We start from the raw sequence: 56,907 nt of genomic DNA, 5'->3' as shown, positions 1-56,907 counted from the left end.
GATCTGCTTGATCATGGTCTGCGGCTTCACGTCATATAGCCGCGCAAGCTCAGCGGACGACAAGTCGGGCCGCGTCGACAATGTCGTGAGAATCCGGAACTGGACGGCCGTCACGTCGAACGGGCTCAGCACCGTTTCGAGCCGTACATAGGCCTTGTACTGCACCTGCTTGACGAGGTGCAGGATGGATTGCGCATTCGTCCTTTTGGTCCCCATCCGTCCTTAGTGTCGCATCCCCAGGCATGTGTCCAGCGACGCCGGTTCGGTGAAATGCATACTGGACGACCGCGCCTATCTAAGCCAAGCTGACAAAATACTGGCGTTCGATGATAACGAATGTCATGTGATATGAACACTGGAATGCGTCGCTGCGACGCGTTGGGAGAGGGCAGGCGGATGGCAAGCAAGAGCCAGGCAATTGCGATTGACAGCTTCCTCGACGGACTGAAGTTCAATCGCTTCCATCTGACCGTGCTCATCCTGTGTACGATCCTGACGGCGATCGATGGGTACGAGCTGTACATCGTCGGCTGGGTGCTGCCCGACCTGGCGCGCGATTTCGGCGTTTCGCGCACTGCCATCACCTCGGCAATGGTCGCACAGCAGACCGGCATGTTGCTTGGCGCGTTCGTCATTCCGCCGCTGGCGGATCGGATCGGGCGCCCGCGACTGCTGTTCTTCTGCTATGCCGGCATGGCGCTGAGTGCATTCGCGATCCTTTTCACCCATTCGCTGGTGCCGTTCGCGGTCTGCCGCTTCGTCGCCGGATTCTGTGGCACCGCCATGATCCCGATCCTGGTTTCGCTGGCGTCGGAAACTGCCCCGCAACGGCTGCGCTCCACGATGAGCACAATCACGGTCAGCGGCACGATGATCGGCGCGCTGCTCGGCGCGTTGATGCAGGGTTTCGTGCTCGAGCCGTTCGGCTGGCGCGGCGGATTCTGGATCGCGGTGGCGCTGCCGACGATCATGTTGCCCTTTGTCTATTTCATGCTGCCTGAATCGCTGCGCTCGCTCGCGGCGCGAAATCCGGACGATCCCAAGATCCAGACGCTGGCGCGCAAGATGGATCCGTCGCGCGAGGAGCCGGTCCTGCTGCACGTGCCGCCAAAGCCGGAGCGCGCGGCCGGCGCCATCCTGCTCGGCGACGTGTTCGGGCCGGGTCAGCGCGGCAAGACCTTCCTCATGTGGGCGATCACGATCTCCAGCTTCGTGTTCATCACGGCCGGGGTGTGGAAGACGACGATCTTCAAGGATGTGGTTGGCCTGCCTTGGCCGCAAGTGGCGCTGATCAACGGCGTGAACACGGTCGCCGGATTCATCGGCATGCTCACCATTGGGTTTTTCATCGACCGATTCGGCTTCAAGCGGGTGATGGCTTCGACGTTCATGCTGGCGGCGTTGTTCTCGCTGCTGATCGGCCTGACCGCGCCGACGATCCTGATGTTCTTCGCAGTCGGATTGATGGCGGTGTTCCAGCATGGCGGCCAAGCCAGCATCCCGGCGCTGGCGGCCGCGCTCTATCCGCCGCGCAGCCGTGCGACCGGCATCGGCTGGGCCTATGGCGCGGCCCGGGTGGCGTCGATCTTTGCGCCGCTGTTCGGGGCGTTCGTCCTCGGCGAGGGATTCAGCCCGGTCACGATCTTCGCATTGCTGGGCGTGCCCCTCGCTTCGGCAGGGATCTTCACCTATTGGCTGATGAGCCTGAAGGGCGCGCCGCAGCCGGTCCGCGCGGGCCATGGTCACTGACGATCGATCGCCCCGCGTCGACGCGCATGCGCATGTCTTCACCAGGGACATGCCATTCGCGGCCGACGCGCATTCGCGCCCGGATTACGATTATAGCGTGGAATCATGGCTGGCGGACATGGACGCGCATGGCATCACGCATGGCGTGATCGCAGCGGCCAGCCTGTTCGATGATGCCAATGCTTATACATTGTCGGCGCTCGCCGCGCATCGCGACCGGCTGCGCGGCACGGTGATCGTTCCGCCCGAGACGGATGCGGGAATGCTTTTCCGCTTAGCCGCGCAGGGCGTGGTTGGCGTGCGGCTGATGTGGCGGCGCGTCGATGAACTTCCCGACCTGTCGATTGACCCGTGGCGCGGCTTCTTGCATCGCATCGCCGATGCCGGGCTGCATGTCGAGCTATTGAGCCGCAGCGCCAGCCTGCCGACACTGCTGCCCGCGCTGGTCGCCGCCGGGGTGCCGGTCGTTGTCGATCATCTGGGCGTGCCGTCGCGCGATGCGGCGGAACGGCGTGTGGGGACCGATGCGCTGGTGCGCGCAGTCGAAACCGGGCGATGCTGGGTGAAGCTGTCCGCCGGCTTTCGCATGCCGTTCGACACCGCTGCCGAAGTGGCCCGCGACTCGCTCGAACGGGCCGGACCTGCGCGGCTACTGTGGGGTAGTGACGCGCCGTTCGTGAACCACGAAAGCGAACTTGGGTACGGCGACGCGATCGATCTCTATCGCCGTCTTGTCCCGGATCCTGCCGTCCGGGCAGCGATCGACCGCACGGCGTTCGACTTGTTCTTCAATCAGGGATGCTGAAATGACCGCGACCATGAGCCGCCGCGAACGCGCGATCGCCACTGCCGAACTCGAACTGGGGCTGGCCGATTTCTGGCACGACGTGGACACCAATTGGGGACGCAATGCCGGCGATTATTATGCGCCCGAGGCCGTCTATGCGTCGGGCCGGCTGCTGCTGGAGGGCCGGGAAGCCATCCAGGGTTTCTACAGCTGGCGCGAGGGGCGGGGCGAGCGTGTCGCGGTCCATGCGTTCAGCAACTTTCGCGCCGAGTTCGACGGGCAGGGGAGCGCGACCGCCAACTGGTACATGTTGCTATGGGCGGCCGACGGCGAAGCGCCGCGCGAGAGCGAAGCGCCGACCCGCATCAGCCGTGCGACCGAGACCTTTCGCTGGGACGAAGCCGAGCAGCGCTGGCTGTGCACGCGGCGCGAACTGGTCAATTTGTTCAAGGGCGGGGCGCAGCTGAATTTCAGCTGACTTCAGCAGTGCCGCCAACGAAAAAGGGCTGTTCCGGTACCATCGAAGATCGCGCCGCGCTGGAACGGGGGACTGAACGACCGAGCCGAACGTCCTGATGGCCAGGCCGGGAGTGTTGCTGACGGATGATACTGGCGATCGTGCGACGGTCCGCCGGCTGCAATCAGCGCCGCGTGCGGCCGCGTGCTTCGCGCAAGATGCTGGCATCGATGAGACTGGCCAGGCGATCACGTCCGCGCGGCGCACGCCGTTCCTGCTGCGCCAGCCATTGCTCTTCGAGCACCAGTACGTCCAGCAGATCGGCGGGCAGATCGGCCGGGAAGGCGAGCGTCGGCCACGATGCCGTCAGCTCGTCGCGCGTGAAGCCGCCAGTCGTGGCGAGCAACTGTTGCGCAACGCGCGGGTCGCGTCGGATTGCGCGCGAAGCGTCGATGACCGCGCGCACGAACGCCACGATGCGGGGTCGCAGCACCGGATCGGCGAGGTTGGCGGCAGTGCTGTTGAGATTGAACAATTCGCGGTAGACACCATCGCCGGAAAAGGTGATCGCATCCTTGCCGATCAGACGCGCGGCATTGGCAGCGTGCGGTTCCCAGATCGCCACCGCGTCCACCTCGTGTCGGGCGAGGGCGGCCGCCATGCCTGACAGCGGCGATACCCGTGCGATCGCGACGTCGTCGAGGCGAAGCCCTGCTTGCTCCAGCATCCGGGCGAGGAAAAAGCCGGCGGAGGTCGTAGGAATCGTGGCGATGCGCTTTCCCCTGAGATCGCGCAGCGCCGCGACGCCTGCCGACCGGCGCGCGACGATGCGGTAGCTGCCTTCTGTCACGGTCAGGATGATGCGGAGGTCGGGACGGTCCACCGAATAACGCAGCGCCTGCGTTTCGGCATGGGTCGCAATGTCGGCGCGCCCTTCGTCTCCCAGGCTGGCCACGCGCGGTGCACCGACCAGATTGCCGATCCCGCCGTTGCGCACGTCGGCGCCGCCAGGAAAGAAATGGCGTGCAGCCAGCAGGACGGGTGCGATCTCCAGCGTCTCAAGGCTGCCGCGTACCTGCAGTGCGGGGCCGTCGGTCACGTGTCGTCCACGCGCTGCGCAGGCGCCAATCCCCAGCGCGGGCAGGGTGGCGAGTGCGTGAATTAGATGCCGCCGCTGGATCAAGCCACTCTCCTCGTCTGTCTCGCGCCCGATCTACATCGTTCCGCGCCCGGCCAGAACCATAACCGCTGGTTATCCGACCATGCCCCAATAGGCATTAGATTGTTCGCTATGGACGAATATAATTCATTAATATCTAACAACACAACCGGCAAACTACCTGCACGGCATCGTGCGGGAGGGGGAGAGTGAATAATGAAGGCCTTGGCAAACCGCGAGTACAGGTCGAGCGTGCCGACCGGCCTGACCAGCATGACGGCGCTCGCTGCCATGCTGACGATGGCAAGCGTTCAGCCGGCAATGGCAGCGATGCAGCAGGCCGACGTTCCGGCGTCGGCCAGCCCCGATACGTCGCCTGAGCCGGCCGGCGACAGCGCTGAGATCACGGTCACTGGCACTCGCATTTCCGGCTTCACCGCGCCCACGCCCGTGACCACGGTTGGCGAGGAGCAACTGCAGGACCGCGGCGTCCGCAATATCGCCGACCTGCTGACCGACGTGCCGGCGCTCAAGGCGAACCAGAACACCGGCACGTCGAGCCAGCCGATCGGCGCGAGCAACCTCGACCTACGTGGTCTTGGCGCCAACCGCACCTTGTTGCTGGTCGATGGCCGGCGGTTTGCGGCCACCGATCCGTCGGGCGGCGTCGATATCAACGTCATACCGGTCGGGCTGATCCGCCGTATCGACATCGTCACCGGCGGCGCATCGGCAGCCTACGGCTCGGACGCAGTGTCGGGCGTGGTCAACATCGTGCTCGACAACCGCTTCGAAGGGCTGAAGGGCGATGTCCAATACGGCATCTCCACCTATGGCGATGTGGCGACGCCTGGGGCGTCGTTGACCGCGGGTCGTGCTTTTGCGGACGGGCGGCTCCATGTCGTGGCGTCGGCGGATTACTTCCGCAACGGTGGCCAGTTGTGGCAAAGTTCACGCCCTTGGGCGCGCGGCGGCTATGCGATCCTGACCAATCCGGCCTATCCCGGCACACCTGGCGCGCCGCGGCAGCTGATCCTGCCCGATGCGCGCTTCACGCAGATGACGCTGGGCGGGGTAACTGCGCGCAACAGCCCGGCGGCGTTGAGGGGGCTTCAGTTCGGCCCGGGCGGCACGGTGCTGCCGTTCAACTACGGCACCTCGATCGGCAGTGTCTATATGGCGGGCGGGGACGGCGCCTCACTCTCGGACACGTCGAACATCCTGCCCGTGCTGGAACGCGTTTCCGGCTATGGCCGGATCACGTTCGACGTCAGCGACGAGATCAGCGTCTATGCCGACGCGCTGGTCTCACGCGCCGACATCTTCTCGGACGGCACGACGGCGACCGACAATGGCAATTTGGTCATTCGCCGGGACAATGCGTTCCTGCCGTCGCAAGTTCGCAACATCCTGCTGGCGAACAACCTCACCCAGTTCAGTATGGGACGCGTGGCGGGCGAGGATGGTCCGTTCACCAACACCGTCGACAATACCGTGCAGCGCTATGGCTTCGGCATCGATGGAAAGATCGGCGCGAGCTGGAAGTGGAACGCCTTTGTCCAGTTGAGCCGTAACGATTATTATCGCGAGGACGGCAACAACCGCAACGATCCGCGCTTCCTGCTCGGCCTCGACAGCGTGATCAACCCGGCGACGAACCAGCCGATCTGCCGCGCGCTGCTCAACAATCCGAACCCGACCGCCGCGCAGGATCCCTATGGCGACATTCGCGCCTGCGTGCCGATCAACCCGTTCGGCGCCGGGTCGATCAGCCGGCAGGCCCTAGATTACTACAAGGGCACGGCGGTGATGATGGCCCGTCAACAGCAGGATGTCTATTCGCTCGGCCTGGAAGGGACGGTGTTCGACACCTGGGCAGGGCCGGTTTCGCTTGCTGTCGGCGGCGAATATCGCACGGAACGCGTGCGCGCTGATGTGGACGAAATTTCGGTGCTGCGGCGCTGGAAGACGGTCAATCCACAGCCGCTGAGCGGTAAGCTGAACGTCAAGGAGGCCTTTGCCGAGGTGGTTGTGCCCTTGCTGCGCGAATCCGCGCTCGGCAAGCATCTGGACGTCAATGGCGCGGTGCGCGTGACCGACTATTCGACCAGCGGCAGCGTGACGACTTGGAAAATAGGGGGCAACTACACCCCGTTCGACGACCTGCGGCTGCGCGCCACCTATTCCCGCGATATCCGCGCTGCGAACATCAACGAACTGTTCTCCGGCCAGTCGCAGTTCTTCAATAACATCACCAATCCCGTCACCAACGTTCAGCTCAACACCCTCCAGCTGACCGGCGGCAATCCCGCGCTGACGCCGGAGCGGGCACGGGCACTGACGGCGGGCCTCGTCTATCAGCCTTCCTGGGTGCCGGGCCTGCGTTTGTCGGTCGATTATTATTCGATCGACATCAGCAACGCGATCGCCTCGCTGACCGGGCAGCAGATCGTCGATGGCTGCCTGGTCCGGCAGCAGGCCGATCTGTGTCCGGCGATCACGTTCAACGGCAACGTGATCACCGCGGTCCAGGCGACGCTGATCAACGCCGCAGGCGCCAAGACCAGCGGCGTGGATTTCGAGGCGAGCTATTCCATGCCGGTCGGCGCCGGGCGGATCGAGACGCGCGCGCTGGTCAACTATGTCGCGGAGCTTACCACCACGCTGAATGGCGTCACGGTTGATTATGCTGGGCAGACCGGCAGCACCGGCACGGTTGGGCCGGCGGGAGGCATTCCCAAGTGGCGCGGCGTGCTGTCGGCCAACTATCGCGACGAGCGCACCGCGATCGGCGCGCAGTTGCGCTATGTCGATGGCGGCACGTTGAACGTCAGCTTCGTGGAGGGCGTGGACATCGACGACAACAGCGTCCCGGCGCGGACCTATCTGGATCTCAACGCGTCCTATCGCGTCACGCCCAACGTCCAGTTCTTTGCCAGCATCGATAATGTCCTGAACACCGCGCCGCCGCTGACGCCCAATGCGATCACTGCACCGAGCTATGCCTCGTCCGCCTTCTATGATCGCATCGGCCGGTTCATGACGATCGGCGCGCGGTTCAAATTCTGATACCGGCCTCGACTAGAAGCGACCGGTCGATCAGGCGATCGAGTTCGGGACGGCTGCGCGGAGCGCGGCCGTCCTGGACCGCGAGCCAACGCTCTTCCGCGACCATGGTATCGAGCAGGGCAGGGGACAGGCTGGCCGGAAAACGGTGGTGCGGCCAGGCCGCGGCGATCAGATTCTCCGCAAATCCGCTGCTCGCCGCGAGCAGTGGCCATATCTTCTCCGGGCGATCGGCGGCGGTGCGGCAAGCGCCGACCAGCGCGCGCATGAACGCAACCAGCGCCGCCCGCTTCGTCGCATCGCCCAGCACGGCGGTGGTCGTATTCAGGTTGTAGAATTCGCGATAGGCGGTGGGATCGGCAAAGGTGATCGCGTCCTGGCCGATGGCGCGCATGGCCCGCTCGCCTTCCGGCTCCCAGATTGCCATCGCATCGATCCGCCGCTCAGTCAGGGCCTGCGCCATTTCGCTCGGACGAAGTGCGACGCGAACGATGTCGCCGTCGTTCAGCCCGGCTTTGCCAAGCAGACGGTGAAGGAAGAAGGCTGCCGACGTCCTCTCGAACACGCCGACGCGCTTGCCGGCAAGGTCGGCGACGCTTGAAATCCCGGCCGAGCGGCGCGCCACCACGCGGTAGAGGCCCTCCGTCACCGTCATGACGATGCGCAGGTCGGGATTGGCGACCGAGAGTCGCAACAACTGCGTCTCCGCCTGCGCCGCGGCGTCTGCAGCGCCTGGAAAGCGGTCGAGCGCGCCCGCCACTTGCCCCTCGAAGAGATTGGGGATGCCGCCGGGCAGGATCGAAGCCGACCCGCCGCCAGGTGCCGCTGCGAGCAAGACCGGGCCTACCTCAAGTACATCGGGCCGCGCGGCGACACGCAGGGGCGCCAGCGGCGGCGAAGCGGGCGGTCGCATGCCGGCCGAACAGCCCGCCACCAATGAGCCGGCCGCCGCCAGCACGCCGGTGGCGAACTGACGGCGGCCGATCGTCCCCGCGTCAACCGGTCCCCACCGGCTATCGGGAGCGATGCCGGTCAAAGCCGAAGCCGCCCGCCGACGGCGATGAAGGTGCCGCGCCGGTCAAAGAATTGCGAGCTGGCGATCGTCGGCTGCGTGATCCCATTCGGCGCAATCGGCGGATAGACGTTGAACAGGTTTTCGACGCGGCCGTAGAGTTCGATTGCCGTATTCAGCTTGTACGAGGCCGAGAGGTCGACATAGCTGCGCCCCGAGATGTTGTTGTCAGCAATGTCCAGCGTCGTGATGTTGAACCGCGTGTCGAACTTGCCACCGTCGATATAGCGATAGCCGATGCCGAACCGCCAAGTATCGGTCGAATAGGTCGCGTCGAGGTTGACGCGCCATTCCGGCACCCCCTGCGGCGGGGGCGCGACTCCCGCCAGGCCGACATAATCGTTGGTCACGCCATTCGACGTGGTCGATAGTTCGGCGACATAGTTGGCGAGGCCGCGCAGATTGAGTTCGCCGCCGCCCAGTGCGAAGCGATATTGCAGTTCGACGTCCACGCCGCTGGTCTTGAGCGAGTCGGCGTTGAACGGGATGACGTTGACCTGGCTGATGATCTGCGTGGCCGGATCGCGGACCACGCCGGCGCAGAATTCAGTGCGCCCCTCCTCGCAGAAATTGACGATGCTCTGCGCTGCGATGACCGATACCGCGTCGTTGATCTTGATCCGGTAGTAATCGACCGACGCTCGCAAGCCGGGCAGGAAGCTGGGCGTGAAGATCACGCCGCCCGTGAAGGTATCCGCCTTTTCCGGCTGCAGCGCGATGTTGCCGCTGGTGATCTGGACCGTCTGGCGCGAGATGTTGGTGCGCGGATCGACGATCGCGTTGATGACCTGATTGCCGCGCGAAAACAGCTCGAAGTTGTTAGGCGCGCGGATGTCACGCGACAAGGTGGCGCGCAGACGCAGGTCGGCAAAGGGCGAATAGTTGGCGCCAACCTTCCAGGTCGTGACGCCGCCGCTCAACTCGTAATCGGTATAGCGGATCGCCCCGTTGATATCGAGATTCTCGGCAAATCGGCTGCCGCGGGCCAGCGGCACGACCACTTCGGCGTACCCTTCCTTGACGTCGAATTCGCCATCGAACGGCTGGGCGTTGACCGAGCGCCAGCGACGGGCGGCCGAGTCCGGATCGGAGCGCAATGAGGTCTGCTCGCGCCGATACTCGGCACCCAGCGCGACCTTCACCTCGCCGGCCCAGGTAGAAAACGGGCTGCCCGACAGATTGACGGCGAACACATCCTGCTCCTGCCGCGACCGCAGATACGAGGTGCCGCGGTAGTAGCCTAGCGCCGCCTGGCTGATCGAACCCGCGCCGAACGGATTGATCGGAACACAGCCGCGAAGGTCGCCATAAGGATCCTGCGCCGCTGACGGATTGGGGTTGTTCAACAGGGCGCGGCAGACCGGTTGGCCGGTGGCGGGGTTCACCACCGTGTCGAGTCCGAGCGTGAAGCGGTTGTTGATGCGGTTGTTGAAGCTTAGCTGGTCATAGTCATTGCGGCTGATCTGTCCCGAGACGTCCCAGGTCCAGCTGCCGCCGAAACGCCCCTCAAGCCCGAAGGTGAACCGGCGGCTCACCGTGGTGCTTTCGAAGCGCGACAATTCGTCCTCGAAATGGATCCGGCCCATGGTGATGCTGGTCAGCCCGGCGGCGGCCATCGCCGATCGCAGCGCGAGGGGGAGGAACGCATTGTCGTTCCGGATCGTGAGGTTGCCGTTGTCGGGATTGGGCGTGAGGTCAGACAGCGAGTCGACCTTGGCATAGATGAAGTCGCTGAAGAACTTCAGATTCTCAGACAGTTCGATGCGGATGCCGCCAAAGGCAGTGAAGCGTTCGATTTCGGGCAGAATATTGCCTTCATCGGTCACTTGAGCGCCGTCGCCGCCGGTCATGAACGTGCCGCCGATATTGGTGCCGTAGACGAACGGGATGGGCTGTCCATTGGGGCCGAACTGTACGCCGGTGCCGGTCGGGAAACCGAGCCGCTGGGCAAGGGCTAGGCCGTTCGCGCGGGTCAGGACGCCGCCCGCGGTCATCTGGCTGAAGCGCGCATTGTCGGAAATGATCAGGCGCGGCTGGCCATTGGTCGGGGTGTAGGCAGGGTTGGTCAGCAACGCGGTCTGCCTGTTGCCCCATGGGCGTTCGGCTTGCGAAGTCTGGCCGCTGTTGCGCAGATAGTCGCCGGCGACGGTCAGCTGGACCTTACCGTCCGCGAACGAGGTGCCATAAGCGCCGCTGATCGACGGCCGACGGTGATCGTCATAGATCGTCTGCCCATAGGACGCGTCGAGCCGCAGGCCCTGTAGGTTCTTGTTCAGCACGAAATTGACCACACCGGCCACTGCATCCGAACCATAGGCCGCTGACGCGCCGCCCGTGACGATCTCCACGCTGCTGATCAGCGCCACCGGCACGATGTTGGTGTCGATCGTTCCTGCCGGATCGGTAAAGCCGACCCGGCGCCCGTCGATGAGCACCAGCGTGCGCTGTGTACCCAGCCCGCGCAGATCGGCGTTCGAGGCGCCGATCGGCTCGCTGGATTTGCCGATATTCTGGTTGATGCGCAGCTGTGGCACGTCGTCCAGCAGTTCCGACACGGTGCTGACCGCCTTGGATTCAAGTTCTGCCTGGCCGACGGTGGTGAGCGGGGTCGGAGCGGTGAAGCCGCTGATGCGCGTGCCGGTGACGGTGATCGCATCGTTCTCGCCCGTCACTTCGGCTGCCGGGTCCGACGGAGCCTCGGGCGGCGCTGCGGTCTGCGCGAACGCCGCCATCGGCGACAGCAGGGGAATGCCCGCCATCAGGGCGAACAAGGCAGTCTGGTGGAACGGGCGAGTGAGCGCGCGGGTGCGCCGCGACAGGCATTTGGCGGCGGCGAACGGCGTCCGTCCAGCAAGATCCTCGACCACGATATCCTCCCGATCTTCAATTTGGTATGAACGCATTATGTTCAATATAAGCAGATGATCCAATCGCCATTGGGTTGCGACCGATACCGGTGTGGCATCGGAGAAGGGGAAATTGAACACTAGGCAATTGATAATATCCGGTATAAGCAAATGACATTGCATATAAGCATATCGGAGAGCGAACGTGGCGGCAGCGATGAAGGGTAGGATTCTGGCGCCTCCATCGCGGATGGGCGCTTACCAGCTGATCGTTGTGGTGTTGTGCTGCCTGATCAACATCGCCGACGGCTTCGATGTCGTTTCACTTGCCGTTGCCGCGCCTGCTCTGACGCGCGAATGGGGGATCGACCCTGCGCTGCTCGGCGGGATGTTCAGCGCGGGTGCCTGCGGCCTGGTGATCGGCGCGTTCGTCATCGGCCCGATGGCGGACAAGGTCGGTCGCCGACCGATCATGCTGGCAGCGCTCGGCACGCTCGCGACGATGCTGTTGCTGAGCGGGATGGCGGCCAACATCTGGCAGTTGTTTGTCTGCCGCACCATCACCGGCATCGGACTTGGCACACTGGTCGTGTGCCTCAACACGACGGTCGCCGAATATGCGAGCGACAAGTCGCGCAACATGGCGCTGGCGATCCTGCATATCGGGTTCAGCACGGGATCGATGCTGGGCAGCGCGATCGCGGCAGTCGCGCTGGATCAAGGCAGCTGGCGGATGATCTTCTTTGCCGCGGGCGCCCTGAACGTCGTCACATTCGTGTTCAGCATCTTCCTGTTGGGCGAGTCGCGCGAATTCCTGGCGCGCCGCCAAGCGCCAGGCGATCTGGACCGGATCAACCGCCTGAACCGCCGCATGGGTATACCCGAGTTGACGGCGCTGCCCGTCCTGCCGCCCCAGGCCGCCGAGCGCACCGGTACGTTCCGCCTCATGCTGGCGCCCGATATCCGTGCGCAGACGTTGCTGATCTGGGTGGCGTCCGTCACCTATGCGCTGGTCGGCTATTTCATCATGAACTGGAAGCCGACCATCTTCGCCAATGCCGGACTGACGCCATCGATGGCGGCGGCGGCCGGCGTGGTGACGGGCGCGTTCGGGACGGCAGGCCATCTCAGCTTCGGATTGCTCGGCCGGCGTATCGGCGAGGTCCGGCTGACCATGTGGTGCCTGGTCGGCGCGGCGATCACGCTGGTCGTGTTCGGCTCGATGCCGCCCGCACACTTGCCGCTGGTGCTGGTCGCCGGGCTGACCAGCTTCTTCATCGTCGGCGCCTATACCGGCTTCTTCCTGATCGCAGTGGTGATGTACCCGCCCGCGATCCAGAATGCCGGCGTGGGCTTCATCGTCGGCTTTGGCCGCGTGGGGGCGGTGATCGGTCCTGCGATTGGCGGCTTCCTGCTAAGCGCGGGGCTTAGCCGGATGGACACCTATTATGTGTTCGCCGCCATCGCGGTCATCCCGGCCGTGACCATGTATGTCGCCTATCGTCTGGCGCTGCGCACCTCGTTCAGCAGCGAGACGCCCGAGCCGCAAGCGCTGATTGCCGAACCGGCGCGATAAGCGCCGACGCCATGGCTTCCCGCCAAAAGTAGAACAGGAGAATGAGGATGGTCCCTGAAGGTGAGACGGTTGAAGGCGGATGTCTGTGCGGCGCGATCCGCTACAAGCTGACCGGTCCGACATTGTACTGCACGCAGTGCTGCTGCATCGATTGCCAGAAGGCGACCGGCACCGGGCACACCACGATCATCGGCATCCATCGCGACCAGCTGGATGTCGCGGGTTCGCCCAAAATATACACGACGCACGGTGATACGGGCGGCCGGGTCAATCGGCACTTTTGTGGCGAGTGCGGCGGGCGGCTCTATACCTCGGGCGATCTGCCGGGCCCCATCGTGATGGTACAGGCCGGATCGCTCGACGATCCCAATGTCGTAACGCCGTCGACCGTCATCTACACGAAGGATGCGACCCAGTGGGACCGGTTCGATCCCGCGCTTCCGGCCTTTCCGGCGATGGGCAAGCGGTCGCCCGAAGCGCAGGCGGCGCTTGACGAAATCAAGCGGCGGCCCGTGACTACTGCCGTGATGTAGCTGATTGATCCCGAGGGTGCGGCGGACCTCCACCAGCGATGATCCCTCGCCCTCTCGCTGCCGGAGTGTCTGGGTGAGCTGCGCTCCGGCGATAAAACGGGATGATTGAACGGGCCGCGTTCGGAGGTCCGGCTTTTCTGCGTTTTGTATAATCAGAACGGATGAGCACCATGAGGAACCCAGCTTGCGACGAGAACGTCGCCTTCCTCGCCCTGCGCTACAAGCGGGCGGTGCATGCCTATTTCCTCCGCCGGGTCGCCGATCGCGCCGAGGCGGACGACCTGACGCAGGAAGTCTATGCCGCGCTGGCGCGCCGGGGGCAGGGGGACGAGGTCGAGAACCTCGAGGGCTATGTCTTTCGCGTGGCGACCAACCTGTTGCGGGATCGCGCCCGTCGCAAGCGGACCCAGCCCGAGCTTGAGAGCACCGGTTCCGCCGATCCGTTCGCGCGACTGATCGATCCCATATCGCCCGAACGACAGGCGATCGGGCGCGATGATTATCAGCGGTTCATCGAAGCGCTGGAAACGCTGCCCGAGCGACCGCGGATGGTGTTCGTCCTCAACCGTTTCGAAGAAATGAGCGGCCGGGAAATCGCGGCTTTGCTGGGACTGTCGCAACGGCAGATCGAGAAGGATATCAGCCGCGTGCTCACGCTGCTACGGACGCGGCTGTCATGATGGATCTGCGCTCCCAATTGCCGCCCGACGCGCCCGACGAGGCGGCGGTGTGGTGGGCAACGCGGCGCCAGCTCGACCCGGAGCGATTCGCGTCGGACAGCACGTTCGCGGACTGGCTGGCCGACCCTGCGAACGCCGCGGGCTGGCATGCGATCGACGAGCGGATCGAGCGGATCGGCAGCTATGCGTCGATGCCCGAGATCCGGGAGATGCGTCGTGCTGCCCTGGAACTGGCGCGGGCCAAACGTCGCCCGGTTCGCCAACGTTGGGTGCTCGGGACGGCGCTTGCCGCCAGCCTGGTCGGCGCGATCGGCGGCGGCATGTTGCTGTGGCCAGCGCCACGAACGGCGATTTCGTCAGGAGAGCAGGTCCAGCGTTACGCTACCGCGATTGGACAGCGTCGCGACGTCGTGTTGGGCGACGGATCGAAGGTAACGCTGAACACCGACTCGCTGGTCGAAGTGCGTTATTCAGACGATCGCCGCGACGTGCGCCTGCTGCAGGGGCAAGCGATGTTCCACGTTGCCAAAAACGCGCGGCGTCCGTTCGTCGTGGCGGCCGGCAACCGTCAGATTACCGCACTCGGCACCGCCTTCGACGTCCAGGTCAAACGCGAGGGGCAAGTGCAGGTCTTGCTGGTAGAGGGCAGTGTGCGGGTGGATTCGGTGCGTCGCACGGGGTTGGCCAGGCTTATCCCTGCGCTGGACCGAACCGATTTGAGCCCGGGGCAGCAACTGGTCAGCGACGGGGCCGACCTGGTCGATGTCAGCGCCGCCGATGTCGAACGCGCCACAGCCTGGAACCGGGGCACGCTGATCTTTCGATCCGACAGCCTCGCCGATGCGATCAAGGAAGTGAACCGATATTCCGCCGTGCCGCTGGTCGTCGACGATCCCGCCATCGCGCGGCTCAAGGTGAGCGGAATCTTTCCGGCAGCCGATCGCGACGATTTTCTCGCCGCGCTGGAGGCGCTCTATCCGCTCGGCGCCCAGAACGAGCCCGGCGGTACGATACGCCTCGTCTGGCGCAAGCAGCGCGCTAATCAGCCTGACTGATAATTTTTTACGGTTTGGCGTTCGGACCCCCGATCGGACTGCGTCTTTACTAGCATAAGCCGCGAAGACGCGCGGAAGGCAAAAATGGGGGTGAGGATGCGTGATCGCGCTTGCGGCCGACTATGGGCTATTGCGCTTGCCGGCGTAGCGCTGGGGGCGCTGCCTGGCATGCCCGCGGCAGCTGCCGCTGCAACCGAACGTCGAAGCTATGACATTCCCGCGCAGGAACTTGCGCGAGCGCTCGAAGCTTTCGGGCGGCAGAGCGGCAAGGCGGTGATGTTCGATCCGGCACGGATGGTGGGCGTGCGATCGCAGGCGCTGCGCGGGAGCCTTTCGGCGGACGAGGCGCTGCGCCGCATGCTCGCGGGTACCGGTCTGTCCGCGCGCAAGGCGAATGCCAACGCCTATGTCGTGGATGCCGTCGCCCCCGCCCGGCGCGAGCCGCAGCCGGCCGCGCGCCCGAGCCGCACCGAAGCCGAGCCGCAGGAACCAGGACCCGCGCCCGCCGCGTCGGCTGACGAGGCCGCCGAAGAACAGCAGGCAATTACCGTCACCGGCACACGCATCAGCGGCTTTACCGCGCCGACGCCGGTGACGAGTTTGAACCAGGCAGACCTGCAGGCAAAGGCCGCCAGCACGGTCGCCGACCTGCTGGATGATGTGCCGCAGCTGCGCATCAACCAGAATATCGGCAAGTCGAGCGAGCCCGTGGGCGCGTCCAATGCCGATCTGCGCGGCCTCGGCACGCAGCGCACGTTGCTGTTGATCGACGGGCGGCGGGTCGCGTTCACCGATCCGGCCGGAACGATCGACACCAACATCGTGCCCGTCGCGCTCATCAGCAGTATCGAGATCGTCACGGGCGGCGCGTCTGCGGCCTATGGCTCTGATGCCGTGGCTGGCGTGGTCAACTTCATGCTCGACAAGAACCTGAAGGGGCTCAAGCTGGACCTTTCCTATGGTGAGTCGGTCTATGACGACCACCATCGGCCCGCGATCAGCGCAGCCTATGGCATCGGTTTGCTGGACGACCGGCTGCACCTGACCGTCGCTGCCGATTACATGCACAATGACGGGCAGACGGCGCAGGGAACGCGGCCCTGGGGCGATGACAAGACCGCGCTGCTCACCAACCCGGCATATACGGCCACCAACGGTCAGCCGCGGCTGCTGATCGCCAACAATTCGCGCTTTACCCAGATGACGGCAGGCGGGGTGCTGACGCGCGCGATCGGCCTGCAGATCGCGCAACGGTTGGGCTTTCCGGCCGGGACCGGCGTGCAGTTCGGTCCAGGCGGAACCGTGATCCCGTTCAACTACGGTACCAATATCGGTGGCACGTACATGACCGGCGGCGATGGCGCGACGCTGGTCGACGAAGGCAATATCCTGCCCGAGATCGAGCGGATCACCGGCTATGCCGGCATGCGCTACGAGCTGAGCGACAAGGTCACGATGTTCGCCGATTTCCTCTACTCCCGCGTCAACGTCCTCTCCGATCTATCGCCCAATCGCGATGATGCCGGCTTCACCGTCCGCAACGACAATGCCTATCTGCCGTCGGCCGTGCGCATCGCGATGGCGGCGCAGGGCGTGTCGAGCATCACCGTCGGCCGCATGAACTTTGAGGACCAGACGTCGCTCTTCGACAACGCGACCGATGTGAAGCGATTGACCTTCGGCCTTGAGGGCAGCTTCGGCAATGGCTGGCGCTGGGACGTATCGGCGCAGATCAGCCGCAACAGCTATGAATCGATCAGCTATTACAATCGCATCGCCAATCGCTGGACGCTGGGGCTGGACGCGGTAACCAATCCCGCGACTGGCCAGCCTATCTGCCGCGCGTTGCTCAACAATCCTAATCCAACGGCAGCGCAGGACCCCTATGGCGACATCCGCAACTGCGTGCCGATCAACCCGTTCGGCGCCGGATCGATCAACCAAGCGGCGTTGAACTATTATCGCGGTACGTCCTGGACACGGTCGCGGCAGGAACAGGATGTGTTCGCGGCGAACCTGTCGGGCAGTCCGTTTCGCACCTGGGCTGGGGACGTCAAGTTCGCGGTCGGCGCCGAATATCGTCGCGAGAAGACCAGCCTGACTTCGGACGCGGATTCAGCGTTGCGGCGCTGGCGATCGATCAACTCGCAGCCTTTCGCCGGCGAGTTCACGGTCAAGGAAGGCTATGCCGAGGTCGTCGTGCCGCTCGCCAATGGTGTGGCGTGGGCCGATAATCTTGATCTCAACGGCGCGATCCGCTATACCGATTACGAGCTGAGCGGGGGCGTGACGACCTGGAAGGTCGGTGCGAGCTATTCACCTGTTCCCGACCTTCGGTTCCGCGCCACGCTGTCGCGCGATATTCGCGCGCCGAATAATTACGAGCTGTTCCAGCGTGGTAATCAGGTAATCAGCGCGATCGTCGATCCGCGCACCAATATCTCGCGACCGACATTGCAGATCACCAGCGGCAATACCGCGCTGGTTCCCGAACGCGCCGACACATTGACCGCCGGCGTCATCTTCCAGCCCGGCTTTCTGCCGGGGCTGCGGGCCTCGATCGACTATTATCGAATCGCCATCAAACAGGCGATTTCGACCATCGCGCCGCAAAGCATCGTCGATTATTGCAACCAGGGCCGCACCGAATTCTGTTCGGGCGTCGTCCGCGATCCGGCGACGCAAAATATCACGCAGATCAACGTCATCCCCTTCAACGCGGATTCGCTGAAGACCAGCGGCGTGGACGTTGAACTGCAATATCGCTTTCAGCTGTTCGGCGGACAACTCAGCCTGCGCGGCCTGGCGAACTATGTCGCCGAAATCTCGACGACATCCAACGGGATCACCAACGATTTCGTCGGTCTGGTAGGCCTGGCGCCGCCGCCCGTCGGATTGCCTGAGTGGCGCTTCAACCTCGACGCGAACTACGCGGTCGGACCCTGGAAGCTGGGTGTGGGCTATCGCTACGTTGACGGCGGCAAGTTCGACACGCGCTTCAACATCACGACCCTCGATCTGATCGACAATACGGTTCCGGGTCGCGGCTATGTCGATCTTAACGCGTCGTACAAACTCAATTCGGCGGTCGAGCTTTATGGGCGCGTCGAAAACCTGTTCAACGTCGATCCGCCGATCACGCCCAATTCGATCGCAACCCCCACCGTGGCCAACTCGCCATTCTATGACCGGCGCGGCGCCTATTTTGTCATTGGCGGGAGGATTCGGCTGTGATCCGCGCGAAACGGACCCTGGCGCTGCTGCTGGCAGCCACGCTGCTGGGCGGGGCGCATGATCAACCCGCCACGCTGAGCACGCTGCCGCCGCCGACGGCGGCCGACCGGGCGCTGCTCCGCGGTGCCATCGACATTCACACGCATCTCGATCCCGACAGCTTCGGCCCGCACAGTGCGCAGGCGCGCCGCGCGCTCGACGTAATCGAGATGGCGAACCGCGCGAAGAAGGCCGGGATGCGCGGCTTCGTCATCAAGCAGCATTACGACCAGTCGGCGCAGCTCGCCTATCTGGCGTCGAAATTGGTGCCGGGCGTCGAAGTGTTCGGCCAGCTGTGCCTCAACCACACCGTCGGCGGGCTCAATCCCGCAGCGGTCCATCATTTCGGCGAGGTGAAGGGCGGTCGCGCCCGGATCGTCAGTATGCCAACCTGGGACAGCGAAGCCAACGTCAAGTCGCGCGACCAGGACCGGCCGTTTGTCCGTGTGTCGCGCAATGGCGAGTTGCTGGCCGAAACCAAGGCAGTGATCGCCGCCATCGCCACGGCAAAGGTGCGCGACAGCGAGATCAAGCTGGCCTTGGCAACCGGGCATGTCAGTCCGGCCGAAGCACTGCTGGTGATCCGCGAGGCGCGGCGGCAGGGCATCGAGCGGATCGTCGTCACGCACGCGATCGGCCATCCGATCGACATGACCATCGCGCAGATGCAGGAAGCGATCGCGCTGGGCGCCAGGATCGAGTTCGTTGCCGGGTTCCTGATCGGGCGGCGGGCAAGTTTCACCTTCGACCAATATGCACAGGCGATCCGCACGCTTGGCCCCGACCATGTGATCCTGAGCAGCGATGGCGGGCAATTGGGCCAAGTCATGCCGGACGACATGATCGCGATGGTTGCCGGCCTGCTGCGCAAGCGCGGGTTCACCGCGGCAGAGGTGCGCCGAATGACCGTCGATAACCCGGCGGCGTTGCTGGGATTGCCGCCGGCACCGGCGCGGCGCTGATCAAAGGGGGACACCATGAAACTCACTTTGCTGACGGCTTGCAGCGGGCTTGCGCTGCTAACGTCGCCGGCGGCGGCGCAGGACAGCGCCGAACCGGCCGATGCCGATACCATCGTCGTCACTGCCTCCCGCACGGCCCAGAACGGGCTGGACGCGCCGACACCGACGCAAGTCATCGGCGATGAGGTGCTCGATCGCCAGGGATCGGAAACGATCATGGAGGTGCTGAACCAGAATCCGGCATTCAAGGCGACGCGCTCGCCCAACGCCAACGCGACCAACCTGTCGAGCCCGGGCCAGGCGACCGCCGATCTCCGCGGGCTGGGCGGGCAGCGGACGCTGGTGCTGGTCAACGGCTCGCGCGTGGTGCCGTTCGCGCCCGCTGCGAACCAGAGCGTGCCGACCACGACCGACCTCAACCTCATCCCGACGATCATGATCGACCGGATCGATGTGGTGACCGGCGGGGCTTCGGCGCTGTACGGGTCCGACGCGGTGTCAGGCGTCGTCAACCTGATCATGAAGACCAAATATGACGGCATCGACGCGCGCGTGCAGACCGGCATTTCCGAGCAGGGCGACGATCGCCGCTTTCGCGTCGGGTTCCTCGCGGGGACCGGCTTTGCGGGCGGGCGCGGCAATGCGCTGCTGAGCGTCGATTATTCTGACGTCGAGGGAGTCGGCAGCTTCTACACCCGCGACTGGGGGCGGCGGGGCCAGTTGATCGTCACCAATCGCAACGGCCCGACCAACCTGCTGCTGGCCGAGAATGTCGTGAACTCGCTGGGTGCCGGCGGCGTGATCGTTACCGGGCCGGCCGCGCTGGTCGGGCAGACGTTCAATCCGGACGGATCGTTGCGGCGGTTCAACTATGGCAGCCCGATCGACGGGCGGGTCATGGTCGGCGGGGAAGGGATTTCGGTCAACGCACAGACCACCACGGTACCGGGCGTCGAGCGGCTTACCGCCTATGGCAGCGTGTATTTCGATTTCTCGGACAGGCTGACCGCCTATGTCGAGGGTGGCTGGTCGAAGGCGCAAGGCGACATTCAAAGCGCGGTGCTGAGGCTCGATCGGCAAGCGATCCGGGGCGACAACGCCTTTCTCCCCGCCGCCGTTCGTGCGCTGGTAGCTCCCACCGGCAGCATCAACATCAGCCGCATCGGCTTTGACATCGGCAACAATCAGTTCCGCATCACGAACGAGACACCGCATGCCACGATCGGCGTAAAGGGCAAGCTGGGCGGCAGCTGGAGCTGGGACGCCCATGCAAGCTATGGCGAGAATTACTACCGCCAACGCGCGTCCAAGGTGCTGATTACCAGCAACCTCAACTTTGCCATCGATGCCGTCGATCAGGGAAGATTCCTGACCGGTACGCCCAACGGCGCGATCGTCTGTCGCGCGGTGGCGCAGAACAATCCGGCCGCCGCCGGTTGCCAGCCGCTGAACCTGTTCGGGGAAGGGAATACCAGCGCGGCAGCGCGTGACTATATCTGGGGGGAGCCGGCCAGCGACGTCGATTATACTCAATTGACGGTCGCGGCGAACATCGTGGGTGACCTGTTCGACCTGCCGGCCGGCCCGGTTCGCGTGGCCGTGGGCGGTGAGTATCGACGCGAGACCGAGGATCTCACGGCCGATCCGATCGCAGCCGCGAATGGCTATCTGGGCGCAGGCAATGCAGTGCCCTGGTCGGGCGACTTCAACGTCAAGGAAGCCTATCTCGAAGGTACCGTGCCGCTGTTCACGGGGTTCAGCGCCAATGGCGCGGTTCGCTATGCCGATTACAGCACGGCCGGCGGTCAGGTCGCGTGGAAAGGCGGCGCGGTGTGGTCGCCGCTGGAAGGCCTTAACCTGCGTGTCTCGCGCTCGCGCGATATCCGCGCGCCTGCGCTCAACGAATTGTTCAGCCCGGGCAGCGTGCTGACCAACCCGCTGACGCTGATCGTCGACGGGGTGAGCAAGACTAACAACATTCCGCAGAACGCGACTGCCGGGAACGTCAACGTGCGCCCGGAACTTGCCGACACCTGGACGGCGGGCATCGCCTATCGCGGGACGGGCGGGCTGCGCGGGCTGGGCCTATCGCTCGACTGGTACCGGATCGAGATCAACGATGCGATTTCCAACCCGACCAGCGCGCAGATCGCCGCGCTGTGCAACGGCGGCGATCAGGCCTTCTGCTCGGCCTTCACCTATGGGCCAGATCCGGCCAATCCCGGGCAGCGCATCCATACCGCGTTCCTGTCGGGCACGATCAACCTGGGATCGTTCCTGCAGGAAGGGATCGACGCGACGCTGCAATATGACACGGCGGCGGCGTTCCTGGGGTCGGGCGGGCGCTATGCCATGTCGGCAAGCGGCACCTATGTGCTTCATTCGGTCGTCGACACGGGCACCCTGGGTTCGGTGCCGATCGATCATGTCGGTGCCATGAACCCCTATACGCTGGGCGCGATCCCGACCTTTCGCGGCGACCTGACGCAGACGTTCAGCGCCGATCATTGGGAAGTATCGCTCCAGACGATGTTCATCAGCGCCGGGGTGCAGGACGTCACGTTCAACGTGCCCGGCGGCCAGACGATCAACGATAATCGAGTGCCCGCGACCTGGTACTTCAACCTCAACGGCAAGTTCTGGGCGGGCGCGGACAAGCGCTACGAGTTGTTCTGGGCGATCAACAATCTGCTCGACCAGGACCCGCGCGCAACGCCTTATTTCGTGCTCAACGCGCCAGTGAACGGCCAGTATTACGACAAGATCGGCCGGCGCTACACGGCGGGCGTGCGCGTCAGACTGTGATTTCAGCCCTCTCCCCCTCGGGCGTCCTGCGGGGCGCCCGATTTTTAATCCCGGCGCGATTTGCAGCGGCAGGATCGCTGCGCTCATCGCTATGGCCGCTCCTCGCCTCGGCGCTCCTGATGCCGGGGCCGGCGGCAAAGGCCCGCACGGCAGAGGATGAACTCGCCGCTCGAGCGGCCATCGAGCGGCTGACGATCGAATATGCCTATCTGCTCGATCATGGAGAGGCCACCCGGCTGGCAGACCTGTTCACGCCCGACGGCGTGCTCGAGACAGACAGCGCCCGCCTGATCGGGCGCGCTGCGATCGCCAGCTATTACGCCAAGCGCGCCAAACAACCTTGGACCACGCGCCATATCTCCACCAACCTGCGCGTGATGTTCGAAGCGCCCGACCGGGCGAGCGGCACCCGATTGATCCTGTACTTTCGAGGTGAGGGGACGACTCCGCCATTTGCAGCCGGGCCCGGCTCAGTGGGCGAGTATCGCGAAATCTATGTCAGGGGGCATGACGGCAGATGGCGGTTCGCTTCGCGCGTGAACCAGATCCTGTTCAGAGCGAGAAGATAATGCCGGGGACGCCATTCCACGGATGAAGCTTTGATGCGCTGAGGGTTGGTGGAACCACGCGATAAAGGCGCATCCGCATGCAGCAATTCGCAGAACAGCCAATTCGGCCCGCTTAGACCCGAATGGTGACCCCTACGGGACTCGAACCCGTGTTTTCGCCGTGAGAGGGCGACGTCCTAGACCGCTAGACGAAGGGGCCGTGATAGCGCGAAGCGGGGCCTCTACAAGGGGGCGGGGGAGGCGTCAAGCGGCGCTTTGGGGTGTCGCGGCGCTGGTATTTGGCGGGGCGCGGGCCTATTTGCTTCCAATGGCGCGTTCGACACGATCGGTGGATTGGGGCTTTCCCCGCTGGCGGCCCTATGGGGCCGAGCGCGAGGCAGTGAAGGTGCGGCTGTGCGACCGCGAAGGGTGTGACAAGCCCGGCGACCGGCCAGCGCCCAAATCGCCCAATAGCCCCGAGCGCTGGTATTTCTGCGAGGAACATGCCGGCGAATATAATCGCAACTGGAATTATTTCGAAGGGCTGACCGCAGAGGAAGCAGCCAAGCGCGAGGCGGATGAGCGGCGCACTGCGTCCGGCTATGCCGAGAGCAAGCACAATGGCTGGGCCGGGCCGGGCGACGGCAGCCGTTCGCGTGACGAGATGCGCGCGCTGGACGTGCTGGGCCTTGATCCTGATGCTGAGTTCGAACTGGTGAAGACGACCTGGCGCAAACTCGCCAAGGAAAACCATCCCGATATTCGCCCCAACGATGCCGAGGCGGCGGAGCGATTTCAGGCGGTCCAGGCTGCTTATGACGTGCTGCGTGCCGGCGAGGAGCGGCGGCAATGGCGGCCCGATGTCGAGCCGACCGATTGAAAAATCGCGTTCGTTCGAACTGGGCCCACGTCGTCCTAGTTTGCGCCAAATGCTCCCGAAAGCTGGATGGCGGCTTCGGCAAACACGGTAAGCAGCCGCTCGGCAAGGCGCTGCGCAGACGTCTTGCGCTGAAGAAGGGGCGCAAGGCTGCCGCTGGCGTGATTGACGTCAAATGCCTGGGCGTCTGCCCACGTGGCGCGGTTACGGTGGTCAATGCCGCTGCCGCCGGTGAGTGGCTGATCGTGCCTGCCGGTGCTGATCTCGATGCGGTCGCGCGCGACGTGGGGCTTGCCGCGACCGTCGATCAGTTGGCGTAACGCGCTGCCGTCTCGCGGATCAGCGCGATCATATTGGGGATACCTTGGGTCCGGTTCGAACTGAGCTGATTGCGCAGGTCGAATGGGGCAAGCGTGCCTTCAACATCGGCGGCAAGGATCTCGTCGGCGGCGCGGTCCTGCACCGTCAACAGCACAAGCGCGATGATCCCCTTGGTGATCGCAGCGTTGCTGTCGGCCAGGAAATGCAGCGTCCCGCCTTCACGCAGGGTTGGATATACCCACACCGCCGCCGAACAGCCGCGCACCAGCGTCGCATCGGTCTTCAATGCATCGGGCATCGGCTCTAACGCCTTGCCCAAGTCGATCAGCAGGCGGTAGCGGTCGTCCGCGTCGAGGAACGCATATTCTTCGCGAATGTCCGGAAGGGTTGCCATGAGAGCGGCCTGTAGCGAGCGGCGTAGGTTCCGTCACCTCATCCTTGCGTCGCGCCGCATGCGCGGGCACGCCCTGGCGAAAGGGAGGCGGGACATGCGGATGAGACGAGTGATATGGGGCATGGCGGCGGCACTGCTGCTCGGGACGCCCCTCGCCGGGCGCGAAGCCGTGGCTCAACCCCAAGTGACGAGCCAGCGCGATATCGTCTACGCCGACTATCCGACGGGCCCGCTCCATCTCGACCTGCATCGCGCGCCGGGGACCAAGGCTGCGCCCGTGCTGGTCGTCATCCATGGCGGCGCCTGGGCGCGGGGCCAGCGGCCGGCGAACTGGACCGGCTATCGCCGCTTCGTCCAGGCCGGCTTCGCCGTTCTCAGCGTCCAGTATCGGCTTTCATGGGCGGCGCGGGCGCCCGCCGCTGTCGAGGATATTCGGTGCGTTATGGGCTGGATCGCGCGCGTCGCGCCGCGCGAGCGGCTGGATCCGTCGCGTATCGTGCTGATGGGGACGTCGGCGGGTGCGCACCTTGCGCTGATGGCAGGGTTCATCCGGCCGGACGACGGGCTCGACCCGGCATCGTGCGGGCCGGTGCCGCGTGCGGCGGCGATCCTGGATTTTTATGGCCCGAGCGACTTACGTGCGGAATCCCTCGGCGCCTGGGCCAGCCCGTCAATCGGGAAATGGGTGGGCACGGGCGACGCCGGCGCAGCCATGGCTGCGCGAATGTCGCCGATCATGCTGGTCCGGCGCGGCCAGCCTCCGGTTTTTATCGCGCATGGCGACGCCGATCCGGTGGTGCCGCTCGTCGCTTCCACCACGCTCAAGGCAGCGCTGGATCAGGCTGGCGTTCCGGCGGCGCTGCACGTCGTGCCGGGCGGCGGCCATGGGCGGTCCGATCCGCAGGCGCAGGATCGCCTGCTCGCCGAGGCGGTCGCGTTCCTAGAGCAGCACCGCGTCATTCGCTGACGGGGCGGGTCCGCTACCGCGCGGCATTTGCTACAGGTCCACGCCCGCCGCGATCGCCTCAAGCTTGCGGATCCGTTCTTTAAGATCCGCGATCTCGATCCGCGCACCGGCGGTACTGGGCGCGCTCGACACTGCATCCAGGCCTTGGCCGGCATGCAGTTCCTGCCGCTTGAGCTGAAGCCAGCCGCGCCAGCCGGCAAGTCCCGCGGCGGTCACCATGCCGAGGCCGGCAAGTCCGGCGGCCGACATGACAAGGTAGAAATTGGGGTCTGTCATCACACCCTCCATTCCCTTTGAACTTACTTGCGCTCGTCGCGCAGCCGTTCGATCTCCCGATCGAGGCTCGACGAACTGTGATTGTCGGTGATGACGCGCTCGAGCACCTGGATTCGGTCCTTGAGCGTGCGCACTTCCTCCTGAAGCCGGCGAGCCTCGGCCGCGCTGGCGCCGTTATTGGCGAAATGCTCGTTGCCATGACGGTCGCGGCGCACGCCCAGCTTGGCGCGGATGATGCTGCCGACCGTGACGATCAAAACGATGCCGATCACCATTTCGAACGGGTTCATGGGTGAACTCCTGCTGTTATGTTGTTGTTATTCGGCCGGCTGCACGGCGGCGCTGCGGGCTTCCCGCTCCGCGCGACGCACCGGGCGGTCGCGCATTTCGGAGAGGGTGACGCCGACGGCGCCGATCACGCCGAGCACCACGAAAAATCCGATCAACATGGGTTCTGCTCCCTTAATTCCGCGCCACGCGCAAAGCTTCGATCTCACGGTCGAGAGCGAGGCTGCCATCGGTGACGATGCGTTCGACATTGGCCAGCCGATCCTTCATCGAGCCGACCTCGGCCCGCAGCTGGGCGTTTTCCTGGCTGAGCAGCTTGACGCGCTCGACCATCTCTTCATTCTTTTGCGGATAGACCGCTTTGCCCCAGCTGTTTTCCAGCGGATAACCGTTCTTGACCCGCAGCCAGGTGGTGAACACCCACCCTGCGACACCGGCCAGGCCGACGATTGCGGCGACGGGAGCGAAGCTGGCGAAAAAATGCATGTTCATCGTTGAATCCCCCGGGTTCAGCGCAGGCGCTCGATCTCGTCGGCCAGTTGGGTGTTGCGGCTGGTGTAGAAGGTTTCGATATCGGCCATGCGGCGGTCGATCTCGCGCAGCTTGCTGCGAACCTCTGCGGTCGAGCGGCGCGGGTTGGCGCGCACACCCTGCCAGAATTTGGCGTCCTCGTTGCTGCTGTAGAGATCGCGCGGCTGTTGCGAGGTGACCATGGCCAGACCGATGTAGATGAAGAACATCATCGGGAAGGTGAAAAGGAACAGGCCAAGGAAGCCCAGGCGGATCCACAGCGGGTCGACCCCAGTATAGTTGCCCAGGCCTTCGCAGACGCCGAGCCACTTGCCATTGGCCTTGTCGCGGTAAAGCTGTGTGCGGCTGACGGACATTTCAGTTCCTCCGTGCGCGGTCATAGTCGGGGAGTTCGCGAACCGGCGCGCTGTCGCTGCGCAGGCGGAACTCGGGATTGTCGGCGGCGACGATGCGTTCGATCGTCATCAGGCGATCCTCCAGCCGGCGAGCGGTATAGTGCAGCTCGTCCAGCAGGTTCTCGTCCTCGCCGGTCAGCGTCTTGGCCTGTTTCCACTTGGTGACATAGTGCAGCACCACCCAGGGCAGGCCGATGAACAGCATCGCCACGATGACGATGGGCAGGAAAACTTCTTCCATGGGATCAGCCTTCCTTGTTCAGGCGCGCCTTGAGCGCGGCGAGTTCGGCGTCGACCTTATCGGCCGACTGGAGCTCGGCGATTTCCTCCTCAAGCGTCTTCTTCGGTCCGCCCAGGCTCAGCGCGTCGGCGCGGCCTTCGGCGAAGTCGACGCGGCGCTCGAGCAGGTCGAAGCGGCTGAACGCCTCGCTGACCTTCGACCCGTGGGTCATCTCACGCAGCTTGACGCGGTTGTTGGCGCTTTCGAGGCGAGTCATGATCGCGTTCTGGCGAGCACGGGCGTCGCGCAGCTTGTTCTGCAGCTTCGAGATATCCTCTTCAGAAGCGCGCAAAGCATCGTCCAGCACAGCGATCTCGGCATTCAGCTGATCGCACATGTCCGCAGCCTTCTGGCGCTCGACCAGCGCGGCCTTGGCCAGGTCCTCGCGATTCTTGCTCAGCGCCAGCTCGGCCTTTTCGGTCCAGCTCAGCTGAAGGTTCTCCAGCTTGGCGATATGGCGGCGCATTTCCTTCTGGTCGGCAATGGTGCGCGCGGCGGAGGCGCGAACCTCGACCAGCGTTTCCTCCATTTCGAGGATGATCATACGGATCATCTTCGCCGGGTCTTCAGACTTGTCGAGCAAGTCGGTGAAGTTGGCGGCGATGATGTCGCGGGTGCGAGAGAAAATGCCCATCTAAACTTGCTCCTGGTAATTTCGTGCCGCCGACGGGGTGATAGGGGACACCCCGCCGGCGGGACCGCTCAGATCGACTGAGCGGTAGTCACAGCGGCACCACGTGCGACTGCCGGAGCGGTCTGGCCCAGGCCGCCGACGAGGACGGTCGTGCTGACCGCCAGCGTGCAGGCGATCGCTGCGAACGTGGTGCGAAAACTGTCGTTGCCCTTGTACTTCACGGGTCCGTCCCTTTTGGATCTTGTCGTCTGTCCGCCGCGGTTACGGCTTGCCAACTTCATTGCAGAAGGCGTGCCAGTTTCAAAAGTGACGGAAATTCGTGGTTTTTGGAGACTTACATTTGCAACACAGTTCAGGTAAGTTTGCGAAGGGTTGGGAAAATACACCAAGGGTTCGGAATGGAGCGGACGACGCAAGTCATCGGGCAATCGGGCGCGTTCCTCGACGCTCTGGAACGCGCTTCACGAGCGGCCGCGCTCGATCGCCCGGTGCTGGTGATCGGCGAGCGTGGCACCGGCAAGGAGCTGGTCGCCGAGCGCCTGCACCGCCTGTCCCCACGCTGGGACCAGCCACTCGTCGTGATGAACTGCGCCGCACTGCCCGAGACGCTGATCGAGGCCGAACTGTTCGGGCATGAGGCGGGGGCCTTCACCGGCGCCACGAAGGCTCGCCACGGCCGGTTCGAAGAGGCCGATGGCGGCACGCTGTTCCTAGATGAGCTGGGCACGCTCAGCATGGCGGCACAGGACCGGCTGCTGCGCGCAGTCGAATATGGCGAGATCACCCGGATTGGCGCGTCAAAGCCGATCCGGGTCGACGTGCGTATCGTCGCCGCGACCAACGAGCACTTGCCCGACCGGGTCGAGCGGGGGACATTCCGCCCCGACCTGCTTGACCGTCTAAGTTTTGAAGTGGTTACGCTGCCGCCGCTGCGCGCGCGCGCCGGGGACATCCTCGTGCTCGCCGAATTCTTTGGCCGGCGCATGGCGGCGGAGATCGGCAATCCGTGGGAAGGGTTCGGCCCGACCGCGCTCGACGCGCTGACCGCCTATCATTGGCCGGGTAATGTCCGTGAATTGCGCAACGTGGTCGAGCGCGCCGTGTACCGTTGGGAACGCGGTGGCCCGGTCGATGCGGTGCAGGTCGATCCCTTCGCCTCGCCCTATCAACCGGCGCCGATGCCGCACGGCATCCCTGGCAACGCCGCGCCCGTGCAACTGACCACCGAAGAGCCGGGGCCGCTGCCCCGCGACGAGGATGCGCCGGGCGCCGATTTCAAAAGCCGCGTCAATCGCTTCGAGCGCGAGCTGCTGAGCCGCGCGCTGTCGGAAAATCGGTTCAATCAACGCGCAACGGCCGAGGCGCTGGGCTTGAGCTATGACCAGCTGCGCCACGCGCTCAAGCGGCACGAGCTGCTGGGCGCGGGCGGCTGATCGCCCATTTCGATTGCGTCACGAGAAAAATTTGTGCGGCGCGACGCGGTGCGATGCGTTAGGTCGGCGCGACACCAGAACAAGGAGGGTCATCCATGTCATTCGAACTTCCCCCGCTGCCCTATGCGAAGGACGCGCTGGCGCCGACAATCTCGGCCGAAACGCTCGAATTCCACCACGGCAAGCATCACAAGGCCTATGTCGACAAGACCAACGGCTTCGTCACGGAGAAGGGCCTTGAGGGCAAGTCGCTGCTCGAAGTGATCCGTCATGCCAAGGAAGCCGGCGACAAGGGTCTGTTCAACAATTCGGCACAGATTTGGAACCACAGCTTCTATTGGCAGTGCCTGGCACCGTCGCCTGCTGCACCCTCGGGCGCGCTGGCCGAAAAGATCAACGCCACCTTCGGCTCGACCGAGGAACTGGTGAAGAAGCTGGTCGCTGAGTCGACCGCGCACTTCTCGAACGGCTGGGGCTGGCTGGTGCTGGACGGCGACGAGATCAAGGTGACGTCGCTGCACGACGCCGACACGCCGGTCGTCTATGACTACAAGCCGCTGCTGACGATCGATGTGTGGGAACACGCCTATTACATCGATTATCGCAATGCGCGTCCGGCCTATCTCGACGCGATCCAGAAGATCATCAACTGGGACTTCGTCGCGCAAAACCTGGATGGTCAGGGCGAAACGCGGGCCGACCAGCAGGGCTGAGCCCGGCAGGAAGGAACATGCAGCCGGGCCGGGTGCAACCCCGGCCCGTCTTGCGTCAGCCTTCGGGCGGAAGCGCCTTGTCGACAATCTCGGCGTCGGTCGTAAGGCCATGGCGCAAGAGCATGGGAACATTGCCCATCGCGAAGATCAGGGTCAGCGGAATCATCCCCCACACCTTGAACCCGGTCCATACCGACAGATCCTCGCCCGGCGACCAGATGCGCCAGACGATCTCGTTCAGCATCGCCGCCGCGACGAAGAACACCGCCCAGTTGACCGTCAGCAAGCGCCAGCCGCGTTCGGTGAGCCCCGGATAAGCGGTGCCCAGCAACGTCTGCAGCAGCGGCTTGCGGGTGACGAGGCCATAGCTGAGCACGGCGCTGAACAGCAGGTACACGACCGTCGGCTTCATCTTGATGAACGTCGCGTTCTGGAACCAGAGCGTGAGCCCGCCGAACACCAGCACGAAGAAGGCCGAAATCCACAGCATCGGCGAGATGTGGCGCGTCTTGAGCCACGACAGGCCGATCGCAGCCACGATCGCGACCATGAACGCGGCCGTACCGGCAAGCATGCGGAAGGTTGCCGGGCCGGGCGCGAAGGTGCTGACCGCGAAGAATACCGCCAGCGGACCGAAATCGATCAGCATGCGCAGCGCGGGCGAGGGGGCAGGGGCGTTCGGTTGCGTGGACATATTACCTCTGGAACGTTTCGACCCCGGCGATGATCCGCGCCACTTCATTGGCGTCGAAACCGCGCAGGTCGTCCACCGTCTCGCCCACGCCAATGGCGTGGATCGGCAGGCCGTATTTTTCCGCCGCAGCGACCAGCACGCCGCCGCGCGCGGTGCCGTCAAGCTTGGTCATGACGAGGCCGGTGACGCCGGCGACCTCCTTGAACACTTCGATCTGACTGAGCGCATTCTGGCCGGTGGTGGCGTCGAGCACGAGCAGGACATTGTGCGGCGCGCCCGGATCGATCCGGCCGAGCACGCGGCGGATCTTGGCCAGCTCGTCCATCAACTCGCGCTTGTTCTGCAACCGGCCGGCAGTGTCGACGACCAGCACGTCCATGCGCTGGTCGGTCGCCTGCTTCAACGCCTCGAACGCAATGCCGGCCGCGTCGCCGCCTTCGGCCCCTGAAACGATCGGTACACCGACGCGGTCGGCCCATGTCCTGAGCTGACCGATCGCGGCGGCGCGGAAGGTGTCCCCAGCGGCGAGTATGACCTTGAGCCCGTCAGCCTTGAGGATCGCGGCAAGCTTGGCGATCGTCGTGGTCTTGCCCGACCCGTTGACGCCGATGACCAGGATCACCTGCGGCCGGGCAGCGTCCGTCGCGAGCGGCTTGGCGACCCTCTCCAGCACCTTCTCGATCTCTTCGGAGACGATCAGGCGAATGCCGAGATCCTCCATTCCGCGCTCGAACGAACCTTCGGCCAGGCGATCGCGAATGCGCGCTGCGGTGGCCGGGCCGAGGTCGGAGGCAATCAGCGCTTCCTCGATCTCGTCCAGCGTCGCTTCGTCGAGCCGCCCTGTGCCGAGGCCGGCAAGATTGCCGACCAGCCGGTCCGACGTCTTCTTGAACCCGCCAAGCAGGCGGTCGCGCCAGGAGGGGGGGCTCATGCTGGCATTCCGATCAGCTTGCCGTCCTGCGCTCGTTCGATCTTCACGGTCGCTATCGTCCCGACTTCATGTGGCGGAAGCCGAACTTCCGCGAAATTGCCTGCATGGCCCCGATCGCCGGGGCGCTCCACCAGCACCCGTTGCACCGTCCCGCGCTGCGCGTCCAGCCACGCCGCGCGCCGCCTGGCCGCGCTCGCCCGCAGCGCGGCGGCGCGAGCGGTGATAGTGGCGGGCGGCAGCTGCGGCATGCGCGCGGCCGGGGTGCCGGCCCGGGGGCTGTAGGGGAAAATGTGGGCATGGACGATGTCGCAGTCGTCGATCAGCGCGCGCGTGTTGGCGGCGTGCGCCTCGGCCTCGGTCGGGAAGCCGGCGATGATGTCCGCGCCGATTGCGATCTCCGGCCGTGCGCGCTTCAGCCGTTCGACAAGTGCAACGCTCTGCCCGCGGCTGTGGCGGCGCTTCATGCGCTTGAGGATCAGATCATCGCCCGCTTGAAGCGAGAGGTGGACGTGCGGGAGCATACGCTGCTCCTGCGTCAACAGCGCGAATAGCCGGTCGTCGATCTCGATCCCGTCGAGCGACGAGAGGCGCAGCCGCTCGACCTTCGTGCGCGTCAGAATACGCTCGATCAGCAGGCCGAGAGTCGGTGCGCCGGGCAGGTCGGGTCCATAGCTGGTGAGATCGACCCCGGTCAGCACGATCTCGCGGTGGCCGGCATCGACCAGTGCGGCGATGCGATCGACCACAGCGCCGGCGGGCACCGACCGGCTGTTGCCGCGCCCAAATGGGATGGCGCAGAAGGTGCAGCGATGGTCGCAGCCATTCTGCACCTCGACGAACGCGCGGGCATGGGCGGAAAAGCTGGCGGCCAGGTGCGGCGCGGTCTGGCGCACGGCCATGATGTCCTGCACCAGCGCCGGCGCGTGCGAGGTCCAGCTGGCGGGCAGCAGCTTCTCTGCATTGCCAACGACGCGATCGACTTCCGGCATCGCGGTGAAACCGGCCGGGTCCATCTGCGCCGCGCAGCCCGTGACCACCAGTTGCGCCGCAGGACGCTCACGCCGCGCGCGGCGGATCGCCTTGCGCGTCTGGCGCACCGCTTCGTTGGTGACGGCGCAGCTGTTGATCACTACGACATCGTTCGAAGCGATCAACGTGCGGATCGTTTCGCTTTCCGCTAGGTTGAGCCTGCAGCCGAGGCTGATCACATGACCGACAGCAGAGGATGACATGACGGGCGATCTAGTGGCGGGAACCCGCGAAGTCCACGACGAGGCGCGCGACGTGCTGCGCTTCTGGTTCGAGGAGCTCAAACCGGAACAGCAGTTCGCCAAGGACGAGGTGGTGGACCGGGAAATTGCAGAACGTTTCGGCAAGTGCCGCGACTTCCTGCTCGCGACGGGCGCAGCCGGGTGGCGAGAACCGTGCGACAATCTGCTGGCGGCGGTGATCGTGCTCGACCAGTTCAGTCGCAACATCCATCGCGGATCGGCGCAGGCCTTCGCTGCCGACGACCTCGCGCTATCGCTGACGCTGGAGGCGATCGGCAAGGGTTGGGACACGCAGCTGGCGCCCGAACGCGCGGCGTTCCTGTACATGCCGCTGATGCACGCCGAGAATGTCGAGGCGCAGCGGCTGTCGCTTCAAAAGTTCACAGCCCTTGGGCGGGCAGAGAATCTGCGCTTCGCGATGGAGCATGCGGTGGTGATCGAGCAGTTCGGGCGGTTCCCGTCCCGCAATGCAGCGCTCGGCCGCGCGTCGACGGCAGAGGAAGCTGAATATCTGAAGCGCCCGGACGCCGGCTGGTAATCAGCCGGCCAGCCGATCGCCTGCCAGTGCATTGCCGGGCGCCGAGCCGACGTGCTGAACGAGCAGCCGACGCTCGGCCAGGAATTTGCGCACCGCAGCGGGTGACAGCGGCTTGCCATAGTGCCAGCCCTGCGCTTTCGCACAGCCCAGCGCCTTGAGACGAGCTTCTATCGCCGCATCCTCCACGCCCTCGGCCGTGATGGGGAGGTTCAGGCTCTCGCCCAGGCTGACGATCGCGTTGACGATCGCCGCCGAATCCGCGCTCTCGTTCAACGAGATGACGAAGCTCTTGTCGATCTTGATACGGTCGAACGGCAGTGCGCGCAGGTGGGCCAGCGAGGAATAGCCGGTACCGAAATCGTCGAGCGCCAGACGAGCACCCTGGTTCTTGAGGCGGCCGACGATCGACTGGGCAAGCGCGAGATTGTCGAACAAAGCGCTTTCGGTGATCTCGATCTCGAGCCGGCTTGCGGGGAAGCCTGTCTCTGTCAGCACCTTGATGATCTTTTGCGCCAGCCATGCGTCACGCAGCTGCCAGGGCGAGATGTTGACCGACAGGTTGAGCGAGGGGTGCCAGTCACGCGCGGCGGAGAACGCCTGGTGCATGATCGACAACGACATTTCCGCGATCATGCCGGTTTCTTCGGCGATCGGGATGAACAGTTCCGGGCTGATCAGCCCGCGCGTGGGATGGTCCCAGCGCGCCAGCACCTCGAACCCGTGCAGCCTGCCGGACTGAAGGTCGATCTGCTGTTCGAAATACGGGACGATTTCCCCGCGCGGGATCGCGGATCGCAGGCCCGACTCCAACTCGTTGCGCGTCTGAAGCTCGCGCTCCATCGAGTGATCGAACCAGGCGTGGCGGTTCCGCCCCGATTTCTTCGCCGAATACATCGCGATATCGGCCGACCGCATCAGCGCGTCGATATTGCTGCAGTCGAAGTCGGACCGGGCGATCCCGATCGAACAGCTGATATGCAGGCGAAATCCCTCTGCATCGAATGGCTGGGCCATGCGCGCGACCAGCTTGTCGGCGATCCGCCCGATCACCTCTGGCTGGTTGGAGTCGAACAGGAAGCCGCAGGCGAATTCATCGCCGCCCAGGCGGGCGGTGAGTGCGATCGGCGGCATCGCGGCCGCAATCTCGCTCGCGACGGCGCGCAGCAGCGCATCGCCGACGGCATGGCCGTGCATGTCATTGACCGTCTTGAAGTGATCGAGATCGATGACCATCAGCGCCATTGCCTTGCGCCGGCGCTGCGCGCGCACGAACATCGCTGCGCCTTCTTCGGCCAGGCTGCGGCGATTGAGGAAGCCGGTGAGCGGGTCGCGGCTGGCGAGCAGATGCGCGCGTTCTTCCGCTGCGGCGCGAACGCGGACTTCATTGGTCAGGAACCGGTGGCGGCGCCAACCGAACAGGATCAGCGCGACGTTGAGCAATAATGCGATCACCAGCGTGCGGTCGGCCGGTTCGCCGCCCTCGAAATAATGCTGGAGCGTTTTGGACAGCACGGCGCTGCCGGTGCCCACGAACATGAGGATCGCCGCGACGCTGATCGCGCCGGTGATGAGGTCGCTACCAGCCTGGCCGATCTCGCTCGTGTTCGAGTCTTCACTGTCCAGCAACATGCCGGAGACGCTCCCCATTTCTGCCCAGCGACCGGATATGGCAGGGGATGGGTGTAGAGGGAGTTAAGACCGGATCATGTCGATCCGGGGGGGGCGGCCGCTTAAGGCGAATGTGCAACCTTCGGTTTACAGAACCGCTGCTCTACCAGTCGAACCACGCTGCGCCCCGGAAAGGCCAGGCTGCGAAGCTGACCACTTCGCGCCTCGCCCTTCTGAGCAAGCTCAAATTGGGACGGCGAGGGGCTGAACCGCTCGTGTTTTCAGGCTTTCACCGAAAAGCTACAAATCGGGATTGTCAGCCTGGCTTATGTGTCATAAACAACTGGTGTTTGTTAATCCGTAATGAGCGGAGCAGACAAGCCCAACCGGAACGCTGATCGTCGCGGTGTTCGCGGCGACTGAGCACGAAAACGAAGGCGGGGGGCAGCGCCTGACGTGCCGGTGCCAACGCGTGTCGAGATAGGAGAGGCCGACATGTTTTCATCAAAGACTAGCCGAGTGTTGCGGTTACGGTATTCGCTGCAGGTCACTGCGGCATTTACAGCCGCCTGTTTTGGCGGCTCCGCCCTTGCGCAGGAGGTCCCGGCAGGAACCACTCCCGCCACGGAAGCATCCGATGAGCGGGATCCTCGTGGTGAGATCGTCGTCACGGCTTCGCGCACCGCGACCAACGGGTTGCAGGCGCCGACGCCGACTCAGGTCGTTGGCGCCGAGGTGATCGAAAAGCAGGGCGCCACCACGGTGATGGAGGTGCTCAACCTGAACCCCGCATTCAAGGCCACCCGGTCGCCGGGGGCAAATGCCACCAACACATCGAGCCCCGCTCAGGCGACCGCGGACCTTCGAGCGCTCGGTGGCCAGCGTACGCTGGTGCTGGTCAATCAGTCTCGCGTCGTGCCCTTTGCTCCGGCGAGCAATCTGGGCGTACCGACCACGACCGATCTTAATCTGTTCCCGACGCTGATGATCGAACGTGTCGATGTGGTCACCGGCGGTGCCTCGGCACTCTATGGCTCGGACGCCGTTTCGGGCGTCGTCAACATCATCATGAAGAAGGAATATGACGGGCTGCAGGTCACGGCCCAGGCCGGCGCATCGCAGTCGGGCGATTACGGCAATTACCGGGTCGGCTTCGTCGGCGGAACCAGCTTCAACGAAGGCCGTGGCAATATCGTGCTGAGCGGCGACTATTCGTACAATGACGGCGTGAGCGACATCTACAACCGCGACTGGGGTCGCGAGGAGTGGATGATCGTCACCAACTCTCAGCGGACCGTCGCGGGAACGGCCGGCTTTGGCCAGCCCAACTTCATCCTCGCGCGAAATGTCCATAACAGCCTGGGCGAGGATGGCGTGATCCTCAACGGCGCCACGACGACCGGCGGCAACATTGCAAACATTCCCGGGCTGACCGGCATGGCCTTCACCGCCAACGGGGGGCTGCGTCCGTACAACAAGGGGGCGATCTTCGGCGGTCAGACGATGATCGGTGGCGAGGGCGCATCGATCATCAAGGGGACGGACCTGATTCCGTCGGTCGAGCGCATGACCCTCTATGGCAGTCTGTACTACGAGTTCTCCGATTCGCTGACCGCCTATGTCGAGGGTGGCTATTCGACCTCGACGGGCATTCTGGATGGCGTGCCGATGCGCCTGGCAAGTCAGCGCATATTGCGCGACAACGCCTATATCTCGCCGCAGGTGCGTGCGTTGCTGCCAGCCAACCTCGCCAGCTTCAACATTAGCCGCATCGCCTATGACATTCCGAACAACGTCTACGAGATTACCAACGAGACCCCGCACGGCGTCGTCGGTTTTGAAGGCAAGTTCGGCGGAAGCTGGAAATGGGACGCCCACGTCTCTTACGGGGTCAACAACTATTCCTCGGCAACCTTCCTGAACCCGGTCACCGCAAAGCTCAATTTTGCGATTGATGCGGTGGATCAGGGCCAATTCCAGACCGGCGTGGCCAATGGCAATATCGTCTGCCGCGCGACGTTGCCTGGCGCAGCCTTCAACGCCGCAGCGACGGGCTGCGTCCCGATCAACCTGTTCGGCGCAGGCAACCCATCGCAAGCAGCTCGCGACTACATCCTCGGCAGCGGTCTGGCAGAGGTCAAATACGACCAGCTGGCTGCCGGCGTTAACCTGGTTGGCGAACCGTTCGCCACCTGGGCAGGGCCTGTCGTGATCGCCGTGGGTGCCGAATATCGCCGGGAAACACAGGCGCTGACCGCCGATGCGGTCGGTTCGGCCAACGGCTTCCTCACGGCAGGAAATGCGGTGCCTTATTCAGGCGAATTCGATGTGCGCGAGGGGTATTTCGAAGCGACCGTCCCACTGGCGCGCGACACGCCTTTCCTGCGAACGCTCGATCTCAATGGCGCGGTCCGGTATGCCGATTACAGCACCGTCGGGGGGCAGACCGCCTGGAAGCTGGGCGGCGTCTGGGAGCCGGTCACCGGCCTCAACATTCGCGTGTCGCGGTCGCGAGACATTCGGGCGCCTGCGATCAACGAACTGGCTAGCCCAGGCAGCAATGTGACCAACAGCGTCGTGCTGGTCGTCGACGGGGTCAGCAAGACTGCGACGATCCCCCAGAACACCAGTGCCGGCAACCCGAATGCCGGCGCTGAATATGCCAATACCTGGACCGCAGGCTTTGCCTACAGGGGGAGCGGCGCGCTGCGCGGGTTCGGGCTGTCGGTCGATTATTACAACATCAAGATCGAGGACGCGATCACCAACCTTACCACGGTGAACATCGCTTCGCTGTGCAGTTCGGGCGACACCTATTTTTGCGGCCTGTTCAGCTATGGGCCGGACATTTCCACGGCCGACCCCAACGACCGGATCCATACCGGCCTTATCGCCGGATCGCTCAACGTGGGCGCGTTCCAGCAGGAAGGCGTCGATATGACGCTGACCTATGGCACCAGCGTCGGCTTCCTGGGTGACGGCGGGCGCTATAGCCTCGCGGCCAGCGGGACCTATATCTTCAATGCGCTGGTCGATACCGGGACGGGAGCCGCCAATGCGGTGATCGACCGGGCGGGCGAGAATGGTTGGGCCAATCTGAGTTCTATCCCCACCTTCCGCGGCAATCTCTCGCAGACGATCGGTGCCGATGGGTGGGAACTGACCTTGCAAACGATCTTCATCAGCAAGGGCACGCAGGACAACACCTACAACACGCTGCCCACGAACACGATCAACGACAACACCGTGCCGGCGGTCGCCTACTTCAACCTATTCGGTAAGCTTTTCGCTGGTGGGAACAAGAAGTTCGAACTGTTCTGGGCAGTGAACAACCTGTTCGACAAGGATCCGCCGCCAACGCCTTATGCAATCCTCAATGGGCCGGTGAACGGCCAATATTATGACAAGGTGGGCCGCAATTTCACATTGGGTGCCCGGGTGCGCTTCTGATCCCGATGGTGCTGGCGAAGGGCGCACAGGATGCGCCCTTCGTCTTCGGCTGGCACCGTCTAACGATGTGGCCCGGCTGGCCGCGCCTACCGGGGCTGCCATTATACCATATGACGTTTGCTATAAACGAATGATCATGCCACAGTTGAAGCTGTCGGCAGTGAAGGGAGGCGAGGATTGGAACGCGACGGTCAGCCAGGCCCTCATGCTGCAGCGCCGCTGTTCGACGCCATCGCGGACTGGGAGCGGTTGCCGCCGGCCGTTGCGCATCGCGATGTGACTGGCGTTGCGGTCGATTCACTCGACCGCGTCTATCTGTTTACTCGCTACCCGCACCAGATTCTGGTGTACGAACGAGACGGCAGCTTCGTGCGAAGCTGGGGCGACGATGTTTTCACCATGCCGCATGGCATCACCATCGGGCCCGACGACCGCGTCTATTGCGTGGACAATGGCGATCACAGCATCCGCGTCTTCTCGCTTGAGGGGGATCTGCTGATGACCCTTGGCGTGCCCGGACAGGCATCCGACACCGGCTATGATCCAAAGCCCCCTTACCAGGTGCATATGTGCGAGTGCATCGCCTATCCCGGCGGGCCGTTCAACCGCTGCACCAACCTGGCGGTGGCGCCAAACGGCGACTTGTATGTCGCCGATGGGTACGGGAATTGCCGTGTTCACCGTTTTACCGCGGATGGCGAACTGGTTCAGTCGTGGGGCGAGATCGGCACGGGACCTGGTGAGTTCCATCTGCCGCACGGCATCGCGTGCGACGCGGCCGGCCGGGTGCTGGTGTGCGATCGGGAGAATGACCGCATCCAGATCTTTTCGCCCGGCGGCGACTATCTCGGGCAATGGACCGACATTCAGCGCCCTTGCGATCTGGCGATCGATGCGGCTGGCCTGATCTATGTCGCCGAATTGTGGCGACCAAAGGGGAAGCGCAGCTTCGTCCATGGTGAGATGCACGAGGACAGGCCCGGTCGGGTCAGCGTCCTTGCGCCCGATGGCCGCGTGCTCGCCCGATGGGGCGGATTATCCGATGCGCGCCATTTGCCCGGCAACTTCATCGCCCCGCACAGCATCGCCGTCGATCGTCATGGCGACGTCTATGTGGCCGAAGTGCCTTACAGCTTCGCCATCCGCCCCGGCTGGATTCCCGAGGCGCATGGCGACCACCAGATCCAGAAATTCGTCCGCCGGCGCTGACGTCGCCAGGCCCCCCAAACGGAGAGAGAAAAAATGCGCCGTTCCACCGACCATATCCTGACCACGCACGGGGGCAATCTGCCGCGACCGGCCGACCTCGACGCCCTGCTCGCCAAGGCCGACGAGAACGGCCCCGCGATCCAGGAGCGGTTGCCCCTGGCGGTCAAGGAAGTGGTGGAAAAGCAGATCGAGTGCGGCGTGGATATCATCAACGACGGCGAATATGTGAAGGCGGCCAACATGGGCAGTTATACTAGCTATATCGCTCAGCGCGTGACCGGGTGGGAGACGCTGCCGCGTGACCCTGATGCCGCACCCAAACGCGCCGGGCCTGGCGAGCGCGACCGTCGCGACTTTCCCGGCTTTTACGAGTCCGGCCTGTGGTTCGCAGGCGCCGGCGGTCCGGTTCGGCCCGGCTTCATGACCCCCGGCAACAAGCCTCAAAAGCCCACCAAGGAGAAGGTTTGCACCGGGCCGCTGACCTATATCGGTCACGCCGAGATTGCCAAGGACGTCGCCGCCCTCAAGAAGGGGCTGGAGGGCAAGAGCGATGTGGACGGCTTCATCGCCGCGCTCGGCCCGCTGAGCGCCGGGGCCGGTGCGCGCAACGCCTATTATCGCGACGAGCGCGACTATATGATGGCCGTCGCCTCCGCGATGCGTGAGGAATACAAGGCCATCACCGATGCCGGGCTGATCGTCCAGATCGACGAACCGGAGTTCGCGACCAGTTGGATGTTCTATCCCGACTGGTCGGTCGATCAGTATCGTGACTATCTCGAATTCGCGGTCGAGGTCATCAACCATGCGGTCGAAGGACTGCCCGAGGAGCAGATCCGCTTTCACATGTGCTGGGGCAGCGGGCATCGCCCGCACGTCCATGACATCGAATTCAAGAACATCATCGACCTGATGCTGAAGGTCAACGCGCAATGCTATACTTATGAAGCGAGCAATGTGCGTCACGCGCATGAGTGGCGGGTCTGGGAAGAGGTCAAGCTTCCCGCCGGCAAGATCATCTGCCCGGGGGTCGTCGGCCATATGACCGACCTGGTCGAGCATCCCGAACTCGTTGCCGAGCGGCTGGTCAATGTCGGCAAGCTGGTCGGCATGGAAAATCTGCAGGGCGGCACCGATTGCGGCATCGGTTCGCGCGTCGGCCATCCCGAAGTGGTGTGGGCCAAGCTGTCGGCGATGGCCGAAGGCGCGGCGATCGCCAGCAAGCGGCTGAAGGGATAACGCCGGGACTGGTAGCGCTCGCTGATTGGGCAGGCAAAGTCTTCCCGGGATTGTCTTTGGTTCGGCCATGCTTGTCCGTGTTCGCAGCAGGCGTTGCCACGATGTCGGTGCGCCGCAGGCCAGCACGCCGGCGCGCCACCGCCGGCGTGACGGGCACCGTCCGCGCCGACGCGGCGTCGGCAGCAACTGGCGAAAAGGGTAGGGGGCGCCTTCGTCGCTCACCCATATTTTTCAGGCATCATTCTCCCAAAAACAAAGAATTGGACGCATCAGTTCGGCGAAATCAGTCTGCGTTAGAACGGGAGACGATAGGAGTGCGATGCAGACCGTCAGCCTAGCGGAACTGAACCCAGGTGCCTGCCGCCTTGAGCGATTTTCCCGCATCGCTTGCAGCAAGGGGGCGGCCGCGATCCCCCTGAAACAAGGCTGCGCGACATGCAGGCGTTGAAGGTTGCGCAAGGTGCTGCGTCACAGACAAGTGTCGACCGAGCAGCGATGAATGCAATGGCCGCGCCGAGTATTGCTGCGCAAGTGGAGCTGGGCCTGCGCCGGCTCTGCAAGACGGTGGTCGTGATCACCTCCTGGCATGACGGCAAACGCTGGGCGATGACCGCCACCAGTTTGAGCGAATTCAGCAAGGATCCGCCTTCACTGCTGATTTGCGTGGACAAGGCCGATAGCCTCCACACGCCGCTGTCTGCCGGCGCCAATTTCTGCATCAACATCCTGAGCGCGGACCAGCGCGCCGTATCCCGGCGCTGTGATGAAGGGATCAGGCGCAGCGCGCGGTTTGCAGAAGGGCGCTGGGGCTCGGGCGCATGCGGTTCACCCTATCTGTGCGATGGGCAGGCCAGCTTCTTTTGCGATTACGAAACACATTTCGAACATGGCAGCCACCTGATCCTGATCGGCGCAGTTAAGGAAGTGCAGATATCCGGCGGGATCGATCCGCTGGTCTGCCTGGATGGCGCCTATGGTCGCGCGACGCGAATGCCGGACTGAACGATGGACGATACTCAAGCTTTACTCGAGCAGATCGAACATAGCTGCCGTCGGCTGAAAATGGCGCAGTCCACATTCGGGCGGCTTGCCGTGAACGACGGAAAGCTGGTGCAGCGCCTTCAGCAGGGCGGCCGAGTGACCGTCCAGACGGTCGAGCGCGTCCATCGGTTCATCGAAGAGCAGGACGGGACGTCTGCAAGTGCGCTCAGATCAGGCATCAAAGGGCTTCGCGCCGAATTGCGACCCGAGCATAACTTCCGCTTTTACGATAACCGTCAGAAATATCTGATGTTCGTCAACACGACGACCGAGAAGCAGATCATTGCCGATCGCGCCGTGCAGGAAATGTCCGATACGCAGCCCGTGCCGCCGGCCATCCGCCTGTTCGACGGCGGCGCCGGCGACGGCACCGCGTTGGCGCGGATGCTGCGCGGCTTGCACCGCCGCCACCCTTGGGTCCCCTTTTATGTCGTGGTCAAGGAGATCAGCATGGAGAATATCCGGCTGACCCTCGAGAAGATGCCGGACCGGCTGAAAGAACATCCGGCCACCGTGCTCGTGCTGACCAACCTCAAATATGCAGAGGCGCCTAATCTTCAGCCCGACACGCCAGCGGGTGCCAGCGCGATGGTGTGGCACGAAGTGGGTCTGGAAGGCACATCCGCTGGTCAGTTCGAAGAGCAGATCCAGCAGCTCGACCCCTTCCTTGCGAAGAATTGGCAGGCGAGCATCGCACCGAGCGGCAATCCGATGTACAGGACCCCGACGGTGCTGGTCCTCTATCGCAAGGACCATCATTTCACGCTGGATCCAATCATCCCGCGGCGCGGATATGCGCATGCGGACTTCGATTTCGCGCTCCTCTCGCAGCCCTATCGCGCCAACGCACCGCTTGCGTTCAAAACCTCGAAGGTCATTACGCCCCTAGTCCGGGCATTGCGGCCCAATGGTAAGGTGATGGGCGTTCACAGCCATGGAAACGACCCAGGCCTCGAAATCATCCGCAAGATCTGGCCCAACGAAAGTCCGTTCCAAACCGGCCGTGCAGCGATCATGCAAGCAGTCAGCGATGAACTTGGATCGGCGGCACGCGATTATCATTTCCATTCGCTGTCGGACGAGCAGGCGCTGTTCCGCTATGACATCCGGACGTTGCCGACCGAGATCAACGAACATACCCCGATCGGGAGTTCGACCCTGTTCGCGGCCTGGAATGCGGCGAGCTATGTCGCGCAGATAGAAGACGGGCGGTTGGCAAAGGCGTTGTCGAACGACCGGTATCTGGAAGCGACACGCGAAGTGCTTCAGCGCCACCAGGGGCTGTGGTTCAACGACGAGATCTACCTGATCTCCAGAAGGTCGCGCCTGAACTAGAAGCGCCAACGTGACGCGTTCGGCCAGGGCAAGGCTGACTAGCCCGCGAGGCTCAGTTTGAGATCGGCCTGTGGTCGGGCGCCGAAATGGCCGATGACTTCCCCGGCTGCCGCGCATCCCAGACGGCCGCATTCGGCGAGTGGTAAGCCGCGGCTGAGCCCGTACAGCACGCCAGCCGCGTAAAGATCGCCGGCCCCGGTTGTATCAACCACAGTCGCCACCCTTGCCGCTGGCACCTCGATAACCTCATCACCCTTGACCAGCAGGGCGCCCGCCGCCCCGCGAGTCACCGTCACCAGTTCGGCATGCCTGGCCCCGATCTTTGCGGCTTCAACGACGTCGTCGACCCCATAGAGCGCGAGGATTTCCTCTTCGTTGGCGAAGAGGATGTCGACGTGATGCCCGACCAACTGGAGGAATTCGTCGCGATGACGATGGACGCAAAAACTGTCAGACATCGTCAGCGCAACCTTGCGGCCTGCCTCTCGCGCGAGCGAGGCCGCCTTGCGGAATGCCGCTTTGGCGGGGGGCTGGTCGAACAGATAGCCTTCGAGATAGGTGATCTGTGCCGAAGCCACGAGCTCCGGATTGATGTCCCCTTCGTCCAGTCCGGTGCAGGCACCCAGAAACGTGTTCATCGTCCGCTCTGCATCGGGGGTAACCAATGCCAGGCAGCGCGCGGTGGCCGGCCCCTCAGTTGTCGCCGGCGTGTCGAAGTGCACGCCGATCGCGCTAAGATCGTGCCGGTAGATTTCGCCGAGCACGTCGTTCCGAACCTTGCCGATGAACGCGCCGCTGCCGCCGAACGCTGCGACACCGGCGATGGTGTTGCCGGCCGAGCCGCCAGACACCTCGACGCCGGGACCCATCGCTTCATAGAGCCGCTGGGCGCTGCCCTCGTCGATCAGCATCATGCCGCCTTTCGTCATGCCCTCCTGGGACAGAAACGCCTCGCTGGCATGAGCGATCACATCGACAATCGCGTTGCCGATAGCGAGGACATCAAAGCGGGCTGCCTGCATGTCGGCGATCTCCATGACGAAAATGGATATGCAATTATTCTGGATATGCTTCACTTCATTATATAAAGACGAACGACATTCAACAACAGGCTGGCGGGGATGATGATGAGCGATGGTGGCGGAGCAACCTGCCCGTTTTGCGGTGCAGCGTGGAGCGCAGCCATGCTGGCACAGCTGGACCAGTTCACCCTGCCTTCAAGCTGTGCATGCTGCGGCGCCGATCCTTCGCAACACGCGCCAGCCGCGCCGCTCCCGACGCAGGATATTGCCTGTGCATCATGCGGGCGTGCGATCTATCGCGGTTTTGCAGCAGCACATGAGGCGCGATCGTGAAGAGCATCGATTTCGACATCATCGACGCCCAGATCCACCAGCCGGCACCCGGCGTGTCGTTCGGTGAGGATCTGCCGGAAGATGTAAAGCTGGCGATCAACGTCGAACTGGCCCGAGAGGCGATGGATAGCGTGGGCGTGGATGCCACGCTCGTCGTTGCGGCCTTGCCCTATATCGACGCTTGCGTGACCCGCTATCCGGATCGGTTTATCGGCGTCGAGACCTTCATGCTGGGGGGCGATGAGCTGGCGCGCGCTGTCGAACGTGCGCGCGGCGACCGGCGACTGGCGGCAGGCCGGCTGCTCGTCACTGATTTTCGCACGACCGAATTGTCGGAATCCTTTCGCAGCGGCGCCATGGATGCCGGCTTCGAAGCCGCCGCGAGGGTAGGGCTGCCGCTGTTCCTGTCGACGCACGGCCAGGCTGCGGCGATGCAGCCCATAATCGAACGCCACCCGGACCTGACCATAATCATCGACCATGTCGGCCTTAGCCAGCATCCCGTATCGCCGTCTCGCGACGATCCATGGGACCGGCTGGAGGGCCTTTTGTCGCTGGGCGCATTCGACAATGTCGCCGTGAAGCTGTGTGGCGTTCCGTTGCTGTCCGGTGAAGCCTATCCCTTTGCCGATGTCTGGCGCAATCTCGACCCCGTCATCTCCGCCTTCGGGCCTGAGCGCCTGATGTGGGCGAGCGACTATACCCGGTTGCGCATGGCCCAGGCCGGCGGACCCATGCGCAACCGGGGCTGCCTATATAGCGAGAGCCGCGATATGCTGCTCTACAGTGACGAGATTGATCGCGATGCCAAGGCGGCGATCTTCGGCGGCACGGTCAAACGACTGCTGGGCTGGCCGCTGCGCGCCGGCTGATTGGTACGGGGGAGGTATGGACGGGGATCGCGATCAAAATGCTATTCCCTGCGACGGCTGCATCGAGTGTTGCAAATCCGAGCAGGTGATCCTTCGCCCCGAGGCGGGCGATGATCTATCCACCTTCGACTTCGAATATATCGAGAGCGCGCTCTACCCCGGCCGAAAGGTGCCGGCGCTCAAGCGTGACCCACAGACCGGAAACTGCGTCTATCTCATGGCCGATGGCTGCGCGATCCATGGCCGCGCGCCGGCGATCTGCCGCCGATTCCATTGTGCGCGGACCTTCAAGGCATTGGGGCGCCTCTCGCGCGCGCAGCGCGATCGGTTATGGGCGCGCGGCGACGTGCTAGAGGAAGCCATTGTCGAGCGCGGCCGCGACCGCCACCGTCTGGCCAAGGCGCTCGGGCTGGACAATGTACTCGACACGGACATGCAGGTCGCAGCGTTCGAGGCGCTCGCTGCAGCCCCCCGCCGCCGGTAAACGAACAAGGTCAGTGGGCGGCGACCCTGCCCGCTGTGGTGAGCGGCTTGAGCGTCAGAAGGACCAGTACCATGACCCCGGCCAGCGCCAACGGCCCGGCAAGAAGGAAGAAATAGCCGATCGCGCCCATGTCGTTCTTCAACGCCATCGCGCCGTACCATGGTCCAACGATCGAGGTCATCCGTCCGGCGCCATAGGCCCAGCCCACGCCGGTCGCACGGCTGCGGGTCGGATACATGGTCGAGGCGATCGAAGCGAGGCCGGCATGCGCGGCATGCTGCAGCATCGCATTGACGGCCAGCGCAACATACATGCCCCAGCCAGGTGCGAGCAGGCCCATGCAAACAGCGCCGACCGATGCCACGATGAAATAGGCCGGAACGATCGCCTTGAAGCCGAACCGGTCGATCATCATGCCGATCGTGACCATGCCGATGAAGCCGAACACGGTGCCAAGGCCAGTCGCCAGACCGACCTGGCTCCAGTTGAGTCCGATCATGTCATGAAACACCGTCGTCTTCCACAAAGCGGCGCTGATAAAACCGAAGCTGCCGACGAAGCCGAGCCACAGCAGCAAGGTCGGTAGTGCGAGCCCGCCCCGGAACAGGTCGCCGACCAGTGTCAGCCCCGCGCGCTTCTGCTGCTCCTTCTCGCTGGGCGGCAGAATGTCGATCTCTTCCCCGGCAGGGAGCAAGGCGCGCACGATCCGGTAAATCCGCGGATCGGACGGATCGCGGGAAGCAAGAAATTTCGGCGATTCAGGGAGGAATCTCCAGATGAAGGGAAGCAGCAGGAGCGGCATCGCCGTGCCGATCCAGAAAGCGGCCTTCCAGCCATAGGGGTCAAGCAGGTACGACTGCATCAATGACCCCAGCAGCGCACCCGGCATCGCGCCAGCCAGGACGATGGTGACCATTGTGGACCGCTGTCTGGCGGGGGCCAGTTCCGACGTCAGTGCCACCAGATTGGCGATCACGGCGCTGGCGAACATGCCGGTCAGCAATCTGCATCCTGCCAGCGCCACGATGCTGGTCGTGAAGATCGTGAGAAAGCAACTGACGGACACCACGGAAACACAGGCCATCACCAGTCGCTTACGGCCGATCCGATCGGCTAGCGGCGCAATGAAATAGGCGCCCAGCACCATCCCGACCTGTTGGGCGGATAGCACCCAGGTCAGCGAGGTTCGCGGCACGCCGAAATCGTCCGACAACTTGGGCAGAACCCAAGAGAGCAAGGCCAGGTCGAAGCCGTCGACCATCATCGTCAATGCGCCGATCAGCACGATACGGGCATGAAACGAGCTGAACTTCACGGAATCGAGAAATGCGTCGATTTCGATCGCACGTGCGCCCACGGCTTGATCCTCTCAAAACCACCAGCGCACTGTTCAGCCAGGCGCCGTCAGCGTCATAAAATGTTAAGTCGGTACGTATGTCAATGTCACATGACCTTTAATAATGACGAAAAGGTGGTATTGATCGGTTGCAATCAATTTGGCGCGATCGCTTCGGCGCGCGGCTTCGGAGGGGAACTCGACTATGCCTATTGAACGACTCGATCCGCGACTTGACGCTATTGTCGAGGCGGACGCGGACTGGGAGGAACTTGGCAGCGGCTTCGGCGGCCCGACGGGCCCGGCCGAGGGGCCGGTATGGATTGCTGAGGCAGGGCACCTGCTGTTCAGCGATATCCACAACAGTCTGCGGATGCGCTGGCATCCGGACGAGGGCATCACGGTCGACAAGACCGGTACCAAGAACGGTAACGGCCAGACGCGCGACCGCGAAGGGCGGCTGGTCGTGTGCCATCATTTCAGCCGTTGCGTCGATCGGGAGGAAGCCGACGGCAGCGTCACCGTGATCGCCGACAAGTATCGCGGCATGAAACTCAACCGCCCCAATGATGTGGTGGTTAAGTCCGATGGCGCCGTCTACTTCACCGATCCGCCGCCCAAGGTGCCGTTCACGCCGCCCGAGCATGCGCCCGAGATCGATTGCGCTGGCGTCTACCGTGTTTCGCCGGACGGTAACCGGATCAATATGGTCGTGCGCGATCTCATCAATCCCAACGGCCTGTGCTTCTCGCCGGACGAGAAAATCCTCTACGTCAACGACAGCAATCAATATCGTAAGCTGATCATGGCCTATAATGTCGAGGCCGACGGCATGCTCGACCTGGGTAGCGCCCGCTTGTTCTGCGACATGCGGGGCGATCCGCGCATGGGCGGCCCGGACGGCATGAAGGTCGATGTCGAGGGTAACGTCTATTGCACCGGCCCCGGGGGCATCTGGATCCTGACGCCGAATGGCGAACACCTCGGTACGATCCTGATGGAGGGGCGCACCTCCAACATGAACTGGGGCGACAGCGACTGGCGAACCCTCTATTTCACGGGCGCACGCTCGCTCAATCGAATTCGCCTGAAAATTCCCGGCTTCCCCGTGCCGCGCGGCGCATTGGCACCATCCGCATCCAGCTAAAGGCGAAAACGGTCCGGTCAGGCCGTGTCTTCGGACATGGCCTGAGCGAACGTCGCGCCAGCAACCAGGCATGACACGGCACTTGCTATTTACAAACGCCATTCAACATGAAACAATTTGCAGGTAATCCTAGCCCGTGGTCCGGCTTCAATTCACAACCGCGCGCAGCGGACACCTACAGGAGACGATATGAAACGCAGCACTGACCGCATTTTGACGACCCATGTAGGTAGTCTGATCCGTCCGCTCGACGTGCTTGAGGACATGATGGCCAAGGTCCTTGGCGAGCCGGTCGACGAAGCCGAGTTTCAGCGCAAGGTCAGGCAGGGCGTTGCCGATGTCGTGGCCAAACAGGCCGAAATCGGCATTGACATCCCGAGCGACGGCGAAATCTCGAAGCCGAGCTTCCACAATTATGTCGTCGAGCGGCTTGGTGGCCTGGAGAAGGTCCCGCCTGCAGAGCGTGGCGCTTATTACGCTGCACTGACCGAGGATTTCCCGGGCTTCATGAAGCAGTACAATGCGATGTACAAAACCATGTGGATGCCCGCCGAGCTCGATGGCGAGAAGGTGCGGAAGGCGGCGAACACGCCGCCGGCGCGCGTCCGTGTCGCCGCGCCGATCACTTATGTCGGGCAGGATGCCCTCCAGACCGATCTCGACAATTACCAGGCCGCATTGGAAGGCAAGGAGTTCGTCGAGGCGTTCATGCCTTCGGCAACGCCGGCCCGCGACGATGCGGATGCCGGTACCGTGTATAGCAGCGAGTCCGAGTATCTCTACGCGCTCGCCGATGCGATGCATGTCGAATACAAGGCGATCGTCGATGCTGGCTTTATCGTCCAGCTTGATCTTGGCTTGCCGGCGCGCAACCAGGTGCTGCCAGGCAATCCCAATCCCACGCCCGAAGATCTGCGGCGCGCCTCCGAAATGCAGGTCGAGGCATATAATCACGCGCTGCGCGGTATCCCCGAGGATCGCGTGCGCTATCACATGTGCTGGGGCAGCATGAACACGCCGCACACGACGGACGTTCCGCTGCGGGAAGTCATCGACATCATCCTGAAGATCAAGGCTCAAGCCTATGTGATCGAGGGTGCCAATCCGCGGCACGAACATGAATGGATGGTGTGGAAGGACGTCAAGCTGCCCGAGGGCAAGATACTCGTCCCCGGCGTGATCAGCCACCAGACCAACGTCGTGGAGCATCCCGAACTCGTCGCATGGCGCATCGAGAACTATGCGAGCGTGGTGGGCCGGGAGAATGTCATCGCCGGCACCGATTGCGGCTTCTCGCAGGGCTGGAACATGGCGCGTGTTCATCCCGAAGTACAATGGGCGAAGCTCTCGGCGCTGGTCGAGGGGGCTGCGCTCGCATCGCAGCGACTGTGGAGCTGACGGCTTCCACCCATAATCGGATGGTTGCAACGAAGGAGCGCTCCGCGAGGAGCGCTCCTTTTTTGCGTCGGATAAGTGGAGCTTGCAAGCACGAGCCGTCCGCTCGCCCGCAGCGCACGGCATGGCATTCTGCCTTCATAAGCTTGAACCCAGCGGCACTCGGATTTCTGGGTGCGGGTCAGTAACCGGCAACGGTAGGGCACGCGCGCCTCACCCCGCCGATGAGGCACCCGGCGCCATCGCTTAGACCAGGCTATCCCCAAGCAGGCGCCGACGCTCGGCGGGCTGCTGCGGGCGACCGCCAAGGGGCACCTTTCGACATATGACTTCGACGGGGGGAGGTGCAGGGCGGCGGGCCGATCTGTCCGCAAGGCGGGTCGCGCTTGGTCACGATGCGCGACGTCGCTCCCCCCTTGCGCCTGTCCGTGCGGTCAGATCGGCTGCGTTAGACCACCACTGGTGATGGGTCTCGGCCCCGGATCAATTCAGTCGGGCATGTCTGCCGGGCGCTTCGCACGTGCGACGATCAGCGCGACGATCGCGATCGCAAGAATGGAGGCAAACAGGAACATGACCCAGAACCGGCCCATGCCAGACCCGATGGCATAGCCACCGAGCAAGGGTCCGATGATCCCGCCGACCCGTGAACAGCCCAGCATGACCCCGAGGCCGGTACTGCGCACGTTCGCATCGTAATAGTTGAGGGTCACGAGAACCAGCGCCGTGTAGGCACCGACATTGAAGAACCCCGACATGGTGGATGTGAGGATCAGCGCCCAGGTCATGCCGTTGGGCACGGCGCCCAGCATACTGAACGAGATGGCGGTGAGCGTGAGAAAGATCACCGCGATCTTCACCTCGCTGCCGCGTTTGGCGATGATACCAACGAGCGCGTGCGCTATGACTCCTGCGCCATAGGTGGTGACGCCGGCAATGCCGTTCCAAGTCATGTTGAGACCGGCATCGGCGAGAATTTGCGGCCGCCATGCCGACCGGAAGCCGCCGCTCACGGTAAAGATGAAACCCGCTATGCACAGCAATATCGTCCCGATCATCAGGCTGCGCGGGATAACGGACAGGCCGCTGCGCTTCTTTGCCTGGGTCGCGGGCACCGGCGGCGGGCGATCATATTCGGGCATGTGCATTTTGCGCATCAGCGCATTGAGCCGCCCCAGCGCCGCTGGCCGCGTTTGCGCCCGCGCCGCGAGGAATGCGGGGGACTCCGCAAGGATGAAGAAGGCCAGAATGAAACTGATGGCGTTAAGTGCAGTGGCGGCGACGAAGATGGATTGCCAGCCATAAGGTTCGATCAGAATGGCGGCGAGGCCGCCGCAAAGCATTCCGCCCGCCGAATAGCCCGTGTGAAGGATTCCAATGAAGAAGTTGGAACGGGCGGTGTTGCTGAATTCGCTGACCGTGACGTTGAGGCACACGACCAGCGCGCCAAGACAAACGCCGGTCGACAAACGCAAGATCAGCAACTCGACGATATGGCTGACGACCGACGTCAACCCGAGCAGTATGACCAGGATGCCGAGCAGCCACAGGACGAGCGGCCGCCGGCCGATGCGGTCGGCCAGCGGCGAGATGAAGATCGATCCGAATGCGATGCCGAACGGCGTCGCGCTGGAAGCGGCGCCGAACGCCTCTGGGGAAATTCCCCATTCCTTGATCATCACCGGCGCCGCATAGGACAAGGTGACGACGTCGAGCCCGTCGGCGGCATAGCTCAGCACGCAGATCGCGATGATGGCATATTGGTACCAGCTCATCGCGGTCTGCTTGATGAGGTCCCCCGGCGAGATCGGACCTGGCGGTCCGCCCGCCTGCTCGACGGGACCCGGCGTGACATTTGCGGTCATAGGGGCTCCTGTCCCGCCGGGTTGCTTGGATCGTCAGTACCGGCTGTCACTTGCATCGCTTATCCCGGAAGGCGGGGGGTCAGAACTTCAACCGGACGCCTGCTACATAATAGCGACCGACCTTGTCATACATTTGCGAGTTCGAAACGGTCGGCACGAAGATCGCGTTCGGGATGACGGGCGGTGCATTGTTCAACAGATTATCGACCTTGCCGTAAAGCTCGATATGCTCGTTGAGCTTGTACGCTGCCGACAGATCGACATAGGCCCGACCCTTCACGTCGTTCTGGTCGGCCGGAAGGTCGACATCATCGACGAACGTCGTCCGGAACTTGCCGCCACCGATATAACGGACATACGCACCAAGCCTGAGCGGCCCACCGGCATAGGTCAGGTCGAAATTGGCCTTCCAGCGCGGCTGGCCGCCCGGATCGGCCGCGATATCGCCGAGCAAGATCGTCGTCACGCCCGATGCGGTGACCGCCAGCTTGTCCATATAGTTGACGAGCAGCCGCGTGCCGATCGTTCCGGTGGACCCGAACCATTCGACCGGGCGTCGGTACGACAGTTCCATGTCGAGGCCTGCCGCCTCGATCGTCTGCGCGTTGATCAGCGTGGCCTGGATCGACGCAATCTGGTTCACCGAGTTCAACGTGATCAGGCTGCAGAATGAACTGATGTTGGCCGGACCGAAGCAGTTGTTGACGATGGTCTGGGGCGGGATGGCGGTAATCGCGTCGTTGATCTTGATCGAGTAATAGTCGATCGACGCGTTGAGCCCGGGAATGAAGCTCGGCTGGAACACCACCCCGACCGCCTTGGTATCCGCCTTTTCGGGCTTGAGCGCGCTATTGCCGCCGCTGAACGACAAGGTTGGCGTCGTGACGTTGTTGCGCGGGTCGGTGACCGAGTTGATCACCTGATTGCGGCCGGAGAACAGTTCGTTGATATTGGCTGCACGGATGTCGCGAGAGATCGTGCCGCGGAACCGGACATCCGCGATCGGCGCGTAGTTGATCCCCACCTTCCACGTCGTCACGCCGCCGCTGGAACTGTAATCGGTATAGCGGATTGCGCCGTTCACATCGAGGTTCTTGGCGAAGGCGGTGTCCTTGGCCAGTGGAACGGCGGCCTCGAGATACCCTTCCCACACGGTGAGCTTGCCCGAAAATGGCTGCTGGTTGATCGAGCGCCAGCCCCCGACGCCGGTGGCCGGATTGGCGATCGAGATGGGGTCGGACACGCTGTCGATCTGCTCGTGGCGGTATTCGCCGCCCACCGCCAGCTTGACGTCGCCTGCCCAGGTCTGGAAGGGCGAGCCAGCGACGTTCGCTCCGATCGAGTCCTGGTTCATCCTCGCATCATAGAACGAGGTGCCGCGGTACCAGGCCAATGCCGCGGGACTGATCGATCCGGGACCGAACACATTGATCGGAACGCAAGCCGGGTTGTCGTCGGCCGTGCTGGCGTTGGCGTTGATCCGGCAGGCGGGCAGGCCCGTCACGGGGCTGATCACCGAATCGACACCCTGAAGCCAACGGCTCTGGATGCGGTTGTTGCGAGCTTCCTGTCGGAAGGTGTTTTCCGAGCGCTGGATGTGCAGATCCCACTCCCAGCCGCCGCCAAGCCTGCCCTCAAGACCGGCCGCATACCGCAGGGCGCGCGCATCGCTGTTATTCTGCGACATGCCATCTTCCAGATTGACCCGGCCGAATGCGAAGCTGCCGATGTTGTTCGCCAGCATCGTCGCGCGGATCGACGAAGGCAGGTAGGCATTGTCACGCTGGATCGTGAGCGTCCCATTGTCATAGTTCGGCGGCAGGTCCGACCTGACTTCGACATGCGACCACAGGACTTCGGCCCAAGCCGTCAGGCTGTCCGACACCTCGAAATTGACGCGGCCAAAGCCTGAATATCGGGTAATTGGCGACAGCAGGTTGCCTTCGCCGATCAGCGACACGCCGCTCCCCCCAAGCATGAAAATGGTGTTGGCGGGATTGCCATAGGTGAAGGGTGTCGGGTTACCATTGGTGCCGAACTGGATTCCGTAGAGCGGGCTGGTCGCGGGCACTACGGTGACGCCGCCGAACGTCATGCGCGAATAGAGCGCGTTATAGGCGATGTAGTTGCGGGTCTGACCGTTTGTCGCCGTGTAGTTGGGGTTGCTGAAAAGCACGGGATCGCCACGGCCCCACGGCCGGCTATCCACCCGGGTCTGACCGGTGTTGCGATAGAAATCGCCGGCAACGGTGAGGTTCAGTCGCCCATCCAGGAATGAGTGGCCTGCCGCCGCGGACACGACCGGGCGATAATGGTCGGCATAGTCGGAAAGCCCGTATGAGGCATCGATCTTCACCCCCTCGAACTTTTTCAGGATCGAGAAGTTGACCACGCCGGCGACAGCGTCCGATCCATAGGCCGCCGAAGCACCGCCCGTGACGACTTCGACGCCGCTGATCAGCGAGACCGGGAAGATATTGGTGTCGATACCCCCGAACGGGCTGGTCGCAGCAAGGCGGCGGCCATCGAGCAGCAGCAGCGTCCGCGCGCCGCCCAGCGCTCGCAAATCGGCGACGCTCTGGCCGACCGGCTCGCTCGACTTGCCGACATTCTGGTTGATGCGCAGCTGGGGGATTTCATAGGCGAGCTCGGCGACGCTTGCGATCGCCTGATCCTGAATCTGAGCTTCGCCGATGACGGTGACCGGTGTGGGTGCGGTAAAGCCGGAGCCGAGGCGCGAACCCGTCACCACGAGTTCCATATTCTCTCCGCCGGTCTGGGCGTTGGCTGCTGCGTTCGGCGCGCTCTCTGACTGCGTGGCACCGTTGGCATCCTGCGCCTGCCGCGCCCAGGCTGGCGCAGCATTGGTTAGCAGCATGAGCGCAATCGCCCCGAGGCTCGGACCCTTGAGACGTGCAGACAGCGGCGAACGGTATGTAGCCGAAAGTGCCTTTCGCATTGCTTCCTCCCTAAACGATGCGGCTTTGGAGCCGTTCATCTTGTAACCGCCGAAGACCCCCTCTGACGCCAGGACAGTTACGATCGCAACTGGCGTGAGATTCCAGAATAACGGATGGCGATTGTCTATGACATACCACCGCCGGACCGACAAACGAAAATCGGCATCGACGGACGGCATTCGTTAATTTGCTCGCTGCCCCGGTCAGCGGGTGGTGCATTGTTCGATGTGAAGGGAGACGCGCTGTGCTCGCTCGACCGGATGCAGACAAGCCCGCCCGCTTCGATCTTTCGATTGACATATACTTGGTTTGCCAAGTCCTTTCCGACCAGCACCACCGCCAGGCCGGACGCTTCCCCGTCGCGCGCGTGGATAGCCTGGACCTCGGCCGCGGTCTGTCGATCCAGCCCCGTGGCGATCGCGTAACCGCCGATACGCTGTGCTTCTTTCGGGCGAGCAATCGACAGCGTCATGTCACATCCGTGGGATTGGCGCCGGCCCCCTGGGCAATGGCCAGGGGCATCGCGTGCTCGATCAACCGGCCGGAATGCAGCATCACAGCCTCCTAATCCCGGAACACGACGGTCTTGGCGCCGTTCAGCAGCACGCGATCTTCCAGGTGAAGCTGCACCGCTTTCGCCAGCACGCGCCGTTCGATGTCGCGGCCCTTTATGATCAGCGCGTCCGGCCGATCGGCATGGGTGATGCCTTCGACATCCTGCGCGATGATCGGCCCCTCATCGAGGTCGGAGGTGACATAATGCGCGGTCGCTCCGATCATCTTGACGCCGCGCGCATGCGCCTGATGGTAGGGCTTGGCACCCTTGAAGCCGGGCAGGAAGCTGTGGTGGATATTGATGCACCGGCCCGACAGATAGGCCGCAAGGGCATCCGACAGAATCTGCATGTAGCGAGCCAGGATGATCAGTTCGGCGCCGGTCTCTTCGATCAGCGCCTTGATCCGAGCTTCCTGTTCATTCCTGGTGTCGGGTGTCACCGGCAGATAGTGAAAAGGCACGTCATCGATCAGCGGCGTCATCAGCGCCTGGCGAGGGTGGTTGGAGACGATACCGACCACATCCATCTCAAGTTCGCCGATGCGCAGCCGGTAGAGGAGGTCGACCAGGCAATGGTCGAATTTGGAAACCAGGATCAGCGTGCGTTGGCGCTCGGCCCGCGGCCGCATCCGCCATGTGATCGCGAACTGTTCGGCTAGTGCGTCGAAACCGCGGCGTACGTCCGGGTAGCGGGCGCTATCCTGCAATGCGAATTCGACACGCATGAAGAAGCGCCCGGTCTCCGCGTCATCGAACTGCTGCGCTTCAAGGATATTGCCGCCGAAGCTGGCAATATAGCTCGATATCGCCGCGACGATGCCGGGCCGATCCAGGCAGGACAGGGTGAGAAGATAACTGTCGATCCTGGTCATTCGAGCACCTGAAAGCCCGAGGCCGAGCTATGCAGTTTGAAACGGCCTGCTGCGACCACTTCCATCCACCGCACGGTTCGATCCAGTCCGCCGAACGGAAAGAGGTGGAATCCTACCGGCTGGAGTTCGCCATAGGTGGGCGTTTCGGCGAGATCGCGAATGACGGGATCGGGCGCCGCTTCGCTGAGCAGTCGCGCGATCGACGCGCCCCGCGTGATCAAGGCCTTTGCCGACGCGCCGACGCCGCAAATCGCCGCATAACGCAACAGCGTTCGGATACCGGCCGGCCCGGCAAGGCCGACGCGCACCGCCACGCCATCGTGCCGCTCGCGAAAGGCTTTCATCCACTGCAGGATTGGCTCGGCATCGAAGCAGAATTGCGTGATCACACCGGGTGTCATGCCCAACTCGCCGATGGTCGCAATTTTCCGGTCTAGAACGGCGCGCAATGTTTCGTCATCAATCGTCGGATGGCCTTCGGGATAACCCCCGACCCAGATCGTGTGCAGCATCGGCTTGCGGAATGCGGAACTGGCAATCAGGTCGCTGCTGCTCTCGAACGGTCCGACTGCCTGCTTCACGTCGCCGCTGATCACCAGCAATTGGCCGACGCCGGCTTCGGCGCTCAGGCGACCCAGCAATCTGTCTAGGTGATGCTCATCCTTTAGCATACGTGCCGCGATATGCGGTACGGGCTCAAGGCCGGCGTCGCGCAGTTGTCGCGCGGCGCTGACGCGATCATCGTCATTGTCGGCCGGCATCCATGTCACCGAGATACGCGTGCCGGGGGTTAGACGAGCACCCGCCTTTTTGATCGCCTCGCCATCGCGAGCGGAAACCTCGTACGAAGCTTCCCTCGCAAGTTCGACGATGCGGGCAGGGACGGTGGTGGTCGGGTCGGCACCGGGCGGCGCCGCCGCGAGCGGGCGTGTCATGGTCATCGCCTCAATAGCGATAGTGGTCGGGTTTGAAGGGGCCTTCGACGGGGACGCCGATATAGTCGGCCTGGCGCTGGGTGAGTTTGGACAGCTTGACGCCGAGCTTGTCGAGGTGGAGCGCGGCGACCTTTTCG

General features: G+C 63.7%; 52 protein-coding genes and 1 tRNA gene (1 of these 53 only partly in view). 27 read left to right on the top strand and 26 right to left on the bottom strand.

Features of this window, described 5'->3' with window-relative positions; all coding sequences use genetic code 11:
- Positions 1 to 216 carry the 5' end (the start) of a MarR family winged helix-turn-helix transcriptional regulator gene (locus BFL28_RS17790; RefSeq protein ID WP_069321858.1) on the bottom strand. 297 nt of this gene lie to the left of the window's left edge, so only the first 216 of its 513 coding nucleotides appear in the window; its start codon is at positions 214 to 216; its stop codon lies beyond the left edge, outside the window.
- Between the two features lie 180 nt (positions 217 to 396).
- On the opposite strand from BFL28_RS17790, the gene BFL28_RS17785 reads away from it, so the two are divergent.
- From BFL28_RS17785 to BFL28_RS17775, 3 genes are read left to right on the top strand one after another with little or no spacing between them, the layout of a single operon-like run.
- Positions 397 to 1,749, top strand: a complete 1,353-nt coding sequence (locus tag BFL28_RS17785; protein WP_069321857.1) for an MFS transporter — start codon at positions 397 to 399, stop codon at positions 1,747 to 1,749.
- Positions 1,739 to 2,554, top strand: a complete 816-nt coding sequence (locus tag BFL28_RS17780) for an amidohydrolase family protein (protein WP_069321856.1) — start codon at positions 1,739 to 1,741, stop codon at positions 2,552 to 2,554. Before BFL28_RS17785 ends, BFL28_RS17780 begins: the two co-directional genes overlap by 11 nt.
- Position 2,555: 1 nt before the next feature.
- Positions 2,556 to 3,014 carry a hypothetical protein gene (locus BFL28_RS17775; RefSeq protein ID WP_079247275.1) on the top strand — a complete coding sequence of 153 codons (459 nt, stop codon included), beginning with the start codon at positions 2,556 to 2,558 and terminating at the stop codon, positions 3,012 to 3,014.
- 163 nt (positions 3,015 to 3,177) lie between these two features.
- Here the strand turns inward: BFL28_RS17775 and BFL28_RS17770 are convergent, their stop codons facing one another.
- Positions 3,178 to 4,092 (bottom strand): ABC transporter substrate-binding protein, encoded by a 915-nt coding sequence (locus BFL28_RS17770; protein WP_069321855.1) that lies wholly within the window; start codon positions 4,090 to 4,092, stop codon positions 3,178 to 3,180.
- 276 nt (positions 4,093 to 4,368) lie between these two features.
- Between BFL28_RS17770 and BFL28_RS17765 the strand changes: the two genes are divergently transcribed.
- Positions 4,369 to 7,221 carry a TonB-dependent receptor domain-containing protein gene (locus BFL28_RS17765; protein WP_069321854.1) on the top strand — a complete coding sequence of 951 codons (2,853 nt, stop codon included), beginning with the start codon at positions 4,369 to 4,371 and terminating at the stop codon, positions 7,219 to 7,221.
- On the opposite strand, the gene BFL28_RS17760 is transcribed toward BFL28_RS17765, so the two are convergent.
- Both BFL28_RS17760 and BFL28_RS17755 read right to left on the bottom strand, forming a co-directional pair.
- The gene (locus tag BFL28_RS17760) at positions 7,211 to 8,254 is read right to left on the bottom strand and encodes an ABC transporter substrate-binding protein (RefSeq protein ID WP_206599146.1); all 1,044 of its coding nucleotides are present in this window, start codon (positions 8,252 to 8,254) and stop codon (positions 7,211 to 7,213) included. The genes BFL28_RS17765 and BFL28_RS17760 overlap by 11 nt on opposite strands.
- Positions 8,251 to 11,193, bottom strand: coding sequence for a TonB-dependent receptor plug domain-containing protein (locus BFL28_RS17755; RefSeq protein ID WP_241527390.1), 2,943 nt, complete (start codon positions 11,191 to 11,193; stop codon positions 8,251 to 8,253). Before BFL28_RS17755 ends, BFL28_RS17760 begins: the two co-directional genes overlap by 4 nt.
- 160 nt (positions 11,194 to 11,353) lie before the next feature.
- On the opposite strand from BFL28_RS17755, the gene BFL28_RS17750 reads away from it, so the two are divergent.
- The 8 genes from BFL28_RS17750 to BFL28_RS17715 all read left to right on the top strand — a co-directional run bounded on the left by BFL28_RS17750 (position 11,354) and on the right by BFL28_RS17715 (position 22,589).
- The gene (locus tag BFL28_RS17750) at positions 11,354 to 12,712 is read left to right on the top strand and encodes an MFS transporter (RefSeq protein ID WP_131818686.1); all 1,359 of its coding nucleotides are present in this window, start codon (positions 11,354 to 11,356) and stop codon (positions 12,710 to 12,712) included.
- Positions 12,713 to 12,759: 47 nt separating this feature from the next.
- Positions 12,760 to 13,245, top strand: coding sequence for a GFA family protein (locus BFL28_RS17745; protein WP_069321852.1), 486 nt, complete (start codon positions 12,760 to 12,762; stop codon positions 13,243 to 13,245).
- Between the two features lie 170 nt (positions 13,246 to 13,415).
- Entirely contained in the window at positions 13,416 to 13,925 is a 510-nt protein-coding gene (locus tag BFL28_RS17740; protein ID WP_158011679.1) for an RNA polymerase sigma factor, read from the top strand.
- Positions 13,925 to 14,980 (top strand): FecR family protein, encoded by a 1,056-nt coding sequence (locus tag BFL28_RS17735; RefSeq protein ID WP_206599145.1) that lies wholly within the window; start codon positions 13,925 to 13,927, stop codon positions 14,978 to 14,980. Before BFL28_RS17740 ends, BFL28_RS17735 begins: the two co-directional genes overlap by 1 nt.
- A 168-nt stretch (positions 14,981 to 15,148) precedes the next feature.
- The gene (locus tag BFL28_RS17730; RefSeq protein WP_241527389.1) at positions 15,149 to 18,214 is read left to right on the top strand and encodes a TonB-dependent receptor; all 3,066 of its coding nucleotides are present in this window, start codon (positions 15,149 to 15,151) and stop codon (positions 18,212 to 18,214) included.
- Positions 18,211 to 19,215 (top strand): DUF6282 family protein, encoded by a 1,005-nt coding sequence (locus BFL28_RS17725; protein WP_206599144.1) that lies wholly within the window; start codon positions 18,211 to 18,213, stop codon positions 19,213 to 19,215. The genes BFL28_RS17730 and BFL28_RS17725 overlap by 4 nt, the downstream gene beginning before the upstream one ends.
- 15 nt (positions 19,216 to 19,230) lie before the next feature.
- Positions 19,231 to 22,020 (top strand): TonB-dependent receptor plug domain-containing protein, encoded by a 2,790-nt coding sequence (locus BFL28_RS17720; protein WP_069321849.1) that lies wholly within the window; start codon positions 19,231 to 19,233, stop codon positions 22,018 to 22,020.
- A 119-nt stretch (positions 22,021 to 22,139) separates the two neighbouring features.
- Positions 22,140 to 22,589 (top strand): nuclear transport factor 2 family protein, encoded by a 450-nt coding sequence (locus tag BFL28_RS17715; protein ID WP_069321848.1) that lies wholly within the window; start codon positions 22,140 to 22,142, stop codon positions 22,587 to 22,589.
- 123 nt (positions 22,590 to 22,712) lie between these two features.
- On the opposite strand, the gene BFL28_RS17710 is transcribed toward BFL28_RS17715, so the two are convergent.
- Positions 22,713 to 22,788, bottom strand: a tRNA-Glu gene (locus tag BFL28_RS17710).
- A gap of 108 nt (positions 22,789 to 22,896) precedes the next feature.
- Here BFL28_RS17710 and BFL28_RS17705 point away from each other — a divergent pair.
- Together BFL28_RS17705 and BFL28_RS17700 are read left to right on the top strand one after the other, a co-directional pair.
- Positions 22,897 to 23,448 (top strand): J domain-containing protein, encoded by a 552-nt coding sequence (locus BFL28_RS17705; RefSeq protein ID WP_069321847.1) that lies wholly within the window; start codon positions 22,897 to 22,899, stop codon positions 23,446 to 23,448.
- Entirely contained in the window at positions 23,418 to 23,765 is a 348-nt protein-coding gene (locus BFL28_RS17700) for a hypothetical protein (RefSeq protein WP_069321846.1), read from the top strand. The genes BFL28_RS17705 and BFL28_RS17700 overlap by 31 nt, the downstream gene beginning before the upstream one ends.
- On the opposite strand, the gene BFL28_RS17695 is transcribed toward BFL28_RS17700, so the two are convergent.
- Positions 23,753 to 24,160, bottom strand: coding sequence for a SufE family protein (locus BFL28_RS17695; RefSeq protein ID WP_069321845.1), 408 nt, complete (start codon positions 24,158 to 24,160; stop codon positions 23,753 to 23,755). The genes BFL28_RS17700 and BFL28_RS17695 overlap by 13 nt on opposite strands.
- Before the next feature lie 94 nt (positions 24,161 to 24,254).
- Between BFL28_RS17695 and BFL28_RS17690 the strand changes: the two genes are divergently transcribed.
- On the top strand, positions 24,255 to 25,127 hold the full coding sequence (locus BFL28_RS17690; protein WP_158011678.1) for an alpha/beta hydrolase: 873 nt from the start codon (positions 24,255 to 24,257) through the stop codon (positions 25,125 to 25,127).
- 30 nt (positions 25,128 to 25,157) lie between these two features.
- Here BFL28_RS17690 and BFL28_RS17685 read toward each other — a convergent pair whose 3' ends face one another.
- The 8 genes from BFL28_RS17685 to BFL28_RS21025 all read right to left on the bottom strand — a co-directional run bounded on the left by BFL28_RS17685 (position 25,158) and on the right by BFL28_RS21025 (position 27,752).
- Complete coding sequence (locus BFL28_RS17685; RefSeq protein WP_069321942.1) at positions 25,158 to 25,403, bottom strand: hypothetical protein; 246 nt, start codon at positions 25,401 to 25,403, stop codon at positions 25,158 to 25,160.
- 23 nt (positions 25,404 to 25,426) lie between these two features.
- On the bottom strand, positions 25,427 to 25,693 hold the full coding sequence (locus BFL28_RS17680; protein ID WP_069321843.1) for a hypothetical protein: 267 nt from the start codon (positions 25,691 to 25,693) through the stop codon (positions 25,427 to 25,429).
- Positions 25,694 to 25,720: 27 nt separating this feature from the next.
- Entirely contained in the window at positions 25,721 to 25,852 is a 132-nt protein-coding gene (locus BFL28_RS21745) for a hypothetical protein (protein ID WP_277621016.1), read from the bottom strand.
- Positions 25,853 to 25,865: 13 nt separating this feature from the next.
- Positions 25,866 to 26,177, bottom strand: a complete 312-nt coding sequence (locus BFL28_RS17675) for a hypothetical protein (RefSeq protein WP_069321941.1) — start codon at positions 26,175 to 26,177, stop codon at positions 25,866 to 25,868.
- 23 nt (positions 26,178 to 26,200) lie between these two features.
- A complete protein-coding gene (pspC, locus tag BFL28_RS17670) occupies positions 26,201 to 26,578 on the bottom strand; it encodes an envelope stress response membrane protein PspC (RefSeq protein WP_069321842.1) in 378 nt (125 codons plus the stop codon).
- A 1-nt stretch (position 26,579) separates the two neighbouring features.
- Positions 26,580 to 26,858 (bottom strand): envelope stress response membrane protein PspB, encoded by a 279-nt coding sequence (gene pspB / locus BFL28_RS17665; RefSeq protein WP_069321841.1) that lies wholly within the window; start codon positions 26,856 to 26,858, stop codon positions 26,580 to 26,582.
- A 4-nt stretch (positions 26,859 to 26,862) separates the two neighbouring features.
- A complete protein-coding gene (pspA, locus tag BFL28_RS17660) occupies positions 26,863 to 27,531 on the bottom strand; it encodes a phage shock protein PspA (protein ID WP_069321840.1) in 669 nt (222 codons plus the stop codon).
- Positions 27,532 to 27,599: 68 nt separating this feature from the next.
- The gene (locus tag BFL28_RS21025) at positions 27,600 to 27,752 is read right to left on the bottom strand and encodes a hypothetical protein (protein WP_158011677.1); all 153 of its coding nucleotides are present in this window, start codon (positions 27,750 to 27,752) and stop codon (positions 27,600 to 27,602) included.
- Between the two features lie 177 nt (positions 27,753 to 27,929).
- On the opposite strand from BFL28_RS21025, the gene pspF reads away from it, so the two are divergent.
- Together pspF and BFL28_RS17650 are read left to right on the top strand one after the other, a co-directional pair.
- Positions 27,930 to 28,964 carry a phage shock protein operon transcriptional activator gene (gene pspF / locus BFL28_RS17655; protein WP_069321839.1) on the top strand — a complete coding sequence of 345 codons (1,035 nt, stop codon included), beginning with the start codon at positions 27,930 to 27,932 and terminating at the stop codon, positions 28,962 to 28,964.
- Positions 28,965 to 29,059: 95 nt separating this feature from the next.
- Complete coding sequence (locus BFL28_RS17650; RefSeq protein WP_069321838.1) at positions 29,060 to 29,677, top strand: superoxide dismutase; 618 nt, start codon at positions 29,060 to 29,062, stop codon at positions 29,675 to 29,677.
- Positions 29,678 to 29,732: 55 nt separating this feature from the next.
- Here the strand turns inward: BFL28_RS17650 and BFL28_RS17645 are convergent, their stop codons facing one another.
- Genes BFL28_RS17645 through mtaB form a run of 3 tightly spaced genes read right to left on the bottom strand, consistent with a single transcriptional unit; the run spans position 29,733 to position 32,534 of the window.
- On the bottom strand, positions 29,733 to 30,371 hold the full coding sequence (locus BFL28_RS17645) for a septation protein A (protein ID WP_069321837.1): 639 nt from the start codon (positions 30,369 to 30,371) through the stop codon (positions 29,733 to 29,735).
- A gap of 1 nt (position 30,372) precedes the next feature.
- Positions 30,373 to 31,302 (bottom strand): signal recognition particle-docking protein FtsY, encoded by a 930-nt coding sequence (ftsY, locus tag BFL28_RS17640; RefSeq protein WP_069321836.1) that lies wholly within the window; start codon positions 31,300 to 31,302, stop codon positions 30,373 to 30,375.
- Positions 31,299 to 32,534 carry a tRNA (N(6)-L-threonylcarbamoyladenosine(37)-C(2))-methylthiotransferase MtaB gene (gene mtaB / locus BFL28_RS17635; protein ID WP_069321835.1) on the bottom strand — a complete coding sequence of 412 codons (1,236 nt, stop codon included), beginning with the start codon at positions 32,532 to 32,534 and terminating at the stop codon, positions 31,299 to 31,301. The genes ftsY and mtaB overlap by 4 nt, the downstream gene beginning before the upstream one ends.
- Here mtaB and BFL28_RS17630 point away from each other — a divergent pair.
- A complete protein-coding gene (locus BFL28_RS17630; RefSeq protein ID WP_069321834.1) occupies positions 32,533 to 33,111 on the top strand; it encodes a DUF924 family protein in 579 nt (192 codons plus the stop codon). The two genes, mtaB and BFL28_RS17630, sit on opposite strands and share 2 nt — an antisense overlap.
- On the opposite strand, the gene BFL28_RS17625 is transcribed toward BFL28_RS17630, so the two are convergent.
- Positions 33,112 to 34,740, bottom strand: coding sequence for a putative bifunctional diguanylate cyclase/phosphodiesterase (locus tag BFL28_RS17625; protein WP_069321940.1), 1,629 nt, complete (start codon positions 34,738 to 34,740; stop codon positions 33,112 to 33,114). It lies immediately after the preceding gene.
- Positions 34,741 to 35,238: 498 nt separating this feature from the next.
- Between BFL28_RS17625 and BFL28_RS17620 the strand changes: the two genes are divergently transcribed.
- The 5 genes from BFL28_RS17620 to BFL28_RS17600 all read left to right on the top strand — a co-directional run bounded on the left by BFL28_RS17620 (position 35,239) and on the right by BFL28_RS17600 (position 42,993).
- A complete protein-coding gene (locus BFL28_RS17620; RefSeq protein ID WP_173655795.1) occupies positions 35,239 to 38,169 on the top strand; it encodes a TonB-dependent receptor plug domain-containing protein in 2,931 nt (976 codons plus the stop codon).
- Positions 38,170 to 38,346: 177 nt separating this feature from the next.
- Complete coding sequence (locus BFL28_RS17615) at positions 38,347 to 39,378, top strand: peptidyl-alpha-hydroxyglycine alpha-amidating lyase family protein (protein ID WP_206599143.1); 1,032 nt, start codon at positions 38,347 to 38,349, stop codon at positions 39,376 to 39,378.
- A 33-nt stretch (positions 39,379 to 39,411) separates the two neighbouring features.
- A complete protein-coding gene (locus tag BFL28_RS17610; RefSeq protein ID WP_069321832.1) occupies positions 39,412 to 40,617 on the top strand; it encodes a cobalamin-independent methionine synthase II family protein in 1,206 nt (401 codons plus the stop codon).
- 435 nt (positions 40,618 to 41,052) lie between these two features.
- Positions 41,053 to 41,619, top strand: coding sequence for a flavin reductase family protein (locus BFL28_RS17605; protein WP_079247271.1), 567 nt, complete (start codon positions 41,053 to 41,055; stop codon positions 41,617 to 41,619).
- 3 nt (positions 41,620 to 41,622) lie between these two features.
- Positions 41,623 to 42,993: a hypothetical protein gene (locus tag BFL28_RS17600; protein WP_069321831.1), complete on the top strand. Its 1,371-nt coding sequence runs from the start codon at positions 41,623 to 41,625 to the stop codon at positions 42,991 to 42,993.
- Between the two features lie 38 nt (positions 42,994 to 43,031).
- On the opposite strand, the gene BFL28_RS17595 is transcribed toward BFL28_RS17600, so the two are convergent.
- Positions 43,032 to 44,069, bottom strand: a complete 1,038-nt coding sequence (locus tag BFL28_RS17595; protein WP_338152263.1) for an adenosine kinase — start codon at positions 44,067 to 44,069, stop codon at positions 43,032 to 43,034.
- 275 nt (positions 44,070 to 44,344) lie between these two features.
- Between BFL28_RS17595 and BFL28_RS17590 the strand changes: the two genes are divergently transcribed.
- Both BFL28_RS17590 and BFL28_RS17585 read left to right on the top strand, forming a co-directional pair.
- A complete protein-coding gene (locus tag BFL28_RS17590; RefSeq protein WP_069321830.1) occupies positions 44,345 to 45,220 on the top strand; it encodes an amidohydrolase family protein in 876 nt (291 codons plus the stop codon).
- Between the two features lie 16 nt (positions 45,221 to 45,236).
- Complete coding sequence (locus tag BFL28_RS17585) at positions 45,237 to 45,704, top strand: YkgJ family cysteine cluster protein (protein ID WP_069321829.1); 468 nt, start codon at positions 45,237 to 45,239, stop codon at positions 45,702 to 45,704.
- Between the two features lie 10 nt (positions 45,705 to 45,714).
- Here BFL28_RS17585 and BFL28_RS17580 read toward each other — a convergent pair whose 3' ends face one another.
- Entirely contained in the window at positions 45,715 to 47,061 is a 1,347-nt protein-coding gene (locus BFL28_RS17580; protein WP_069321828.1) for an MFS transporter, read from the bottom strand.
- Positions 47,062 to 47,245: 184 nt separating this feature from the next.
- On the opposite strand from BFL28_RS17580, the gene BFL28_RS17575 reads away from it, so the two are divergent.
- Together BFL28_RS17575 and BFL28_RS17570 are read left to right on the top strand one after the other, a co-directional pair.
- Positions 47,246 to 48,187 carry an SMP-30/gluconolactonase/LRE family protein gene (locus BFL28_RS17575; protein ID WP_069321827.1) on the top strand — a complete coding sequence of 314 codons (942 nt, stop codon included), beginning with the start codon at positions 47,246 to 47,248 and terminating at the stop codon, positions 48,185 to 48,187.
- A gap of 189 nt (positions 48,188 to 48,376) precedes the next feature.
- Complete coding sequence (locus BFL28_RS17570) at positions 48,377 to 49,585, top strand: cobalamin-independent methionine synthase II family protein (RefSeq protein ID WP_069321826.1); 1,209 nt, start codon at positions 48,377 to 48,379, stop codon at positions 49,583 to 49,585.
- Between the two features lie 485 nt (positions 49,586 to 50,070).
- Here BFL28_RS17570 and BFL28_RS17565 read toward each other — a convergent pair whose 3' ends face one another.
- The 6 genes from BFL28_RS17565 to BFL28_RS20410 all read right to left on the bottom strand — a co-directional run.
- Positions 50,071 to 51,447, bottom strand: a complete 1,377-nt coding sequence (locus tag BFL28_RS17565; RefSeq protein WP_069321825.1) for an MFS transporter — start codon at positions 51,445 to 51,447, stop codon at positions 50,071 to 50,073.
- A gap of 79 nt (positions 51,448 to 51,526) precedes the next feature.
- On the bottom strand, positions 51,527 to 54,406 hold the full coding sequence (locus BFL28_RS17560) for a TonB-dependent receptor domain-containing protein (protein ID WP_173655794.1): 2,880 nt from the start codon (positions 54,404 to 54,406) through the stop codon (positions 51,527 to 51,529).
- Positions 54,407 to 54,531: 125 nt separating this feature from the next.
- Positions 54,532 to 54,879, bottom strand: coding sequence for a hypothetical protein (locus tag BFL28_RS17555; RefSeq protein WP_069321823.1), 348 nt, complete (start codon positions 54,877 to 54,879; stop codon positions 54,532 to 54,534).
- Positions 54,880 to 54,971: 92 nt separating this feature from the next.
- Positions 54,972 to 55,835, bottom strand: coding sequence for a formyltetrahydrofolate deformylase (gene purU / locus BFL28_RS17550; protein ID WP_069321822.1), 864 nt, complete (start codon positions 55,833 to 55,835; stop codon positions 54,972 to 54,974).
- Complete coding sequence (locus tag BFL28_RS17545; protein ID WP_158011676.1) at positions 55,832 to 56,770, bottom strand: methylenetetrahydrofolate reductase; 939 nt, start codon at positions 56,768 to 56,770, stop codon at positions 55,832 to 55,834. Before BFL28_RS17545 ends, purU begins: the two co-directional genes overlap by 4 nt.
- 10 nt (positions 56,771 to 56,780) lie before the next feature.
- Positions 56,781 to 56,907: adenosylhomocysteinase (locus BFL28_RS20410; RefSeq protein WP_131818648.1), on the bottom strand; the 127-nt coding region annotated here is incomplete at its 5' end.

Source organism: Sphingomonas turrisvirgatae, assembly GCF_001721295.1.
In the GTDB taxonomy this organism is placed as follows: domain Bacteria; phylum Pseudomonadota; class Alphaproteobacteria; order Sphingomonadales; family Sphingomonadaceae; genus Sphingomonas; species Sphingomonas turrisvirgatae.
Note: the sequence above shows the minus strand (reverse complement) of the source record. Positions and strands in the feature narration are given on the sequence as shown.

Bases quoted from the DNA above. Each gene is read 5' to 3' on its own strand.
- BFL28_RS17785 (WP_069321857.1), top strand. From the start codon at position 397: ATGGCAAGCAAGAGCCAGGCAATTGCGATTGACAGCTTCCTCGACGGA.
- BFL28_RS17780 (WP_069321856.1), top strand. From the start codon at position 1,739: ATGGTCACTGACGATCGATCGCCCCGCGTCGACGCGCATGCGCATGTC.
- BFL28_RS17775 (WP_079247275.1), top strand. From the start codon at position 2,556: ATGACCGCGACCATGAGCCGCCGCGAACGCGCGATCGCCACTGCCGAA.
- BFL28_RS17765 (WP_069321854.1), top strand. From the start codon at position 4,369: ATGAAGGCCTTGGCAAACCGCGAGTACAGGTCGAGCGTGCCGACCGGC.
- BFL28_RS17755 (WP_241527390.1), bottom strand. From the start codon at position 11,193: ATGCGTTCATACCAAATTGAAGATCGGGAGGATATCGTGGTCGAGGAT.
- BFL28_RS17750 (WP_131818686.1), top strand. From the start codon at position 11,354: ATGAAGGGTAGGATTCTGGCGCCTCCATCGCGGATGGGCGCTTACCAG.
- BFL28_RS17745 (WP_069321852.1), top strand. From the start codon at position 12,760: ATGGTCCCTGAAGGTGAGACGGTTGAAGGCGGATGTCTGTGCGGCGCG.
- BFL28_RS17740 (WP_158011679.1), top strand. From the start codon at position 13,416: ATGAGGAACCCAGCTTGCGACGAGAACGTCGCCTTCCTCGCCCTGCGC.
- BFL28_RS17735 (WP_206599145.1), top strand. From the start codon at position 13,925: ATGGATCTGCGCTCCCAATTGCCGCCCGACGCGCCCGACGAGGCGGCG.
- BFL28_RS17730 (WP_241527389.1), top strand. From the start codon at position 15,149: ATGCCCGCGGCAGCTGCCGCTGCAACCGAACGTCGAAGCTATGACATT.
- BFL28_RS17720 (WP_069321849.1), top strand. From the start codon at position 19,231: ATGAAACTCACTTTGCTGACGGCTTGCAGCGGGCTTGCGCTGCTAACG.
- BFL28_RS17715 (WP_069321848.1), top strand. From the start codon at position 22,140: ATGCCGGGGCCGGCGGCAAAGGCCCGCACGGCAGAGGATGAACTCGCC.
- BFL28_RS17705 (WP_069321847.1), top strand. From the start codon at position 22,897: ATGGCGCGTTCGACACGATCGGTGGATTGGGGCTTTCCCCGCTGGCGG.
- BFL28_RS17700 (WP_069321846.1), top strand. From the start codon at position 23,418: ATGGCGGCCCGATGTCGAGCCGACCGATTGAAAAATCGCGTTCGTTCG.
- BFL28_RS17695 (WP_069321845.1), bottom strand. From the start codon at position 24,160: ATGGCAACCCTTCCGGACATTCGCGAAGAATATGCGTTCCTCGACGCG.
- BFL28_RS17690 (WP_158011678.1), top strand. From the start codon at position 24,255: ATGCGGATGAGACGAGTGATATGGGGCATGGCGGCGGCACTGCTGCTC.
- BFL28_RS17685 (WP_069321942.1), bottom strand. From the start codon at position 25,403: ATGACAGACCCCAATTTCTACCTTGTCATGTCGGCCGCCGGACTTGCC.
- BFL28_RS17680 (WP_069321843.1), bottom strand. From the start codon at position 25,693: ATGAACCCGTTCGAAATGGTGATCGGCATCGTTTTGATCGTCACGGTC.
- BFL28_RS21745 (WP_277621016.1), bottom strand. From the start codon at position 25,852: ATGTTGATCGGATTTTTCGTGGTGCTCGGCGTGATCGGCGCCGTCGGC.
- BFL28_RS17675 (WP_069321941.1), bottom strand. From the start codon at position 26,177: ATGCATTTTTTCGCCAGCTTCGCTCCCGTCGCCGCAATCGTCGGCCTG.
- pspC (WP_069321842.1), bottom strand. From the start codon at position 26,578: ATGTCCGTCAGCCGCACACAGCTTTACCGCGACAAGGCCAATGGCAAG.
- pspB (WP_069321841.1), bottom strand. From the start codon at position 26,858: ATGGAAGAAGTTTTCCTGCCCATCGTCATCGTGGCGATGCTGTTCATC.
- pspA (WP_069321840.1), bottom strand. From the start codon at position 27,531: ATGGGCATTTTCTCTCGCACCCGCGACATCATCGCCGCCAACTTCACC.
- pspF (WP_069321839.1), top strand. From the start codon at position 27,930: ATGGAGCGGACGACGCAAGTCATCGGGCAATCGGGCGCGTTCCTCGAC.
- BFL28_RS17650 (WP_069321838.1), top strand. From the start codon at position 29,060: ATGTCATTCGAACTTCCCCCGCTGCCCTATGCGAAGGACGCGCTGGCG.
- BFL28_RS17645 (WP_069321837.1), bottom strand. From the start codon at position 30,371: ATGTCCACGCAACCGAACGCCCCTGCCCCCTCGCCCGCGCTGCGCATG.
- ftsY (WP_069321836.1), bottom strand. From the start codon at position 31,302: ATGAGCCCCCCCTCCTGGCGCGACCGCCTGCTTGGCGGGTTCAAGAAG.
- BFL28_RS17630 (WP_069321834.1), top strand. From the start codon at position 32,533: ATGACGGGCGATCTAGTGGCGGGAACCCGCGAAGTCCACGACGAGGCG.
- mtaB (WP_069321835.1), bottom strand. From the start codon at position 32,534: ATGTCATCCTCTGCTGTCGGTCATGTGATCAGCCTCGGCTGCAGGCTC.
- BFL28_RS17625 (WP_069321940.1), bottom strand. From the start codon at position 34,740: ATGTTGCTGGACAGTGAAGACTCGAACACGAGCGAGATCGGCCAGGCT.
- BFL28_RS17610 (WP_069321832.1), top strand. From the start codon at position 39,412: ATGCGCCGTTCCACCGACCATATCCTGACCACGCACGGGGGCAATCTG.
- BFL28_RS17605 (WP_079247271.1), top strand. From the start codon at position 41,053: ATGCAGGCGTTGAAGGTTGCGCAAGGTGCTGCGTCACAGACAAGTGTC.
- BFL28_RS17600 (WP_069321831.1), top strand. From the start codon at position 41,623: ATGGACGATACTCAAGCTTTACTCGAGCAGATCGAACATAGCTGCCGT.
- BFL28_RS17585 (WP_069321829.1), top strand. From the start codon at position 45,237: ATGGACGGGGATCGCGATCAAAATGCTATTCCCTGCGACGGCTGCATC.
- BFL28_RS17575 (WP_069321827.1), top strand. From the start codon at position 47,246: ATGCCTATTGAACGACTCGATCCGCGACTTGACGCTATTGTCGAGGCG.
- BFL28_RS17570 (WP_069321826.1), top strand. From the start codon at position 48,377: ATGAAACGCAGCACTGACCGCATTTTGACGACCCATGTAGGTAGTCTG.
- BFL28_RS17565 (WP_069321825.1), bottom strand. From the start codon at position 51,447: ATGACCGCAAATGTCACGCCGGGTCCCGTCGAGCAGGCGGGCGGACCG.
- BFL28_RS17560 (WP_173655794.1), bottom strand. From the start codon at position 54,406: ATGCGAAAGGCACTTTCGGCTACATACCGTTCGCCGCTGTCTGCACGT.
- BFL28_RS17555 (WP_069321823.1), bottom strand. From the start codon at position 54,879: ATGACGCTGTCGATTGCTCGCCCGAAAGAAGCACAGCGTATCGGCGGT.
- purU (WP_069321822.1), bottom strand. From the start codon at position 55,835: ATGACCAGGATCGACAGTTATCTTCTCACCCTGTCCTGCCTGGATCGG.
- BFL28_RS17545 (WP_158011676.1), bottom strand. From the start codon at position 56,770: ATGACACGCCCGCTCGCGGCGGCGCCGCCCGGTGCCGACCCGACCACC.